This is a genomic window from Microbacterium sp. MM2322, from assembly GCF_964186585.1.
GTDB lineage: Bacteria > Actinomycetota > Actinomycetes > Actinomycetales > Microbacteriaceae > Microbacterium.
Genome location: NZ_OZ075067.1, coordinates 1811879 through 1868094 on the forward strand (window position 1 = coordinate 1811879; position 56216 = coordinate 1868094).

At 69.6% G+C, this 56216-nt stretch carries 56 protein-coding genes and 1 tRNA gene (1 of these 57 cut by a window edge); 24 read left to right on the forward strand and 33 right to left on the reverse strand.

What is annotated here, in order from left to right; genetic code table 11:
* The first annotated feature begins 5 nt into the window (after nt 1-5).
* Together ABQ271_RS08900 and ABQ271_RS08905 are read left to right on the forward strand one after the other, a co-directional pair.
* Nucleotides 6-338: an ATP-dependent DNA ligase gene (locus ABQ271_RS08900; RefSeq protein WP_349308421.1), complete on the forward strand. Its 333-nt coding sequence runs from the start codon at nt 6-8 to the stop codon at nt 336-338.
* A 17-nt stretch (nt 339-355) separates the two neighbouring features.
* The gene (locus ABQ271_RS08905) at nt 356-1288 is read left to right on the forward strand and encodes a helix-turn-helix transcriptional regulator (RefSeq protein ID WP_349308422.1); all 933 of its coding nucleotides are present in this window, start codon (nt 356-358) and stop codon (nt 1286-1288) included.
* A gap of 15 nt (nt 1289-1303) precedes the next feature.
* On the opposite strand, the gene ABQ271_RS08910 is transcribed toward ABQ271_RS08905, so the two are convergent.
* Together ABQ271_RS08910 and ychF are read right to left on the reverse strand one after the other, a co-directional pair.
* A complete protein-coding gene (locus ABQ271_RS08910; protein WP_349308423.1) occupies nt 1304-2077 on the reverse strand; it encodes an alpha/beta fold hydrolase in 774 nt (257 codons plus the stop codon).
* 10 nt (nt 2078-2087) lie between these two features.
* Nucleotides 2088-3161: a redox-regulated ATPase YchF gene (gene ychF / locus ABQ271_RS08915; RefSeq protein WP_349308424.1), complete on the reverse strand. Its 1074-nt coding sequence runs from the start codon at nt 3159-3161 to the stop codon at nt 2088-2090.
* A gap of 109 nt (nt 3162-3270) precedes the next feature.
* Between ychF and ABQ271_RS08920 the strand changes: the two genes are divergently transcribed.
* On the forward strand, nt 3271-3861 hold the full coding sequence (locus ABQ271_RS08920; RefSeq protein WP_349308425.1) for a 3'-5' exonuclease: 591 nt from the start codon (nt 3271-3273) through the stop codon (nt 3859-3861).
* A 59-nt stretch (nt 3862-3920) separates the two neighbouring features.
* The gene (locus ABQ271_RS08925; RefSeq protein WP_349310877.1) at nt 3921-5210 is read left to right on the forward strand and encodes a DNA recombination protein RmuC; all 1290 of its coding nucleotides are present in this window, start codon (nt 3921-3923) and stop codon (nt 5208-5210) included.
* Here ABQ271_RS08925 and ABQ271_RS08930 read toward each other — a convergent pair.
* Nucleotides 5188-5469 (reverse strand): hypothetical protein, encoded by a 282-nt coding sequence (locus tag ABQ271_RS08930; protein WP_349308426.1) that lies wholly within the window; start codon nt 5467-5469, stop codon nt 5188-5190. The two genes, ABQ271_RS08925 and ABQ271_RS08930, sit on opposite strands and share 23 nt — an antisense overlap.
* A 137-nt stretch (nt 5470-5606) precedes the next feature.
* The gene (glpX, locus tag ABQ271_RS08935; protein ID WP_349308427.1) at nt 5607-6596 is read right to left on the reverse strand and encodes a class II fructose-bisphosphatase; all 990 of its coding nucleotides are present in this window, start codon (nt 6594-6596) and stop codon (nt 5607-5609) included.
* 183 nt (nt 6597-6779) lie between these two features.
* On the opposite strand from glpX, the gene fbaA reads away from it, so the two are divergent.
* A complete protein-coding gene (fbaA, locus tag ABQ271_RS08940) occupies nt 6780-7811 on the forward strand; it encodes a class II fructose-bisphosphate aldolase (protein WP_349308428.1) in 1032 nt (343 codons plus the stop codon).
* A gap of 58 nt (nt 7812-7869) precedes the next feature.
* Here fbaA and ABQ271_RS08945 read toward each other — a convergent pair whose 3' ends face one another.
* From ABQ271_RS08945 to ABQ271_RS08955, 3 genes are all read right to left on the reverse strand, one after another.
* A complete protein-coding gene (locus tag ABQ271_RS08945; protein WP_349308429.1) occupies nt 7870-9612 on the reverse strand; it encodes a peptidoglycan DD-metalloendopeptidase family protein in 1743 nt (580 codons plus the stop codon).
* A gap of 108 nt (nt 9613-9720) precedes the next feature.
* Entirely contained in the window at nt 9721-10245 is a 525-nt protein-coding gene (locus ABQ271_RS08950) for a DUF6264 family protein (RefSeq protein WP_349308430.1), read from the reverse strand.
* Nucleotides 10242-11276 (reverse strand): 4-hydroxy-3-methylbut-2-enyl diphosphate reductase, encoded by a 1035-nt coding sequence (locus tag ABQ271_RS08955; protein WP_349310878.1) that lies wholly within the window; start codon nt 11274-11276, stop codon nt 10242-10244. The genes ABQ271_RS08950 and ABQ271_RS08955 overlap by 4 nt, the downstream gene beginning before the upstream one ends.
* A gap of 85 nt (nt 11277-11361) precedes the next feature.
* On the opposite strand from ABQ271_RS08955, the gene xseA reads away from it, so the two are divergent.
* The 7 genes from xseA to ABQ271_RS08990 all read left to right on the forward strand — a co-directional run bounded on the left by xseA (nt 11362) and on the right by ABQ271_RS08990 (nt 17251).
* Entirely contained in the window at nt 11362-12657 is a 1296-nt protein-coding gene (gene xseA, locus ABQ271_RS08960) for an exodeoxyribonuclease VII large subunit (protein WP_349308431.1), read from the forward strand.
* Between the two features lie 10 nt (nt 12658-12667).
* On the forward strand, nt 12668-12889 hold the full coding sequence (locus ABQ271_RS08965; RefSeq protein WP_349308432.1) for an exodeoxyribonuclease VII small subunit: 222 nt from the start codon (nt 12668-12670) through the stop codon (nt 12887-12889).
* Entirely contained in the window at nt 12889-13512 is a 624-nt protein-coding gene (locus tag ABQ271_RS08970) for a DUF4245 family protein (protein WP_349308433.1), read from the forward strand. The genes ABQ271_RS08965 and ABQ271_RS08970 overlap by 1 nt, the downstream gene beginning before the upstream one ends.
* Nucleotides 13509-14147, forward strand: a complete 639-nt coding sequence (locus ABQ271_RS08975) for a carbonic anhydrase (RefSeq protein WP_349308434.1) — start codon at nt 13509-13511, stop codon at nt 14145-14147. The genes ABQ271_RS08970 and ABQ271_RS08975 overlap by 4 nt, the downstream gene beginning before the upstream one ends.
* Nucleotides 14148-14209: 62 nt before the next feature.
* The gene (locus ABQ271_RS08980; protein ID WP_349308435.1) at nt 14210-15607 is read left to right on the forward strand and encodes a class II fumarate hydratase; all 1398 of its coding nucleotides are present in this window, start codon (nt 14210-14212) and stop codon (nt 15605-15607) included.
* Nucleotides 15608-15617: 10 nt separating this feature from the next.
* Nucleotides 15618-16598 carry a HAMP domain-containing sensor histidine kinase gene (locus tag ABQ271_RS08985; protein ID WP_349308436.1) on the forward strand — a complete coding sequence of 327 codons (981 nt, stop codon included), beginning with the start codon at nt 15618-15620 and terminating at the stop codon, nt 16596-16598.
* Nucleotides 16595-17251: a response regulator transcription factor gene (locus tag ABQ271_RS08990; protein ID WP_349308437.1), complete on the forward strand. Its 657-nt coding sequence runs from the start codon at nt 16595-16597 to the stop codon at nt 17249-17251. The genes ABQ271_RS08985 and ABQ271_RS08990 overlap by 4 nt, the downstream gene beginning before the upstream one ends.
* 65 nt (nt 17252-17316) lie before the next feature.
* On the opposite strand, the gene ABQ271_RS08995 is transcribed toward ABQ271_RS08990, so the two are convergent.
* Nucleotides 17317-18672, reverse strand: coding sequence for a PhoH family protein (locus tag ABQ271_RS08995; RefSeq protein ID WP_349308438.1), 1356 nt, complete (start codon nt 18670-18672; stop codon nt 17317-17319).
* 211 nt (nt 18673-18883) lie between these two features.
* On the reverse strand, nt 18884-19669 hold the full coding sequence (locus tag ABQ271_RS09000) for an isoprenyl transferase (protein WP_349308439.1): 786 nt from the start codon (nt 19667-19669) through the stop codon (nt 18884-18886).
* A gap of 119 nt (nt 19670-19788) precedes the next feature.
* Here ABQ271_RS09000 and ABQ271_RS09005 point away from each other — a divergent pair, with 119 nt between their 5' ends.
* Nucleotides 19789-20493, forward strand: a complete 705-nt coding sequence (locus ABQ271_RS09005; protein ID WP_349310879.1) for a hemolysin III family protein — start codon at nt 19789-19791, stop codon at nt 20491-20493.
* Here the strand turns inward: ABQ271_RS09005 and ABQ271_RS09010 are convergent.
* Nucleotides 20465-20746, reverse strand: a complete 282-nt coding sequence (locus tag ABQ271_RS09010) for a hypothetical protein (protein ID WP_349308440.1) — start codon at nt 20744-20746, stop codon at nt 20465-20467. The two genes, ABQ271_RS09005 and ABQ271_RS09010, sit on opposite strands and share 29 nt — an antisense overlap.
* Nucleotides 20747-20806: 60 nt before the next feature.
* Here ABQ271_RS09010 and ABQ271_RS09015 point away from each other — a divergent pair, with 60 nt between their 5' ends.
* On the forward strand, nt 20807-21211 hold the full coding sequence (locus ABQ271_RS09015) for a DUF4307 domain-containing protein (protein WP_349308441.1): 405 nt from the start codon (nt 20807-20809) through the stop codon (nt 21209-21211).
* A 71-nt stretch (nt 21212-21282) separates the two neighbouring features.
* Nucleotides 21283-21762: a transcription elongation factor GreA gene (gene greA, locus ABQ271_RS09020; protein ID WP_349308442.1), complete on the forward strand. Its 480-nt coding sequence runs from the start codon at nt 21283-21285 to the stop codon at nt 21760-21762.
* A gap of 24 nt (nt 21763-21786) precedes the next feature.
* Here the strand turns inward: greA and ilvA are convergent, their stop codons facing one another.
* The 3 genes from ilvA to ABQ271_RS09035 are packed head-to-tail and all read right to left on the reverse strand — an operon-like array spanning nt 21787 to nt 24789.
* Nucleotides 21787-23034 carry a threonine ammonia-lyase gene (gene ilvA / locus ABQ271_RS09025; protein WP_349308443.1) on the reverse strand — a complete coding sequence of 416 codons (1248 nt, stop codon included), beginning with the start codon at nt 23032-23034 and terminating at the stop codon, nt 21787-21789.
* Nucleotides 23031-24215 carry an AI-2E family transporter gene (locus ABQ271_RS09030; RefSeq protein WP_349308444.1) on the reverse strand — a complete coding sequence of 395 codons (1185 nt, stop codon included), beginning with the start codon at nt 24213-24215 and terminating at the stop codon, nt 23031-23033. Before ABQ271_RS09030 ends, ilvA begins: the two co-directional genes overlap by 4 nt.
* A gap of 7 nt (nt 24216-24222) precedes the next feature.
* Entirely contained in the window at nt 24223-24789 is a 567-nt protein-coding gene (locus ABQ271_RS09035) for a LemA family protein (RefSeq protein ID WP_349308445.1), read from the reverse strand.
* Nucleotides 24790-24901: 112 nt separating this feature from the next.
* On the opposite strand from ABQ271_RS09035, the gene ABQ271_RS09040 reads away from it, so the two are divergent.
* Nucleotides 24902-25714, forward strand: coding sequence for a hypothetical protein (locus tag ABQ271_RS09040; RefSeq protein ID WP_349308446.1), 813 nt, complete (start codon nt 24902-24904; stop codon nt 25712-25714).
* 2 nt (nt 25715-25716) lie between these two features.
* On the opposite strand, the gene ABQ271_RS09045 is transcribed toward ABQ271_RS09040, so the two are convergent.
* From ABQ271_RS09045 to ABQ271_RS09085, 9 genes are all read right to left on the reverse strand, one after another.
* A tRNA-Leu gene (locus ABQ271_RS09045) sits at nt 25717-25792 on the reverse strand.
* Between the two features lie 79 nt (nt 25793-25871).
* Entirely contained in the window at nt 25872-27266 is a 1395-nt protein-coding gene (locus ABQ271_RS09050; RefSeq protein ID WP_349310880.1) for an FAD-dependent oxidoreductase, read from the reverse strand.
* A 32-nt stretch (nt 27267-27298) separates the two neighbouring features.
* Entirely contained in the window at nt 27299-28582 is a 1284-nt protein-coding gene (locus ABQ271_RS09055; RefSeq protein WP_349308447.1) for a S8 family serine peptidase, read from the reverse strand.
* Nucleotides 28579-29049, reverse strand: coding sequence for a DUF501 domain-containing protein (locus ABQ271_RS09060; protein WP_349310881.1), 471 nt, complete (start codon nt 29047-29049; stop codon nt 28579-28581). Before ABQ271_RS09060 ends, ABQ271_RS09055 begins: the two co-directional genes overlap by 4 nt.
* 87 nt (nt 29050-29136) lie before the next feature.
* The gene (locus tag ABQ271_RS09065) at nt 29137-29643 is read right to left on the reverse strand and encodes a septum formation initiator family protein (RefSeq protein WP_349308448.1); all 507 of its coding nucleotides are present in this window, start codon (nt 29641-29643) and stop codon (nt 29137-29139) included.
* A 46-nt stretch (nt 29644-29689) separates the two neighbouring features.
* Nucleotides 29690-30970: a phosphopyruvate hydratase gene (eno, locus tag ABQ271_RS09070; RefSeq protein WP_349308449.1), complete on the reverse strand. Its 1281-nt coding sequence runs from the start codon at nt 30968-30970 to the stop codon at nt 29690-29692.
* Nucleotides 30971-31064: 94 nt separating this feature from the next.
* Nucleotides 31065-31745 (reverse strand): O-methyltransferase, encoded by a 681-nt coding sequence (locus tag ABQ271_RS09075; protein WP_349308450.1) that lies wholly within the window; start codon nt 31743-31745, stop codon nt 31065-31067.
* An 8-nt stretch (nt 31746-31753) separates the two neighbouring features.
* Complete coding sequence (locus ABQ271_RS09080; RefSeq protein ID WP_349308451.1) at nt 31754-32761, reverse strand: DUF1648 domain-containing protein; 1008 nt, start codon at nt 32759-32761, stop codon at nt 31754-31756.
* Nucleotides 32751-33107, reverse strand: coding sequence for a GntR family transcriptional regulator (locus tag ABQ271_RS09085; protein WP_349308452.1), 357 nt, complete (start codon nt 33105-33107; stop codon nt 32751-32753). Before ABQ271_RS09085 ends, ABQ271_RS09080 begins: the two co-directional genes overlap by 11 nt.
* Before the next feature lie 62 nt (nt 33108-33169).
* On the opposite strand from ABQ271_RS09085, the gene ABQ271_RS09090 reads away from it, so the two are divergent.
* Nucleotides 33170-34432: an APC family permease gene (locus tag ABQ271_RS09090; protein WP_349308453.1), complete on the forward strand. Its 1263-nt coding sequence runs from the start codon at nt 33170-33172 to the stop codon at nt 34430-34432.
* Here ABQ271_RS09090 and ABQ271_RS09095 read toward each other — a convergent pair.
* From ABQ271_RS09095 to ABQ271_RS09110, 4 genes are all read right to left on the reverse strand, one after another.
* Complete coding sequence (locus tag ABQ271_RS09095) at nt 34368-35216, reverse strand: SGNH/GDSL hydrolase family protein (protein WP_349308454.1); 849 nt, start codon at nt 35214-35216, stop codon at nt 34368-34370. The two genes, ABQ271_RS09090 and ABQ271_RS09095, sit on opposite strands and share 65 nt — an antisense overlap.
* Nucleotides 35217-35277: 61 nt before the next feature.
* Entirely contained in the window at nt 35278-35730 is a 453-nt protein-coding gene (locus tag ABQ271_RS09100; protein WP_349308455.1) for a YdeI/OmpD-associated family protein, read from the reverse strand.
* 31 nt (nt 35731-35761) lie between these two features.
* Complete coding sequence (locus ABQ271_RS09105) at nt 35762-37018, reverse strand: ATP phosphoribosyltransferase regulatory subunit (protein WP_349310882.1); 1257 nt, start codon at nt 37016-37018, stop codon at nt 35762-35764.
* Between the two features lie 57 nt (nt 37019-37075).
* Entirely contained in the window at nt 37076-37726 is a 651-nt protein-coding gene (locus ABQ271_RS09110) for a MazG family protein (RefSeq protein ID WP_349308456.1), read from the reverse strand.
* Between the two features lie 119 nt (nt 37727-37845).
* Between ABQ271_RS09110 and ABQ271_RS09115 the strand changes: the two genes are divergently transcribed.
* Both ABQ271_RS09115 and ABQ271_RS09120 read left to right on the forward strand, forming a co-directional pair.
* A complete protein-coding gene (locus ABQ271_RS09115) occupies nt 37846-39222 on the forward strand; it encodes a basic amino acid/polyamine antiporter (RefSeq protein WP_349310883.1) in 1377 nt (458 codons plus the stop codon).
* A 73-nt stretch (nt 39223-39295) separates the two neighbouring features.
* Entirely contained in the window at nt 39296-41968 is a 2673-nt protein-coding gene (locus ABQ271_RS09120) for a phosphoenolpyruvate carboxylase (RefSeq protein WP_349308457.1), read from the forward strand.
* A gap of 63 nt (nt 41969-42031) precedes the next feature.
* Here the strand turns inward: ABQ271_RS09120 and mfd are convergent, their stop codons facing one another.
* The 3 genes from mfd to ABQ271_RS09135 form a co-directional block, all read right to left on the reverse strand.
* Entirely contained in the window at nt 42032-45625 is a 3594-nt protein-coding gene (mfd, locus tag ABQ271_RS09125; protein WP_349308458.1) for a transcription-repair coupling factor, read from the reverse strand.
* Nucleotides 45626-45678: 53 nt separating this feature from the next.
* Nucleotides 45679-46263 carry an aminoacyl-tRNA hydrolase gene (gene pth, locus ABQ271_RS09130; protein WP_349308459.1) on the reverse strand — a complete coding sequence of 195 codons (585 nt, stop codon included), beginning with the start codon at nt 46261-46263 and terminating at the stop codon, nt 45679-45681.
* A gap of 65 nt (nt 46264-46328) precedes the next feature.
* Nucleotides 46329-46949, reverse strand: coding sequence for a 50S ribosomal protein L25/general stress protein Ctc (locus ABQ271_RS09135; protein ID WP_349308460.1), 621 nt, complete (start codon nt 46947-46949; stop codon nt 46329-46331).
* A gap of 213 nt (nt 46950-47162) precedes the next feature.
* Between ABQ271_RS09135 and ABQ271_RS09140 the strand changes: the two genes are divergently transcribed.
* The 5 genes from ABQ271_RS09140 to ABQ271_RS09160 all read left to right on the forward strand — a co-directional run bounded on the left by ABQ271_RS09140 (nt 47163) and on the right by ABQ271_RS09160 (nt 51770).
* Nucleotides 47163-47321 carry a hypothetical protein gene (locus tag ABQ271_RS09140; protein WP_349308461.1) on the forward strand — a complete coding sequence of 53 codons (159 nt, stop codon included), beginning with the start codon at nt 47163-47165 and terminating at the stop codon, nt 47319-47321.
* 117 nt (nt 47322-47438) lie between these two features.
* Nucleotides 47439-49028, forward strand: coding sequence for an NADP-dependent phosphogluconate dehydrogenase (gene gndA, locus ABQ271_RS09145; RefSeq protein WP_349308462.1), 1590 nt, complete (start codon nt 47439-47441; stop codon nt 49026-49028).
* Between the two features lie 59 nt (nt 49029-49087).
* Entirely contained in the window at nt 49088-49507 is a 420-nt protein-coding gene (locus ABQ271_RS09150; protein WP_349308463.1) for a VanZ family protein, read from the forward strand.
* A gap of 50 nt (nt 49508-49557) precedes the next feature.
* Nucleotides 49558-50283 (forward strand): response regulator transcription factor, encoded by a 726-nt coding sequence (locus ABQ271_RS09155; RefSeq protein WP_349308464.1) that lies wholly within the window; start codon nt 49558-49560, stop codon nt 50281-50283.
* Nucleotides 50280-51770, forward strand: coding sequence for an ATP-binding protein (locus ABQ271_RS09160; protein WP_349308465.1), 1491 nt, complete (start codon nt 50280-50282; stop codon nt 51768-51770). The genes ABQ271_RS09155 and ABQ271_RS09160 overlap by 4 nt, the downstream gene beginning before the upstream one ends.
* 523 nt (nt 51771-52293) lie before the next feature.
* Here the strand turns inward: ABQ271_RS09160 and ABQ271_RS09165 are convergent.
* The 4 genes from ABQ271_RS09165 to ABQ271_RS09180 all read right to left on the reverse strand — a co-directional run.
* Nucleotides 52294-53847, reverse strand: a complete 1554-nt coding sequence (locus ABQ271_RS09165) for an FAD-binding oxidoreductase (protein ID WP_349308466.1) — start codon at nt 53845-53847, stop codon at nt 52294-52296.
* Entirely contained in the window at nt 53844-54710 is an 867-nt protein-coding gene (locus ABQ271_RS09170) for an FAD:protein FMN transferase (RefSeq protein WP_349308467.1), read from the reverse strand. Before ABQ271_RS09170 ends, ABQ271_RS09165 begins: the two co-directional genes overlap by 4 nt.
* Nucleotides 54707-55171 (reverse strand): FMN-binding protein, encoded by a 465-nt coding sequence (locus ABQ271_RS09175; RefSeq protein WP_349308468.1) that lies wholly within the window; start codon nt 55169-55171, stop codon nt 54707-54709. Before ABQ271_RS09175 ends, ABQ271_RS09170 begins: the two co-directional genes overlap by 4 nt.
* A gap of 148 nt (nt 55172-55319) precedes the next feature.
* A protein-coding gene (locus ABQ271_RS09180) for a ribose-phosphate diphosphokinase (protein ID WP_349308469.1) crosses the window boundary here: on the reverse strand, nt 55320-56216 show its 3' portion. Its footprint extends 141 nt past the window's final position; only the last 897 of its 1038 coding nucleotides appear in the window; its start codon lies off the right edge, out of view; its stop codon occupies nt 55320-55322.

Consider the following 56216-nt stretch of genomic DNA (forward strand, 5'->3'; position numbering starts at 1 on the left):
CCCTGGTGGGCAAGTTCATCTACAACGACCGCATCCGAGCGGAATTCGAGGATCGTCTCCTCGCGCATCTCCAACTCGTCATCACGACGAAGCTGCGTCGCGGCGAGGCGTTCACCTTCATGTGGCGGAACGATCAGAGCCTCGGCGACGGTCGCCAGGTGGTCTGGCTCCATCCGGGGGCTGACCTCAACTGGCAGTACTTCGGCAGCCGCCAGCCCTCGCTCAACCCCGCCTGGTTGGATGCGCTCAGTCACGTCGCGAATTCTCCGACAGGCCTCTACGTCGTTCCTGAGCCGCAGGGCGCCACCGCTCGACCGCTCAGCGAAGCCATGGATTGAGTACGTGAAAATGAGCCATGGCCACTGACGACGCCTCCCCCGTGCTCGACACGATGCGGGAGGCGTTCGACGTCGATTCAGCCGGCGAGGTCCTCCGGTACGTCGCGTCGGGCGCGACCATCCGTGAGGCGGATTCCGCCTTCTCGCTGCGCCAGCGGACCCTCGGAGACGAACGGCTGCGGCTCACGCGCCTTCGCACGACGGGCTTCCTCCATGCGCACGTCGATGTCTCGGGATACGTGGCCGTCGGACGCGTGAACAGCGGCGGGGTACGCGCGCGGTGCAACGAGTCCCCCCTCGATGTCAGCGCCCCCTTCCTCCTCACCCCCGGCTCCGCGGAAACGTGGTCGTCGACCGTCGAGGCGGACGCGATCGGCATCGACCTCGCCGCGCTCAGCGCATTCACCGGCCGAGATCTGACCTCCACGGGACGTTTCCCGCACACGGGTGCGCTGTCGCGGGACCTCCTGGACCACTGGGAATCGACGATCGCCCACGTCGGTCGGATCTTCGACGACGATGCGCTCCTGCGCAACGACCTCATCCGGCAGGCGGCCGTCGACGCGGTCTTCGCCGCGACGGTCAGCACCTTCGGCATCGATGCCGAGACGGCCGATTCCGGCGGCGGCTCGGCAGCCGTCGCTCGTGCGACGGACTTCATCGACGACCACCTCGGCGAACCGCTGAGCGTCTCCGACATCGCCGCGGCGGCCCGGCTCAGCGTGCGCGGGCTGCAGAACGCATTCCAGCGGACGCTTGGCGTCACGCCGGCATCGTACGTCCGCACTGCCCGGCTCGCCGCCGTGCACCGCGACCTCCGTTCAGCGGATGCCGACGCGATCACGGTGTCCGAGATCGCCCGCCGCTGGGGCTTCGCCCATCTGCCGAGGTTCGCGCAGCACTACCGGGCGGAGTTCGGCGAACTTCCCCACGAGACCCTCCGGAGCTGACGCCCCGGGAGAAGCTCAATCCCAGCCGAGGTAATCCTCGATCTGGAAAGCGGTCTCGCCCGGGTGCGTCATCGGGAACAGGTGTCCCGCGTCCGGCAGCCGGACGACGCTCGTGCGGTCGGCCGCGGTCGCCTGCAAACCGTCACCGTTGGCGGGCGGCGTGATGGGGTCGTCGGAGCCCTGGATGATCAGGATCGGCAGCGACGTCGCGAGCGTGGCCCACTCGGCGACAGGCGTCGATGCGAGGGCCGCGCTCTGCAGCTCCTCGACGTCGAGGTCACGGGACCGCGCGAAAACGTCCCATGCGAGGGCGACGTCGATACCGGGGCCGACGAGCGCGCGGACGGCGTCGGCGTCCGGCGCGTCCACCGGCGCTGAGAAGGCGATCCGGAGTGCGCGCGCGGCGTCGTCCGAGAGCGGACGGGTGGCCTCCACGCCGAGCAGGAGGACTCCGCTCGCGCGACCCGCGTGGTCGAGGGCGACGGTCCGGGCCACAGCGCCGCCGAAGGCATGCCCGCCGATCCACGCCGAGCCGATCCCGAGGTGGTCGAGCACGTCGATGACGTCCTGCGCCAGGTCGTGCATCGAGGCCGCGGCCCCGCCCGGGCGGCGCGAGCCGATGCGAACGATGCGGAAGCCCTCCTCCTCGAGGATGCTCGCCAGGCCGCCGAGGTAGGCGACGTCGAGGCCCTGAGCGGGGATGAGGACGAGGGCGGGACCCTCTCCCTCATCGATGAACGGGATGGCACGAGCGTCGGCGTCGAACACCTGGCGCTGAATCTGTGTCATGGGAGGCTCCTCAGTTGTTGAAGCGGAACTCGACGACGTCGCCGTCCTGCATGACGTAGTCCTTGCCCTCGAGGCGTGCTTTACCCTTGGCGCGCGCCTCTTGGACGGAGCCCGTCGCGACGAGGTCCTCGAACGAGATGACCTCCGCCTTGATGAAGCCCTTCTCGAAGTCCGTGTGGATGACGCCCGCGGCCTGCGGTGCCTTCCAGCCCTTGCCGATCGTCCAGGCGCGCGCTTCCTTCGGACCCGCGGTCAGATACGTCTGAAGACCCAGGGTGTCGAAGCCGACGCGGGCGAGCTGGTCGAGGCCCGATTCCTCCTGCCCCGTCGAAGCCAGCATCTCCGCAGCATCCTCCGGGTCGAGCTCGGCGAGCTCGGACTCGATCTTCGCGTCGAGGAAGACGGCGTGCGCCGGCGCGACGAGCGCGGCGAGTTCGGCCTTGCGGGCGGCATCCGTCAGAACGGCCTCGTCGACGTTGAAGACGAAGATGAACGGCTTCGCGCTGAGAAGGCCGAGCTCGCGGATGGGAGCGAGGTCGATACCGGATGCCGCGAGAAGCTCGCCGCGTTGGAGCGCCTCCTGGGCGGCCTTGGCGGCCTCGAGGACCGCGGGGTCGAGCTTCTTGCCGCGGACTTCCTTCTCGTACCGGACGATCGCCTTCTCGAGCGTTTCGAGGTCGGCGAGCTGCAGTTCGGCGTTGATCGTCTCCATGTCGTTCTTCGGGTTCACGGCCCCGTCGACGTGGACGACGTCGTCGTCCGCGAAGCCGCGGACGACCTGCGCGATGGCGTCGGCCTCGCGGATGTTGGCGAGGAACTTGTTGCCAAGGCCCTCACCTTCGCTCGCGCCGCGGACGATCCCGGCGATGTCGACGAACGACACGGTCGCGGGGAGGATGCGCTCCGAGGAGAAGATCTCCGCGAGGGTGTCCAGCCGCGGGTCGGGCAGATTCACCACGCCGACGTTCGGCTCGATCGTCGCGAAGGGGTAGTTCGCCGCGAGCACGTCGTTCTTGGTGAGAGCGTTGAAGAGGGTGGACTTGCCGACGTTGGGCAGTCCGACGATTCCGATGGTGAGAGCCACGGGCATCCACTCTACGCGGCGGATGCCTCGGCACTGCGCCCCTGGTCCGTCGGGACGGTGACGGCGCGCCTCCGCGCCCACGGCGCGCTCGGCGGAGAAGGTGGAGGACATGGGCTTGGACTTCACCGCGATCGACTTCGAAACGGCGAACTCCTCAAGCGCGTCAGCATGCTCGGTGGGCCTGGCGAGAGTGAGGGACGGCCGTGTCGTCGCCTCGGAGGGCTGGCTCATCCGGCCGCCCGACGGTCACGACCGCTTCTTCGAGATCAACGTCGGCATCCACGGCATCCGCGCATCCGATGTCGACACTGCTCAGACATGGTCGGAACAGCTCCCCCGCCTGCTCGACTTCGTGGGCGACGACGTCCTCGTCGCCCACAACGCCGGTTTCGACATGCGCGTCCTCCGGAGCGCGTGCGAGGCCACGGGCCACGTCCCACCGCCCGCGCGCTACCTCTGCAGCGTGCACGTCGCCCGGAAGACCTACGACCTCCCCTCCTACCGTCTGCCGTTCGTCGCTGCAGCCGCGGGCCACCTCGACTTCGCGCACCACGACGCGACCGCCGACGCGCTCGCCTGCGCACAGATCGTCATCGACGCGGCCGCCCGCGCTGGCGCCGGCGACCTCATCGAGTTGGCGATGCTGTTGGGTGTCCGCATCCCCCAGATCCCCCAGCCGGTACCCGCCTCCGCCGCCTGACCCCGGCCCGGGCCGCGCGGCGGCGCTCCGATGTCGGGGGCCTCGTGCACGATGAACGCATGGATGCCGCCTTCGTCACCGTGCTCGCCCTGGTCTGCCTCCTCGCGGGTGCTCTCGCCGCCGGAGCGTTCGTCGCCGCGCGCGAAGCGAACCGGCGAGTCGGCCTGCAGGCACGGGCGTCCGCCGCGGAGGCCGCGCGCGACGCTTTGCAGACCCAGCTCGACCAGCAGCGTGCGCTCCATCGCGAGGTGACCAGCCGCGTCCACGCCGAACAGGCCACCCGAGACGAACGGGAACGACGCGAGCAGACCGTGTTGCGGGCGCTCGCGCCGGTCCAGGAGACCCTCGCCGCCATGCAGCAGAAGGTGGATCATCTCGAGCGCGACCGGCAAGAGCAGTTCGGCTCACTCGCCGAGCAGCTCCGCCAGGCTCAGGAGTCCGACGAAGCGCTGCGCGCCACGACCGAATCCCTCGCCGGCGCTCTCCGCTCCAATGGCACCCGCGGCGTCTGGGGCGAGACGCAGCTTCGACGGATCGTCGAGTCGGCCGGTCTCATCCGCTACGTCGATTTCGACACCCAGACCTCCATCTCCTCGGATGCCGGGGGCGGGCGACCCGACTTGATCGTGCGCCTCCCCGGCGAGAAGGCACTGGCTGTCGATGCCAAGGCCCCCTTCGACGCCTATCTCGAGGCAAGCGCCATTCCGGTCACCGCGGTCGGAGAAGAAGGCGCACGGCGCTCTCGCCTGCTGGCGAAGCACGTCGCCGCCGTACGGACCCACATCGACGCGCTGGCGAAGAAGCGCTACTGGGCAGGGATGCCGTCGAGTCCCGAGTTCGTCGTCTGCTTCATCCCCAGCGAGTCGCTTCTCGCGGCCGCCCTGGAAGAGGACCCGTCGCTCCTCGAGTACGCGTTCGGCCGACGCGTCGCGCTCGCCTCACCCGTGAACCTCTGGGCCGTGCTGAAGACGGTGGCTTACACCTGGACGCAGCAGGACGTGTCGACCGAGGCCCGCAGACTGTTCGATCTCGGCAACGAGCTCTACCACCGCCTCGGCTCTCTCGCCGGTCATGCGGATGACCTCCGCCGCGCCATCGAGCGCACGGTCGACAGCTACAACCGATTCGCCGGTTCGCTCGAAACCCGCGTGCTCGTCAGCGCGCGACGCTTCCCCGGCATCGATGACACACAGCTCGACACGCTCACGACGCCCTCGCCGATCGAATCCACCACGCGTCGCCTCACGGCGCCCGAGCTCCTGGACGGCCTGGATCAGACCGCCGATCTCGGGGAGCTGCGAGAGCGACTGTCGGACGAGGAGCGGGTCAGGCGGGGAAGAACGTCATGAGGCCGACGACGCCGAGCGACACGGCGACGAACGCACCGATCAGCCACCATGCGTTGACCTCGTGGCCAGGAGGCATCCGTCGCCGCAGCAGCACGTCGGGCCGGCGCGCCGGGTCGTCGATCACAGGAATCTGAGCCGTGACCGGACGCGGCCCGGTGGTCGTCTGTCCGACGATCGGGATCTGCCCTGTCGGCGTGACGGGCAGATGACCGTTGAGCGAGAGCTGACCCGTGCGCGGGTCGCTGGATGCGGTGGACATCTGAACTCCTGAGGGGCGGTGGCGAGTGCCGGGAATCGCTGACACCACGGCCATTGTGCCAGAGGGGTCGGCTGCGTTCCTGGGTTGACGCTCTCAGCGCGTGTCTCCTCCGTGCACCCGCGCGGCGCGGTGACGCGTCACAGCCACTTCGACGTGAGGTGCTCCGACGAGATCCGACGGAGGGTGCCGGAGGCGCCGCGGAGGACCACGCTCTCGGTGTAGACGAAGTCACCGGCTCGCCGGACGCCGCCGACGAGTTCGCCGTTCGTGACGCCCGTCGCGACGAAGAGCGTGTTGCTCCCGCGCACGAGGTCATCGGCTTCGTAGACGTGGTCGTCGAGCTTCAGCCCCGCATCGATCCCGCGCTGCTTCTCGTCGTCGTCGCGCGCCCAGAGTCGTCCCTGGATGTGTCCGCCGAGCGCTTTGATCGCACACGCGGTGACGATCCCCTCGGGGCTGCCCCCGATACCGACGCACATGTCGGTGCGGGCGTTGTGGCGCGCGGCGTTGATGCCGCCGGCGACGTCACCGTCGCTCATCAGGCGGGTCCCGGCGCCCGCCTCACGGATCTCGTCGATGAGCTTCGCGTGTCGGGGACGGTTGAGCACCGAGACGACCAGTTCATCGACCGGCTTGTCGAGCGCCTTCGCGAGGCGGCGGATGTTCTCCGCGATCGGAAGGCGGATGTCGACGACGCCGACACCCTCAGGCCCCGTGACGATCTTGTCCATGTAGAACACCGTCGAGGCGTCGAGCATCGCGCCGCGGTCGGCGACCGCGATCACCGACAGGGCGTTGTTGCGGCCCTCCGCCGTCAGCGTCGTACCGTCGATCGGGTCGACGGCGATGTCGCACTGCGGGCCGCGCCCCGTGCCGACACGCTCGCCGTTGAACAGCATCGGCGCGTTGTCCTTCTCACCCTCGCCGATGACGATCACCCCGTCGAAGTTGACAGTCGTCAGGAACGCCCGCATCGCGTCGACCGCGGCGCCGTCGGCGAGTTCCTTCTTCCCGCGCCCGATGAAGGGAACGGATCGGATCGCGGCCGCTTCCGTCGCGCGGACGAGCTCGAGCGCGAGGTTTCGGTCGGGATGCAGCGGACTCATGTCGGCAGTCAGGCTCACCATGGGCTCAGCCTAAGACCGCCCACCCCGTGAACACCCCGTTTCCGACGTCGGCGAGGCGAAGGAACGGCGAATCTTTCCGCCCGCGAAGACAGCGCCGCTTCTCGATGCGGCGAACCGCACCGGAGGCGACCGCATCCCTTCGATAGAGTTGCGGGGAATCACCGACTTCTCCGAGGAGCTGACATGCCCGTCGCCACACCCGACCAGTACGCCGACATGCTGGACCGCGCGAAGGCAGGCGGCTTCGCCTACCCCGCGATCAACGTCTCGAGCTCGCAGACCATCAACGCCGTCCTCCAGGGCCTGACCGAGGCCGGCTCCGACGGCATCCTCCAGGTCACCACCGGCGGCGCCGACTACTTCGCCGGACACACCGTCAAGGGACGCGCCACCGGCGCGCTCGCGTTCGCCGCGTACGTCACCGAGGTCGCGAAGAACTACCCGATCACGGTCGCCCTCCACACCGACCACTGCCCCAAGGACGCCCTCCCGGGCTTCGTCCTCCCCCTCATCGAGGCCTCCGAGGCCGAGGTCAAGGCCGGACGCAACCCGATCTTCCAGTCGCACATGTGGGACGGCTCGGCCGTGCCCCTCGACGAGAACATCGAGATCGCCAAGCAGCTGCTCCCCCGCATGAAGAACATCAACTCGATCCTCGAGATCGAGGTCGGCGTGGTGGGCGGCGAAGAGGACGGCGTTCAGCACGAGGGCTCGAACGACGCGCTCTACACCACCGTCGCCGACGTCACGAAGGCCGTCGAAGCCCTCGGTCTCGGCGAGAACGGCCGCTACATCTCGGCGCTGACCTTCGGCAACGTCCACGGCGTGTACAAGCCGGGAGGCGTCAAGCTCCGCCCCGAGCTCCTCGGCGAGATCCAGGAGGGCATCGCCGCGCACTTCGGCACCGGCGCGAAGCCCCTCGACCTCGTCTTCCACGGCGGCAGCGGTTCGTCGGATGAGGAGATCGCGGTCGCTGTCAGCAACGGCGTCGTGAAGATGAACATCGACACGGACACGCAGTACGCCTTCACCCGCTCGGTCGCCGGCTTCATGTTCGCCAACTACGAAGGCGTGCTGAAGCTCGACGGCGAGGTCGGCAACAAGAAGCAGTACGACCCCCGCGCGTGGGGCAAGGTCGCGGAGTCCTCGATGGCCGAGCGCGTCGTCGCGGCCACGCAGCAGCTCGGCTCGGCAGGCAAGTCGCTCGGCGTCTGACCCTGGCGGAAGCGACGAAGCCCCGGTCCCTCGTGGACCGGGGCTTCGTCGTGAGGACTCAGTACGTGGCGGTACCGAGGACGTCCCTCGGGTACAGCGAGTACCTGACGCCGTCGACGGTGAACGCCGTGTGAAGGTGAGGGCCGGTCGAGCAGCCCGTCGAGCCGACGGCTCCGATGCGCTGCCCCGCCGCGACGGTCTGGCCCGTCTTGACCGAGAAGGCGCTCAAGTGGGCGTAGACCTGCTCGAGGCGCGTACCGTCGACGGTCGAGGTGACGACGACCTCTTTCTGCTTCGTCTTGTTCGGCGCCCACGACGGACAGCCCGACCGGATCCACACTTCGCGAACCGAGACCTTGCCTCCGCGCATCGTGTAGACCGGGGTTCCTGTCGGAGCGGAGATGTCGTCGCCGCTGTGACCGGAGTACGTCGTGAACTTCCCCGTGGGCCGAAGTGGGTAGGCCCATCCGAAACGGCCGGGAACGGATGCCGCGGCTGCCGTCGCGTCGGGCTGCGCCGCCATCTGAGCGCTCGTCCAGACGCTGTCGCCGTTGCCGTCGATGAGGCGGAGGACGCCGTCGTTGCCGAGGACGGCGCCGGTCGCCCCGAGTCCTCCGCTTCGCGAGCTCCACATCGCGACGTCGTACTGGTCCAGCAGAAGCAGTTCGCCGTCGGTCGTGAAGGTGAGCCGCCCATCGAGCGCTCCGGTCGTTCTCGCGGTGCGGACGAGCGCGTACCCGCGCGTCAGCGCGACGTTGCCGTCACCCAGGCTGCCGAAGGCATAGCGGCCGTCGGGCGACGTCAGCCGCACCCCGGGCCGGAGTGTCGTGCCCGGTGGCATGAACGTGCCGAGCGACCAGGACACCGCCTTGGCGGCGGAGGTCGCCGTCGCGGAGCGGTAGGCGGGACGGTTGGCGGTCACCGACACGGAGACCGAGCGTCCCGCGACCCACGTCGGGACCTCCCATGTTCTGCCCGTCGCACCCTCGACCGGATTGCCGTCGACCCGCCACTGGACGAGGAGCTCGGCCGGGGCCGGCTGCCACGTACCCGGGTTGACGGTCAGGACCCTGCCCGACGCGGCCGTTCCACTGATCGTCGATTTCGGCGTCGAGGAGAAGGTCGCCACCACGCGGACCGGTGCCGAGGCCCGGGCGGCTGAGGTGTACCCCGCCTTCGTCCCGGTGACACGCACCGAGACGGCGGCTCCCGCATCGGCGCCGACCAGTCGGTACGTGCGCGCCGTCGCGCCGGAGATCGGGATGCCGCTGCGTAACCACTGATAGCCGAGGGCCACGCCCGCAGGGGCCCAGGTACCGGGCGCTGCCGTCAGCGTCGATCCGACCGTTCCCGTGCCGGAGACCGTCACGCCCGACGGCGCACCGAGGACGCGGGCGACGGCGACCCCCGCGCTCGTGCGGACGAGGGGGGCGTAACCCGACTTCGTGACGGTGATGCGGACGGAGACCGTCGCTCCGGCATCCGCAGCCGTCGTCGTGTACTTCGCACCGGTCGCACCGGTGATCGCCGCGCTCCCGCGAAGCCACTGGTAGGCGGTGGCGACGGGGGCGGGACCGAAGCCGACGACCGAGGCTGTGAGCGTGGCACCGACCGACGGGCTGCCGGAGACGCTGACCGTGCCTGCGGTGAGCGGAAGAGAAGCGGACGGCGACGCCGTCCCGGTGGCGGCTGGCCGCGGGGTTTCAGCGGCGACCGCGATGCTCGGCCCGGACAACAGGAGCGCGAACAGCGACACTGCGGCGATGGCGGTGGAGGCGAACCTCCGAGATGTGCCGGTCACGGTTCCCTCTCGAACAGAGCGCGCGAGGGAGAACCCGCAGCAACCGCAAAAGTACCAGGTGAGGAGCCTGTCCTCCAACCTCCCCGCCGCGCTGCGGCGGCCAGCAGATCACGCCCCGAGCGTGAGCCCTCGCACAAGAGCGTCGTCGCCGAACAGCGGCACGACGAGGCAGACACTGACGATGAGGAAGGTGACGATCGCCCCGACGAGGGGGATCCACCAGCTCAGCTTGCCCCGCGCCAGCGACCACCACGCCAAGACCGCGGTGAGAAGCCATCCGACCGCGAACACCGTGGCGCCGATACCGCCCCACAGAGCGCCCTGGGCCGTGTTGGTGAACTCGCCCTCGACGCCGGCGACCGTCATCCATGTCTTCGCGAACTCGCTGAAGTCGACCAATTGCGGAATCGCACTGATGACCGTGACGAGACCGTAGGCGAGGAGCGCCAGCGTGATCACGCGGTCAGCCACGCGAGTCGGCCGTGCAGCGACGGTCGTGGCGGGGGCGGTCGGCGGATGCGGAGGATCAGCGGATGCCGCCGGCTCCGGTTCGGGACTCCGGATCGCCGCCCGCTGCTCCTCGGGCGTCGCGTACTCCCCGTACTGCGGTCGCGGCCGGGGCTCGTCGCTCACGAGCGGTTCCGCCCCCCGAGGGCGCGCTCGTCGCGGCGTCCTTCGAGATCCTGGCGGAGTTCCTTCGGGAGGGAGAACATCAGGTCTTCCTCCGCGGTCTTCACCTCGGCGACGTCGCGGTACCCCGCGCCCGCCAGATCTTCGAGCACCTCGGTTACGAGCACCTCGGGAACCGACGCACCCGACGTGACACCGACCGTTTCGACACCGTCGAGCCACTCCTGCTTGATCTCGTGCGAGTAGTCGACTCGGTAGGCGGCCTTCGCGCCGTACTCGAGGGCGACCTCGACCAGACGCACGCTGTTCGACGAGTTGGCCGACCCGACGACGATCACGAGATCGGCATCCTTCGACACCTTCTTGATCGCCACCTGACGGTTTTGGGTCGCGTAGCAGATGTCATCGGAGGGCGGATCCTGCAAGTTGGGGAACCGCTCGCGAAGCCGGCGAACGGTGTCCATCGTCTCGTCGACCGAGAGCGTCGTCTGCGACAGCCACACGACCTTGTCGGGGTCCTTCACGACGACGGTGTCGGCCTCTTCGGGCGAGTTCACGACGGTGACGTGATCGGGCGCCTCGCCGGCCGTGCCTTCAACTTCTTCGTGGCCGTCGTGCCCGATGAGCAAGATCTCGAAGTCATCCCGAGCGAAGCGGACCGCCTCGCGGTGGACCTTCGTCACCAGAGGACAGGTCGCGTCGATCGCCTGAAGACCGCGGTCGGCAGCGGCGTTGACGACCGCCGGAGAGACGCCGTGGGCGCTGAAGACGACATGCGCGCCCTCGGGCACCTCGTCGACCTCGTCGACAAAGATCGCCCCCATCGACTCGAGCTCGGTCACGACGTGGATGTTGTGGACGATCTGCTTGCGGACGTAGACCGGCGCGCCGTAGCGCTCCAGCGCCTTCTCGACGGCGATGACGGCGCGGTCGACTCCCGCGCAGTAACCGCGGGGAGCGGCGAGGAGGACGCGCTTGGCGCCCTGGACGGGAAGGTCGACGAGCCGCCCGCGGGCACCCGGGATCCGGGGCATCGGCAGCGAAACGGCAGGTGAAGTCACCCCTTGATTGTACGAACCCCCGGCTGGGTGGGGGACGTGTGCACCAAGATGGGTGTCCGTGACGACTTTCCAAACCGAGGCGGGCGCCGTTCCTCCGCCGGATGCCGTGCACCCGCGGGACTCCTCCCCCGACACCCCGACCTCGGTTTCCCGCCTCAACGAGACCATCCGCGACTTCGTCCAGAAGTGGGGAGCCGTGTGGGTCGAGGGCGAGATCACCGCCTGGAACCTGCGCGGCGGTCACGTCTTCGGACGTCTGAAGGATGCCGCCGGTGATGGCATGCTCTCGTTCCGCATGTGGTCCTCGACCCTGCAGCGCACTCCGGGCGACCTCAAGGTCGGCGACCGGGTCGTCGCCTGCGTGAAGGCCGACTACTTCGTCAAGACCGGCGACTTCAGCTTCACCGTCTCGGCGATGCGTCACACCGGCCTCGGCGACCAGCTCGAGCGGCTCGAGCGGCTCCGCGCGACACTTCGCGCGGAGGGCTTGTTCGATCCGGCTCGGAAGAAGGCCCTCCCCTTCCTCCCCCACGTCATCGGCCTCATCACGGGTGAGCGAAGCGACGCGGAGAAGGACGTGCACCGCAATGCCGAGCTGCGCTGGCCGCACGTGCAGTTCCGCACCGTCCACGCCGCCGTTCAGGGCGACCGTTGCGTCCCCGAGACCCTGGCTGCCCTCCGCACCCTCGACGATGACCCTGAGGTCGACGTCATCATCATCGCGCGCGGCGGCGGAGACCCGCAGTCGCTCCTGGGCTTCAGCGACGAGCGGCTCGTCCGTGCGGTGGCCGCGGCATCCACTCCCGTCGTCTCAGCGATCGGTCACGAGAACGACCACCCGCTCCTCGACGAGGTCGCCGATCTCCGTGCGTCGACGCCGACCGACGCCGCCAAGCGAGTCGTGCCGGATGTGTCCGAGCAGCGCGCGCTCGTCCAGCAGCTGCGAAGCCGCGCACGCACTCGCCTCACGCAGCGCGTCGCGCACGACATCGCCGCGCTCGCACAGCTGCGCTCGCGTCCTGTCCTGCGCGACCCCGAATCGATGCTGACCGGCCGCGCGCAGGAAGTCGTCGCGCTGTCCTCGCGAGGTCGCGACGTCATGGCACGGCGGTGGGATGCCGCGGCCCGGTCGACGGCGGAACTCCGGGCATCCCTGCGGGCCCTCTCCCCCGGTGCGACGCTCGACCGGGGCTACGCGATCGCCCATCTTCCCGGCGGCGGGATCATCCGCGACGCGGAGCAGGCACCCACCGGAACGGACGTCGTCGTGACGGTCGGACGCGGCTCGTTCGCGGCACGCTCCGCGGGCGAGATCGCCGAGACCGGCGCGGATGCGGCCGGCTCCGCGATCTAGGATGGGAGGCATGACGAGCGACGCGGGCGATGTGTCGACCCTCACTTTCGAACAGGCCCGAGATGAACTCGTCCAGGTGGTCGCGAAGCTCGAACAGGGCTCGCCGACGCTCGAGGAGTCGCTCAGCCTGTGGACGCGGGGGGAAGCCCTCGCCGCGCGCTGCGAGGAGTGGCTGCTCGGCGCCAAGCGCCGGCTCGACGAAGCACGCCCCGACGGCGGGACCGTCTCCTGATGGCGAAGCCCCGCGTCGTCGCCGAGCTCGGCCGCCCCGAGACGCCGGCGGAGACCGCCGCACGCAAGGCCGCGTCGTCGCAGCGCTACCGGTCGAGCAAGACCTTCCGTAACCTCATCGCGGCCCTCATCGTCTGCCTCGGGATCATGGCCGTCGTGTACCTGGGCGTCCCCCGCGGAACGCCCGCCGACATCCCTGAAGCAGACGTCACCGCCTCTGCGGTCGCGGCCGAGCAGACCGCGGGACACGGCGTCATCGTGCCGACCGTGCCAGACGACTGGCGGGCCAACTCGGCGCTGGTGGAGGGCGGCGAATGGCGCGTTGTCTACGCCCCGCCGCGTGGCTTCGTCGAGGTGACCCAGGCCTTCGACGCTCCCGAGGGATGGGTGTCGCGCGAGCTGGGCGGTTACGCCCCCACCGAGACGACGACGATCGACGGAATCGAGTGGGACGTGTACGACCTCGCGAGCGATGTCCAGAAGATCGACTACGCCCTGGCCACGACGATCGGCTCCGACACCGTCGTCATCGGTCTCGCGGAATCCACCGACCGCGGAGCCGCCACGACCGTCGCCGAGGGACTCGGCGATCAGATCAGAACCCTGCGTGAGGAGGCGCGATGAGCGCGAACCCGACCCCGTCCGACGTCTGGTCCTCGATGCTGGCGGGGAACCGCCGGTTCGTCGCGGGCGAGCCCGAACACCCCCGTCAGGACGCGGAGCGTCGCCATGAGCTGGCGCACGTCCAGCGCCCGACCGCGGCGCTGTTCGGGTGCTCCGACTCCCGACTGGCTGCCGAGATCATCTTCGACGAGGGGCTGGGCGACCTGTTCGTCGTCCGCAACGCCGGACAGGTGATCTCGGACTCCGTGGTCGGAAGCCTCGAGTACGCCGTCGCCGTCTTGGGCGTGCCGCTCATCGTCGTCCTCGGGCACGACGAATGCGGCGCCGTGCGCGCAGCGATCGAGTCGACCGCCCCCGACGCCCCCGCTCTCCCGGCCGGGATCTGGCGTCAGGTCGCGCCGATCGTCCCTGCCGTCCGCCGCGTCCTGCAGGCGTCTCCCGGGACGAGCTCGGCCACCGTGGACGCGGAAGAGGTCGGCCGCGAGCATCTGCGTGACACGGTCGCCGGCATCCTCCACTCCTCCGAGCTCATCAGCGACGCGGTCGCCGACGGCCGACTCGCCGTGGTCGGCGCGAACTACCGTCTCGCCGACGGCACCGCGATTCCGGACGTCGTCGTCGGCGAAGCCGGCTGACCCTTCGCTTTCCCTATCCGCTTTCCTATCCGCAGGCACGTGAAACGAGGACGTGAACGACCATGACTGACGAGACCGATTACCGCATCGAGCACGACACGATGGGCGAGGTACGAGTGCCGAAGGACGCGCTCTACGCCGCTCAGACGCAGCGAGCCGTCGAGAACTTCCCCATCTCGGGGTCTGGTCTCGAATCGACGCAGATCGCCGCGCTGGCACGCATCAAGAAGGCCGCAGCCCTCGCGAACAAGGATCTGGGCACGCTCGACGGTGCGATCGCCGACGCCATCGCGTGGGCGGCCGACGAGGTCGTCACCGGCGCGTACGACGTGCACTTCCCGGTCGACACCTACCAGACCGGTTCGGGAACCTCGTCGAACATGAACATGAACGAGGTCCTCGCGACCCTCGCGACGCAGAAGCTCGGCGCCACGGTCCACCCGAACGACCACGTCAATGCGTCGCAGTCATCGAACGATGTCTTCCCGACCTCCGTGCACATCGCCGTGACGCAGGCCCTCATCGACGACCTGATCCCCGCCCTCGACCACCTCGCGGTCGCGCTCGAGGAGAAGGCGGAGGCGTGGAAGAGCGTCGTCAAGAGCGGGCGCACGCACCTCATGGACGCGACTCCTGTGACGCTCGGTCAGGAGTTCGGCGGGTACGCCCGGCAGATGCGACTCGGCATCGAGCGCGTGCAGTCCGTCCTCCCCCGCGTGGGCGAGGTGCCCCTCGGCGGCACCGCTGTCGGTACCGGCATCAACACGCCCCTCGGATTCCCGCAGAAGGTCATCGAGCTGCTCGCCGCAGAGACCGAGCTGCCGATCACCGAGGCCAAGGACCACTTCGAAGCACAGGCCAACCGCGACGGGCTCGTCGAAGCATCCGGAGCGCTCCGCACCATCGCGGTCTCGCTGACCAAGATCAACAACGACATCCGCTGGATGGGGTCGGGGCCCAACACGGGACTCGGCGAGATCCACATCCCCGACCTGCAGCCCGGCTCATCGATCATGCCGGGCAAGGTCAACCCCGTCGTCCCGGAGGCGACGCTCATGGTCGCGGCCCGCGTCATCGGCAACGATGCGACGGTCGCGTGGGCCGGGGCATCCGGGTCGTTCGAACTCAACGTCGCGATCCCCGTCATGGGTACAGCGCTCCTCGAGTCGATCCGGCTGCTCTCCAACGCGATGCGCGTGCTCGCCGACAAGACCGTGTCGGGCCTCGAGGCGAACGTCGAGCGGGCGGCGGCCTATGCCGGCATGTCGCCGTCGATCGTCACTCCGCTGAACAAGCTCATCGGGTACGAAGCAGCCGCGAAGATCGCGAAGTACTCGGTCGCCAAGGGCATCACGGTTCGCGACGCCGTCATCGAACTCGGGTACGTCGAACGCGGCGAGCTCACCGAGCAGCAGCTCGACGAAAAGCTCGACCTCCTCTCGATGACCCACCCTGGTTGATAATCGGAGCGTGAACAGCGCCGCCGCACCACCGCGACGGGGCACGCCGGGACTCGGGATCCTTCTCGCAGTCGCCTCGGCGGGCCTCGTCGGCGTCGGTGCGGCGGCGTTCGTCGTCGTGCTCCTCACCGCGCCCGAGGCCGCCGGATGGACCGCCGTGGCCTGGGCGGTCGCGGCCGTCCCGGCGCTGGCCGGGATCGGCACGGTCGGCTGGGCGGTCCTGGAGCGACGCAGCCTCGCCACGTTGTCCGCCGGCGAGACGGTCGAGGGTGCGTTCGAGGCGCAGCAGCGCCTGCTCGACGACGTCCGCCACGAACTGAAGACGCCGATCACGATCGTGCGCGGCCACCTCGAGATGATGGATGCCGCCGATTCCGACGACGTCGAGGCGATCCGGACACTCGGCATGGCGGAACTGGACCGGATGACGCGACTCATCGGCGATATCGACGTGCTTGCCGCCGTCGAGGGCGGTCAGCTCTCCACCGGAGAGGTGGACCTCGCCGCTCTCACACTGCGGGTCTCCGAGATGGTCGGCGTCATCGGGGACCATGTGTGGCGCGTCGAACAGTCCGCCGATGCAGTGATCCGCGCCGACGGCGACCGTCTGCTGCAGGCCTGGGTGCAGCTCGCCGACAATGCGGCGAAGTACTCCCCCGCCGGGACCACTATCGAGATCGGCAGCGCGGTCCACGCGGCGGGTGCAGAGCTCTGGGTCCGCGACCACGGCCCCGGCATCCCTCCCGCGGTGCGTCACCGGATCTTCCGCCGCTTCGACCGTGGGGTCGGCAAGCGTCACGTCGGGGGGTCCGGGTTGGGCCTCGCGATCGTCGACGCCATCGCCAAGGCGCACGGCGGGCGATGCGCATTGGCCGACACGCCCGGCGGCGGTGCTACGTTCACCCTGGAGATACCGATCGGCACCCGGGGGGCGTTGCCGTCCCCCATCCGCGCCGGCGACGTGCTGCTGCAGCGAGAGGCCACTGAATGACCCGCATCCTGATCGTCGACGACGAACCGCATATCGTGTCGCTCGTCTCGCGCGCCGTGCATGCGGAGGGGTTCGACGCGGTCGGCGTGGAGGACGGTCCCGAGGCTCTCGAGCTCGCACTCGCCGGCGATATCGACCTCATCGTGCTCGATGTCGGGCTCCCCACGATGGACGGGTTCGACGTCCTCCGAGAGCTCCGCGGGGCCGGTCACACGACACCGGTCATCATGCTGACGGCGCGCAGCGGCACGAGCGACACGATCGAGGGGTTGGATGCCGGGGCCAGCGACTATGTCCCGAAGCCGTTCGCGGTCGCCGAGCTGATGGCGCGCGTGCGTTCGCGGCTGCGCGACAGCGCGGCCCTCGCGCCGACCTCGCTCACCCGCGGCAGCGTGACTCTCGACATCCTGTCGCGCCGCGCCACCGTCGACGGCCGCGAGGTGGAACTCTCGACGCGCGAGTTCGCGCTCGCTGAGCAGTTCCTCCGGAACGCGGGCGAGGTGCTCACCCGCGAGGTGCTCCTGAGCCGCGTCTGGGGTCTGGACTTCGATCCCGGCTCGAACGTCGTCGACGTCTACGTCCGCTACCTCCGCGCCAAGCTCGGCGCCGACCACATCGTGACCGTGCGCGGCGAGGGCTACCGCTGGGAGTGACGCGCTGGAAAGCATGACGCCCCCGGACGCAGGGTCGGGGGCGTCATGCGTGACAGGGCCGGGAGTCAGCTGAGCTCCCCGGCCTCCAGCAGATCGGTGACGAGGGCAGCGATCGCCGAGCGCTCCGACCGCATGAGCGTCACATGGCCGAACAGGTCGTGACCCTTGAGAGTCTCGATGACCGACGCGATGCCGTCGTGACGCCCCACCCGCAGGTTGTCGCGCTGCCCGACGTCATGGGTCAGCACGACGCGGGAGTTCTGGCCGATGCGGCTGAGGACGGTGAGCAGGACGTTCCGTTCCAACGACTGCGCCTCGTCGACGATCACGAACGCGTCGTGCAGCGACCGGCCACGGATGTGGGTGAGCGGCATGACTTCGAGCAATCCCCGCGCGACGACCTCCTCGAGGACGTTGCCCGTCACCACGGATCCGAGCGTGTCGAACACCGCCTGGCCCCAGGGATTCATCTTCTCCTGCTGATCGCCGGGCAGGTAGCCGAGCTCCTGGCCGCCGACGGCGAACAGCGGACGGAAGACGATGATCTTCTTCTGCTGCTGCTGCTCGAGCACCGATTGGAGGCCTGCGCAGAGCGCGAGCGCCGACTTCCCGGTACCGGCCCGTCCACCGAGCGACACGATTCCCACCTCCGGGTCGGAGAGCAGGTCGATGGCGATGCGCTGTTCGGCGGACCGACCGTGCAGGCCGAAGACGTCCCGATCGCCGCGGACAAGCTTGTACGACCCGTCACCGGTGACCCTGCCCAGCGCGGACCCGCGCTCCGAGTGGATGACGAGGCCCGTGTTGACGGGGAGCCCGCGCACGTCCTCGCTCACGCCCACCTCGCTGTCGTAGAGGTCGCTCACCTCGTCGCCCGAGAGGTCGATGGAGGCGATCCCCGTCCACCCCGAGTCGACGGCCTGCTCGGCGAGGTACTCCTCGGCGTGCAGGCCGAGAGAGGCGGCCTTGACGCGCATCGGCAGGTCCTTCGAGACGACCGTGACGGCCTGTCCCTCCTGGCTCAAGTGCATCGCGACCGACAGGATGCGGGTGTCGTTGTCGCCCAGCCGCATCCCGGCGGGCAGAACGGTCGGATCGGTGTTCGTGAGTTCGACGCGGAGCGTGCCGTCCTCACCGACGGGCACCGGGAAGTCGAGTCGACCGTGCTCGACGCGCAGTTCGTCGAGGTGGCGCAGGGCTTGCCGCGCGAAGTAGCCGATCTCGGGGTCGTGTCGCTTGCGCTCCAGCTCGGTGACGACGACGACCGGCAGCACGACGGAGTGCTCAGCGAAGCGGAACAGTGCGCGCGGATCGCTCAGAAGGACGGAGGTGTCCAGCACGTAGGTGCGGAGATCCTGGTCCTCTGCCGCTTCCGCGGACTCGTCCTGGTAACGCTGCTTCTCAGGTGCTCGTGTGGTCACAACCCACTCCCGCCCCGGGTGGGAACCCACCCGGCAGTCACGAGTCGACCTGGGGTCACGAGTCGTGAGAGGCCGACTCGACGGGCGCTTTGCCCGTTGGGATGAACGTAGGCGCCCCCGGCAAAACTCGGGCACCGCGACACGCCGCCGGATGTGACGCGCGCGTGAACTTCCCGTGTCGCTGGGGCCGCGGCATCCGCCTGCGTCGGCGTCAGCTGCCGAAACGCCGGTCGCGGTCGCCGAAGTCGCGGATCGCGCGGAGGAAGTCCACCTCGCGGAGGTCGGGCCCGAGTGCCTCGACGAAGTAGAACTCGCTGTGCGCCGACTGCCACAGCAGGAAGTCGCTGAGGCGCTGCTCTCCGGAGGTACGGATCACGAGGTCGGGGTCGGGCTGCCCGCCCGTGTACAGGTGCTCGCCGATCTGCTCGGGTGTGAGGCTCTCGGCGAGCTCCTCGAGAGAGCCGCCTTTGTCGTCGTGCTTCGCGATGATGCTCCGAACCGCGTCGACGATCTCGCCTCGGCCGCCATATGCGACCGCCAGGTTCACGTGCAGACCGGTGTTCTCCCGCGTCCGCTCCTCCGCCGTCCTGAGCCCGCTCGCCAGGTCGGGGGGCAGGACGTCGGCGCGGCCGACGTGCTTGACCCGCCAACCCGGTTCCTGCGAGAGGGTGTCGGCGAGGTCGGCGATGATCTCGATCAGGTCGGTCAGCTCCTGCGAGTCCCGCTTCACGAGGTTGTCCGTGGACAGGAGGTACAGCGAGACGACCTGGATGCCGAGCTCGTCGCACCAGCGGAGGAACTCGTGCATCTTCGCGGCGCCGGCGCGGTGGCCGTGCGAGACGGTGGTGTAGCCGAGCTGACGTGCCCACCGCCGATTGCCGTCGATCATCATCGCGACGTGGTGCGGGACCGTCCGCGCCTCGATCTCACGCCGCAGGCGAGAGCTGTACAACCGGTACAGCAGACCGCGTCCTTGAGTCGAGGGGGCGCGGGTCACAGGGATACGCTACTCCGGCAGCGCGCGGAGAGTGGGATGGGGCGCGCATTCAGCCCTCGGTATGAGCGCGCGCGTAGGCTCGTGGCGTGACCCGACAGCATCCCGATGACGGAGCCGATATGCCTCAGCTGCCCCTCCTCGAGGCGGCAGCCGTCGACAGCCAGGTCGAGGTCAGACCGACCTGGCGCGGATGGATCCACGCCGGCACGTTCCCCGTCGCCATCGTCGCCGGCATCGCGCTCATCGTGCTCGCCGAGGGCACGCCCGCCAAGTGGGCGGCCGCCGTGTTCATGGTGACGTCGCTCCTGTTGTTCGGGAACTCGGCGGTGTACCACCGCTTCGACTGGGGTCCCCGGACGAAGTCGATCCTGAAGCGCATCGACCACGCCAACATCCTGCTGCTGATCGCCGGTACGTACACGCCGATCGCCACCCTCGCCCTCGCGCCGTCGCAAGGAGCACTGCTTCTCGTCCTGGTCTGGTCGGGCGCGTTCGTCGGCATCCTCTTCCGAGTGTTCTGGATCAACGCGCCGCGCTGGCTGTACGTCGCCCTGTACCTCCTGCTCGGCTGGGCTGCCGTCATGTACCTCGGCGATCTCCTCCGCGCCAGCGTCACGATGATGGTGCTCGTCGTGGTCGGCGGGCTGCTCTACACCGGTGGGGCGATCGTCTACGCGCTGAAGCGTCCCAATCCGTGGCCCGGGCACTTCGGGTTCCACGAGATCTTCCACGTCTGCACGGTCCTGGCGTTCCTCTGCCACTGGACCGCGTGCATGCTGATCTCGGTGTCGCCGCTCAGCCCTTCGCTGGGCCTTCCGGGCTGACGTCGTCGGGTCCGTCGGCGGCGATGTCGTCATCGCGCGCGGCGGCAGCCTCTTCGGCGTCGAGCATCTCGTTCACGTCGGAGCGATACTGCGCCCGGCGGATGCGGCGGAGCATATCGATGGCGAGGAGGACGATCACGATCGCAACGATCGCGATCGCGATGAAGCCGGCGACACCGGGCGTCACCGACTCGGCCGGAGGCCCGGTGGGCGTGGGAGACGGGGTGGCTGCGAGCCATCGCAGATCCGGCATGTGACCTCATTCCTCAGCCAGAGCGAATAGCCTGGGATTCCAGCCTAGAACGGATGCCGCATGACCCTGACCGACGTCGACCGCAAGCTCGCCGAGCGGTACGGGCGCACCCGGTCGGCGAGGTCCCGCCGGTGGTCGTGGGTGATCGTCGGTGTCATCGCTGTCGCGGCGACGGGACTGCTCGGCTGGTCGACCGTCTCCAATGCCATCAACACGGTGGATGCCGACACCACCGGCTTCACCCTCATCGACGAGCACACCGTCGAGGTCCGGATCCAGGTGTCGATCCGCCCCGACACCCGGGTGGCGTGCTCGCTCGAGGCGCAGGACCCGGAGCACGGGATCGTGGGGTTCAAGGTCGTCGAGTTGACGGCATCCGACGACCACACCCGGTCTGTCACGGAACGCATTCCGACGATCGCCGAGGCCACGACGGGTTTTGTCCGCTCCTGCTGGATCCTCTAAGCTGAAGGTTCTCGCGCCCCGGTGACTTGCCGGGGCGTTTGGCTTACCCCTCGACCGCACCAGGAGATCACGTGTCCGATACGTTCCTGACCCAGGAGGCCTACGACCGCCTCGCCGCCGAACTCGAGCACCTCTCGACGACGGGTCGCGAGGAGATCGCGAAGCGCATCGAGTCGGCCCGCGAAGAGGGCGATCTCAAGGAGAACGGCGGCTACCACGCGGCGAAGGACGAGCAGGGCAAGCAGGAAGCCCGCATCAGGACCCTGCAGCAGCTGCTGAAGGACGCCAAGGTGGGCGTCGCCCCCGAGTCGGACGGCACGGTGCTCTCCGGCACCGTCGTCACCGCCGTCGTCGCCGGCGGCGAAGAAGTCTTCCTCCTCGGCAACCGCGAAATCGGCGCCAACAGCGAGCTCGACGTCTACAGCGAGGCATCCCCCCTCGGCGAGGCCATCCTCGGCCTCCGCGAGGGTGCGAAGACGAGCTACACCGCCCCCAACGGGCGCGAGATCGCCGTCGAGATCGTGAAGGTCGAGACCTACACGGGTCAGTGACCCGCGCGCGGGTCTGTCACCGGCTCAGTTGGGGACGACGGTCGGCGCGTATCCGGCGTCCTGCAGGATCGCCAGCACCTGAGCGCGGTGCTCCTCGCCGCGCGTTTCGACGCTGAGCTGCAGGATCACCTCGCTGATCTGCAGGCCCTGGCCGTGCCGGGTGTGCAGGACCTCGATGACGTTCGCACCCACGACCGAGAGCAACTCCGAGACGCGTGCCAGCTGGCCGGGTCGGTCTGGCAGTGGGATCTGCAGGGTCATGTACCGGCCGGATGCCGCGAGCCCGTGCGCGACGACACGCTGCAGCAGCAGCGGGTCGATGTTGCCGCCCGACAGGATCGCCGCCGTCGGACCCGACGCGGAGATCTTCCCGGTGAGGATCGCGGCGACGCCGACAGCACCCGCCGGCTCGACGACCTGCTTGGCGCGTTCGATGAGCACGAGAATGGCGCGCGCGATGTCGTCGTCGCTGACGGTCACCACCTCGTCCACGAGGTCGCGGATGATGTCGAACGGGATCGTCCCGGGCCGCTTGACGGCGATGCCGTCGGCGATCGTGGGTGAGGTGTGCTCCGCGTCGAGGGGACGACCTGCAATGAGCGAACCGGGATAACCGGCCGAGTTCTCGGCTTGCACGCCGATGACGCGAACGGTGCGGCCCTCGGCCGCGGCGCGGGCCTTGACGGCCGCAGCGACACCGGCCGCCAGGCCTCCCCCGCCGATACCGACGACAACCGTCTCGAGTCCCGGGATCTCGTCCATGAGCTCGAGGCCCAGCGTCCCCTGCCCGATGATGATGTCGTGGTTGTCGTACGGCGGGATGAACACGGCACCCGTCCGCTCGGCGAACTCCTGCGCCAGTCGGAGCGGCGTCTCGAAAGTCGCACCCTCGAGGATCACGTCGGCGCCGTAGCCGCGGGTGGCGAGGAGCTTCGGGACCGGCACACCGAGCGGCATGAAGATGGTCGCCGCGATGCCGAGTGTCTGGGCGCCGAGGGCGACTCCCTGCGCGTGGTTGCCCGCCGACGCGGCGACGACGCCGCGGGCACGCTCGTCGGCAGTGAGGCGGGACAGCCGGTAGGTGGCGCCGCGGATCTTGAACGATCCCGTGCGCTGCAGATTCTCGAGTTTCAGGTGCACGGGGGCGCCGAGGACGCCGGAGAGGAAGTCGGAATCCTCCACGGGAGTCCGCGACACCACTCCCGCGAGCTCGATCGCTGCGGCCTCGAAATCCGCCAGGGTCGGGGCGGCGAGCTTCGCCTGTTCGCTCACGCGGTCATCCTCCTGCTTCGTGGCACGGTGCTCCAGATCAGATCGTCGGGCCCGGGATTCACCGGGCGTTCCCACCCTCGGCGGGAGAGATAGAGCCAGACGACGTTGACGAACGCGGCCATCGGCACCGCGAACACGGCTCCGGCGATGCCGGCGATCATGGCGCCGCCCGCGACGGCGAGGACGACAGCGAGCGGGTGGACCTTCACGGCGGCGCCCATGAGCAAGGGCTGCAGGATGTGCCCCTCGATCTGCTGGACGCCGAGAACGATGACGAGCATCCACAGGGCGATCCACGGCCCGTTGTAGACGAGCGCGAGGAAGACGGCGAGAGCCCCCGTGAGGACCGCACCCACGAACGGGATGAACGCGCCCAGGAAGACGAGCACGCCGATGGGCGCCGCGAGAGGGACGCCGAGCAGCGCTGCGCCCACGCCGATCCCGACCGCATCGATCGTGGCGACCAGGAGCTGGGTCCGGGCGTACGTGATGACGGTCCGCCATCCCGCACGCCCGGCACCGTCGACCGCGGCACGCGCGCGCGTCGGGAACAGTCGGACGACCCAGCGCCAGATCCCGCCGCCGTCCGCGAGGACGCAGATCAGGATGAACAGCGTTAGCAGGATGCCGGTGGCCACATGTCCGAGCGTCGACCCGATCGCCATCGCCCCCGACCAGAGGAGCTGCGCCTGCTCCTGGATCAGTCCGAACGCCTGGCGGACGGCGTCGTCGATCTCGCGACCCGTGAGGTGCAGGGGCCCCTGGATGAGGTAGTCGCGGAACTCCCCGATTCCCGCGACCGTCCGGTCGCGGACGGATGCCGCGTCACGGGTGATCTGCCAAATGGCCACCCAGAGGAGGCCGCTGATCACCGCGACCGTCAGCAGCAGCGTGAGGATCAGCGACAACCAGCGAGGCAGCCGCCGCAGCAGCAGGGTGAACACCGGCCACACAAGGGCGGTGATCAGGATCGCCGCCAACAGCGGGATGATGAGCAGCCGCAGTTGGATGACGATCCAGATGATCACCGCGATGGCCGCTGCGAGCACGAGGAAGCGCCAGGCGTAGGCGGTCGCGACCTTCAGTCCGCGAGGAACCGTGCCCGACACGTCGGTCGAGACTGTGCGGGCGCGAAGGGAGTCGAAGAAGCCGTTCCGGGGCTTGTCGTCGGCGGAGCTCACTGGCCCATCAGAACTGGATCCGCGGGGGCTCGGCGATCGCCGCGCCGTCCACGACCTCGAAGAACTCCCGCTCGCCGAAACCGAGACGACGGGCGAAGAGGTTGTTCGGGAACACCTTGATCTTCGTGTTCAGCTCGCGCACGCCGCCGTTGTAGAACCGGCGCGAAGCCTGGATCTTGTCCTCGGTGTCGACGACCGCCTGCTGCAGCTGGAGGAAGTTCTGACTCGCCTGCAGCTGGGGGTAGGCCTCAGCAACGGCGAACAGCGACTTCAGCGCTTGCTGCATATGCCCTTCGGCCACGCCTGCATCGGCGGGGGTGGTCGCGGTGAGCGTCTCGGCCCGGGCGTGCGTGACGTTCTCGAAGACCGCCTTCTCGTGGGCGGCGTATCCCTTGACGGTCTCGATGAGGTTCGGCAGCAGATCGGCACGGCGCTTGAGTTGCACCGTGATGTCGCTCCACGCCTCATCCACCCTCACAGCCAGGGCGACAAGGGAGTTGTAAGTGGCCCAGAGGTAGACGCCGACGATGACGATGAGGGCGACGACCACGAGGACCGGGATGAGGTATTCCATGAGTCTCCGATCGATAGCCTCCTCATCCTAACGACGTGAACGGCGCGCGTGCGGACACTGCGCGCCTGTTCCCAGGCGTTGCACACGGCGACCGGCTTGTAGGGTCGGATCTGTGACGGGTCTGCGCACGCATCGTTCCCTGCGCCTCGCCCTCGTCGCCATCGTGGTGGCCGTGGCGGCATCCGTCCTCATCGAGATGGCAGGCGCCGGCTGGGCGCTCTTGCCGTCCATCAGCGATTACTTCTACTCCCCCGCTCGCGGCGTCTTCGTCGGTGGCCTCACCGCGGCGGCGGTCGCCCTGCTCGCTCTGTCGGGACGCGACGCGGAGTCGATCATGCTCGATGTCGCCGCCGTGTTCGCTCCGCTCATCGCCATCGTCCCGACCGGATTCCGGGGCACACCGGCCGTCCCCACGGACGTCCTCCCCACCGTCCGCAACGGGGTCGGCGTCTACATCGCAATGGTGTTCGCGCTCGTCCTGCTCGGCATCCTCCTTGCGGTCAGGGGCGAGATCGCGTGGAAGCGGGTCATGATCGTCGGGAGTCTGGCGGGCGCTGTTGCGCTCACGCTCGGCTGCCTCGCCTACGCACCCGGCCTGTCCGAGGACTTCCCCTTCGCCGGAGGCGTCAATCTGCACCTTGTGGCGACGGTCTGCTTCTTCGCGATGTTCGCCGCGATACCGCTCGTGACCGTCTTCCGTCGCGCCGAACGCCCGCCCCGGCGCTATCGCGTCATCTATCTCACGGTCGCGATCCTGATCGTGACGGCGCTCACCGTCGCGGTCGTCTCGGCTGTTGCGGATCCCGACACCGTCGGCGTCTTGATCGGCGAGTCGGTCGCTCTGGCGGCGTTCGCCGTGTTCTGGACGACCCAGACGGTGGAGCGGTGGCGCGAGTCCGACCCACCGAGCATCATCGCGGGCTGAGGTGGTGCCCCCACTGGGACTCGAACCCAGACTGAAGCGATTTTAAGTCGCCTGCCTCTGCCATTGGGCTATGGGGGCCCGTGCCAGGGTATCCCGGCAGGAACGCGAAACGACCCCCGGCCGGCTCACGCCGTACGGGGGTCGTTCGACACGACGATCAGCTCGCGGCGACCTTACCGGTCTTCTCCGCGGCGACGGACTTGGGATCGATCGGCGGCGTCTCGGGAGCGGCCGGACGCGGGCGCGCGGCGAACTCCTCGAAGACGCGCCGCGGGTTCTGCAGCGTTTCGGTCGAGACGTTGTCGCGCCCGAGCCAGAAGTTCTGCCACCAGTCGCCCACGACGCGGAACTTGCGCTCGAACGTCGGCATCGCGAGACCGTGGTACCCGCGGTGCGCGATCCACGCGACGAAGCCCTTGGGGGCGATCTTGCCGGACTGGAACACACCGTTGTAGAGACCGAGGCCCGCGACGGCGCCGAGGTTCTTGTGGAAGTACTCCTTGGGCTCCTCACCGCGCAGCACCGCCACGACGTTCTTGGCGAGCAGCTTGCCCTGGCGGACGGCGTGCTGAGCGTTGGGGACGCAGAACCCGCCGACACCGCCACCCGTCAGATCGGGAACAGCGGCGACGTCTCCGGCCGCCCAGGCGCCTTCGACGAACTCTTCAGGAGTTCCCACGCGCAGATCGGCGCGGGTCTGAATGCGCCCGCGCTCCTCGACGGGGAGGTCGCCGCCGCGGACGACGGTCGGGTTCGCCATGACACCCGCGGTCCAGATGATCAGGTCGGTCGGGATGACCACGCCCGTGGAGAGCTCGACGTTGCTGTCGACCGCACCCTTGACCTGGGTGTCGAGGTGCACGTTGGCACCGCGCTTGGCGAGGTCCTTCAGGACCCACTCGCTCGTCTTCAGGGACACCTCGGGCATGATGCGCCCCATCGCCTCGATGAGGTGGAAGTGGGTCTCCTCGAACGAGAGGTTCGGGTAGTTCTTCAGCAGCGCGCTGGCGAAGGCGCGCGTTTCTGCGAACACCTCGATGCCGGCGAATCCGCCACCGACGACCACGACGGTCAGCAGACGCTCGCGCTCGGGTCCGGGCGGCAGACTGGCGGCGCGGTCGAAGTTCGTGAGGATGCGGTCGCGGATGGCGACGGCCTCCTCGATCGTCTTCAGCCCGATCGCGTTCTCGGCGATGCCGGGGATCGGGAACGTGCGCGAGACGGCGCCGGCGGTGACGACGATCTGGTCGTACTGCTCCTGCCAGGGCTCGCCGACCTCGGGCGTCACCGTGGCGGTCTTGGTGGCGTGGTCGATTCCCGTGATCTTCGCGATCACGACGCGGGTGCGCTTCAGGTGACGACGGAGGCCGACCACGACGTGGCGGGCCTCGATCTCGCCGGCCGCGACCTCGGGAAGGAACGGCTGGTACGTCATGTAGGGCAGCGGGTCGACGATCGTGACCTCGGCCTCACCCTTGCGCAGGTGCTTCTCGAGCTTCCACGCGGTGTAGAAACCTGCGTAGCCGCCTCCGACGACGAGGATCTTGGGCACAGTGGTAGTCACAGTCGGAAGAGCTCCTTGATTCAACGGCTCGGCGGTCGCGGGGTGCGCGCCGATCGGATGCGCCGGGCAGCAGCGGTGACCCCGAGCACGACCAGTATAGTCCCCAGGCTGAGGACGACCAGCGGCACCGTGCCGTAGCGCAGCGAGTCGCTGCTCGGCAGCAAGGGCGAGACGGCACCTGTCGGAGGCTCGGCATCGGGAAGCGGCGCCACGGTGAACGGCGTAGGCGTGGGGCTGGGGGCCGGGGAGGACTCGGCGCGACGGTACAGCCGGATCCACTCGCGGAGGTCGTCGGCCGGGTTGCTCGAGACCGGAGGTACTGACGCTGTCACGGCTCGCGCGGCGTTGATGAGGCCGTATCCGTAGAGCGCACTGGGGACGGTCTTCGCGCGGTCCGACGGCGTCGCGGTCTTGACCAGCCGGTTGATCACGTTCCCGGCATCCAATTCGGGATGCGCCGAGCGGACGAGTGCGGCGACGCCCGCCACGATGGGTGCGGCTCCACTGGTGCCGTCCCAGATGACGAGGTCGCCGTTCGCCGACACGCCCAGAAGCTGCTCACTCGGCGCGGAGATGCCGATCGTGATGCCCTGAGTGGAGGCCGTGCTGCTCGCCCGACCTTCCCGGTCGACACCGCCGACGGTGAGGACGCCGGGAATCGTCGCGGGAGCGCCGACTTCCTCGGTGCCGCTCTCGCGGTTGCCCGCGGCGACCACCACGACCACGTCGTGGTCGAAGGCGTAGAGGAAGGCGTCATCCCACGATCGATCCCAGTCGAGGGTGTTGGTCGTGAACGACAGGTTGATGACGTCGGCACCGTGGTCGACGGCCCAGCGGATCGCCTCAGCAACCTGATCGACGAAGGGCACGCTCGCGTTGGAGCCGAAACCGATCGAGAGCGAGAGCAGGTCGGCTTCGGGCGCGACGCCGATCATCCCCTTGTCGGCGGCGGTGCCCCGACCGGCGGCCAGCGAGGCCACCCAGCTGCCGTGGTTCCGGTCGTCGTCACCGACGGGCGTCCGCCCGTCGGCCTTTCCCACACCGGAGAAGTCGGCGCCGCCGACGACGGCCCCGTCGAGCTCCTTCGGACCGCGTCCGACACCGGTGTCGATGACCGCGATGGTCGTGCCCGCACCCTTGGTCGTCTTCCAGGCATCCGCGATGCCGTACTCCTTCAGCCAGTACTCCATGTTCCGCACCGGGTCGACCGGCGGCGGAGACGGGCTCGGCGACGGCGCGGCGGCGGTGAGGACGGCGGTGAGGGCGACGATCGTCGCCGCGAGAGCGACGCGGACAGCCCTCATCCGGTCGTCCTCGGCGTCGCGCACGTGCATCGCTGCGGCGACCAGGATCCGCGCGCAAGGGCGAGGTCACCGATCGGGTTGACCCCCGGACCGGCCGCCAACGAGTGCGCGGCGAGGGCATGGAGGCACTTCACGCGGGTGGGCATGCCACCGGCCGAGACACCCGCGATCTCGGGAACCGATCCGTGCACATCACGGTCGGCGAGGTAGGCCGCGTGAGCCGCCGCGTACGAGCCGGCCAGCTCCTCATCGGCAGCCAGCTCGTCGTTGAGCTCACGCATGACCTGGGTGGCCTCGAGTGCCGACATCGCGGCGGTCGCACCGGGGTGAGTCAGGTAGTAGAACGTCGGGAACGGCGTGCCGTCGGGGAGGCGGGGCTCGGTGGCCACGACCGTCGGGTTGCCGCACACGCAGCGGGCGGCGATGCCGACGACGCCGCGCATGGGACGGCCGAGCTGCTCGCGCATGGTGTCGTGATCTGCGGCTGACGCGGGCGAGAGTGTCGGATGGGGCACCGCTCAAGGGTACCCGGCGGCGGCGACGAGGGCTGGGCGTCAGCCCGGTGCGACGGTCTTGGCGAGACCGGCCTCGGTCACCGAACGGAGGAACTGCGTCATCCAATCGCGCTGCGTCTCCTGGACGCTGCCGCTGACCGGACGCTGCCGCGGCTCGATGGCATCGGCGGGAAGGTCATCGGCGACGAGGTAGACGACCTCGCCCGGTCGCCGGTAGTAGAGCCGCTCACGGGCCTGCGCGACGATGTACGCCTCATCGCGCCAGCGCTCCCGCTCCGTCGTGAGCTCGGTGATCTCGTCCTCGGTCGCCTTCACGTCATGCTTCAACGCGGCGATCTGCTGTCGCTGATCGACGTAGGTGCCGATCGTCGGCACGAGGACCAACGCCGCCAGGATGACGAGTCCCAGCATGATCGCCATGAACCCCGACATCCGGATGCCGCCGACCCAGTCGCGGACGTCGACGCGGCGATCGGGCCGGGAGGCGGGCGCGGTGCGGTCCGACGTCCGGGAGACGCGAGAAGGGGGAGCCGATGGTCTGTCCATGGCTCCCCCTCTCGTTAGATCGCTGTGCTGACGCGTTCTCGCTGTGTCAGGCGCTGAACCGCGGGAAGGCAGCGGCGCCGATGAACTCCGCGGCTTCGCCGAGGTCTTCCTCGATGCGCAGAAGCTGATTGTACTTCGCGACGCGCTCGCTCCGAGCGGGCGCGCCCGACTTGATCTGACCCGAGTTCACCGCGACCGCGAGGTCGGCGATCGTGGTGTCTTCGGTCTCGCCCGAACGGTGCGAGAGCATCGTGGTGTAGCCGGCGCGGTGGGCGACGTCGATCGCGTCGAGCGTCTCGCTGAGCGTGCCGATCTGGTTCACCTTGACGAGGAGCGAGTTGGCCGCGCCCCGCTTGATGCCGTCGGAGAGGCGCTGCGGGTTGGTGACGAACAGGTCGTCGCCGACGAGCTGCACCTTCTTGCCGAGGCGCTCGGTGAGGGCGGTCCAGTTGTCCCAGTCGTCCTCGGCCAGTGCGTCCTCGATCGTGACGATCGGGAACGAGTCGACCAGGTCGGCGTAGTAGTCGATGAGCTGGTCTGCCGACCAGTCCTTGTTCTCGAGGCGGTAGACACCGTCGCTGAAGAACTCGGTGGCGGCCACGTCGAGACCGAGAGCGATCTCGGAACCCGGGGTGAAGCCGGCCTTCTCGATCGCCTTGACCAGGAAGTCGAGGCCCTCGCGGTTGCTGGGGAGGTCGGGGGCGAAGCCGCCCTCATCGCCCAGGCCCGTGGCGTAACCGGCGGCCTGCAGTTCCTTCTTCAGGACCTGGTAGACCTCAGCGCCCCAGCGAAGCGACTCGGAGAACGACTCGGCGCCGATGGGCGCGAGGAAGAACTCCTGCATGTCGATGCCGTTGTCGGCGTGCGAGCCACCGTTGATGACGTTGAACAGCGGCACGGGCAGAACGCGTGCGTTCGGGCCGCCGAGGTAACGGTAGAGCGGCAGGTCCGCGCTGTCAGCGGCGGCCTTCGAAACGGCGAGCGAGACGCCGAGGATGGCGTTCGCGCCGGTGCGCGACTTGTTCTCGGTGCCGTCGGTCGCGATGAGGATCTCGTCGATGACGCGCTGCTCGCTGGCGTCGATGCCCTCGATCGCAGGTCCCAGCTCGTCGATGACGGCGTTGACGGCCTTGAGCACGCCCTTGCCGCCGTAGCGGCTCTTGTCGCCGTCGCGGAGCTCGTACGCCTCGAAGGCGCCGGTGGATGCGCCGGAGGGAACGGCTGCGCGCTGGACGATCCCGTCGTCGAGCAGGACCTCCACCTCGACGGTCGGGTTGCCGCGCGAATCCAGGATCTCGCGTGCGCCTACTGCATCGATCAATGCCACGGGGGTTTCTCCTTGCTTGTGGAGGATGGAACGGGAGCGTCGTCGGTCCGTGGTCGAGTCTAGTGAGGCGAGGGATGCCGCACAGGACCGGCTGTCACACGAGGAGCGCGATCGCGATGCCGTCCCAGCCCTTGCGGTCGAGAGTCTGCAGCGCCGTCGCGTCGAACCGAGGGTCGATCCGGAGCATCTCGAGCCCCGCGCGGACACCGTCGATCTGGGCTCCGGCATCCGTCTCCACGACGTGGCCCGAGCGGACGATGTTGTCGACGACGACGACGGTGCCGGGCCTGCCGAGGCGGGCCGCCCAGTCGAGGTAAAGGGTGTTCGACTCCTTGTCGGCGTCGATGAAGACGAGGTCGAAGGGCTCCGTGCCCGACAGGGTCGGGAGCACGTCCTCACCGCGCCCCTCGCGCACCTCGACCCGATCGGCGACGCCGGCGCGCTCGAGGTTCCGACGCGCGACGGCGGCGTTGCGGGGCTCGGCCTCGATCGTCACGACGCGACCGCCGTCGGGAAGGCCGCGGGCGAGCCAGATGGTCGAGTACGCAGCGAGCGTGCCGATCTCCAGAACACGGTGCGCACCGGCGAGCCGCGCCAGCAGGTGCAGGAGCTTGCCGGTCAGCGGGGACACCTCGATCTCCGGCATCCCCTCCTCCGTGAGCGAGTCGATCGACGCGGTGAGGGCGTCGTCGTGGGTGACGAGGGTGCTCGTCAGGTACGCGTCGACCTCGCCCCACCGGTCGGCGGTCGGGTCGTGCGGAGCAGGGTGAGCCATGCGGCCACTCAATCGCGCTGAGGTCCGGGCGTCAACGCCGCGTAGGCGTTCAGGAGTCCCGCGGCCGTGGCCGCGTCGTCGACCGTCACGGTGAGCGTGCGCCCGTCGCGACGTTGGACGCGCACGCCTTCGCCGGTCCGGAGCACGAGCCCTTTTCCCTGCGAGGACCAGCGGATGCCCCATCCCCCGAACTCCCCCATCGGCGAAACCTCCACGACCTCTGCGGCGGCGACGTCCGCGATGGGGACGTGGATGCGCGGCCACCCCACGGCCGACACGGCGGTCAGCCCGTCGGGGTCGACCCGGATGTGGAAGCGGACAGTCGTCACGAGGATCATCACCAGCAGGACAACGACGCCGAGCGAGACCCACGAGGCTGCCGGGTCGGCGAGGAGGACGACGGGAACGCCGACGGCCACGCCCATCATCAGGGCGATCGACAGGACGACGATGCCGCCGCGAGCGAGGGAGACGCCCTGAAGCCAGACGACGCGCTCCCCCGGTCGCACGGGGACGTCGGCGGAGCTGCTCGACGCGGTGGGCTGCCACGGCACGTGCGGCTGCAGCATCCACCCCACGATGCCGGCGGCGAGCGCGGGGAGGAGCACGCCCGGCAGAAGGAGCGGGGGCAGGGTGGCCGCGGCGTCCGTCCGGCCGAGCTGGATGCCGAGGGTCGCCACGCCGAGCCCGCCGATGAGGACGGCGACCGAGAGTGCGACGGCTCCGAGCGATCGGTACCCCGCACCGTAATCACCGCGGCGGAGGCCGCTGCGGCCCATCGCGAAGATCGCTGCCGGGATGCCGAGGCCGATGAGGAGAGTCGTGAGCAGCATCGTCCACGCGGGGCCGACACCGTCGGGCGTTCCGTTCCACGCCCAGTGGGTCGCGATGGTCTCGGGGAGCTGCGGCAGGAGGATTCCCTGCACGATCAAGGACACGAGCGACACGATCGCCGGGAGCACCAACGCGACGAGGGTGAACCGGCGACGGACGAGGGTGGGGGTGTCAGTGATCACGAGCGGCCTCCTTGACGAGAGCGGACAGGGTGTCGGGCGAGACGCCCAGGGATCGTGCTTTGTCGACGAGGGCCGTGATCTCCGCCTGCAGGCCGGCGAGAGCGGCACCGGTCGGGGTGACGACCGCGCCACGACCGCGACGGAGATCGATCAAGCCCTCATCGCGGAGGTCCTGGTAGGCGTGGAGCACGGTGTGGAGGTTCACCTGGAGCGCGTCGGCGACTTCTCGCGCCGACGGAATCCGCTCGCCGGCCGCAATACGACCGCCGGTGATCTCGGTACGCAGCGCGTCGGCGATCTGCGCGAACAGGGGCACCGTGCTCTGAGGGTCGACGCGGATTAACATGCACTAATTATAGCGCAACTATAACTATCTAGGTGTTTCGACGAGTTGGGTACGATCTCGCCGTGTCCTCCCCCGCCCTCGCCCGCCGACTCGGCCTCGGCGACGCCGTCGTGATCGGTCTCGGCGCGATGATCGGCGCCGGCGCCTTCGCGGCTTTCGCCCCCGCTGCGCAGGCAGCCGGTGCGGGCCTCCTCGTCGGCCTCGCGATCGCCGCCGTCGTGGCATTCGGGAACGCCACCTCGACCGCGCAGCTCGCCGCGGTTCATCCGACATCCGGCGGTGTATACGCCTACGGCCGCGCCGAGCTCGGCCCGTGGTGGGGATTCCTCGCGGGATGGGGCTTCGTGATCGGAAAGACGGCGAGCTGCGCGGCGATGGCTCTCACCTTCGCCGCCTACGTCGCTCCCGCCGGGTGGGAGCGCCCATTCGCCGCCGCGGCAGCCCTCGCCCTCGGCGCCGTCAACCTTTTCGGCATCACCCGCACGGCTCAGCTCGCCCGCGTGCTCATCGCCATCGTCCTCGTGGTGCTCGCCGTCGTCGCGGTCGTGGGATTCGCCGGCCCCCGCGCCGGGACGACGGCGTGGAGCGACGGCGTTCTCGGCGCGGGGCCTGTCGGCATCCTCCAAGCGGCAGGCCTGCTGTTCTTCGCCTTCGCGGGCTATGCCCGCATCGCGACGCTCGGAGAGGAGGTGCGCGACCCCGCGCGCACCATCCCCCGCGCGATCGTCCTCGCCTTCACCGGAGCGCTCATCGTCTACGCCGTCATCGGCGTCGTCGCACTCCGGACCCTCGGTCCCGACGGTCTCGCGTCCTCCCCCGCTCCCCTCGTCGACGTCGTGCTCGCCGCAGGGTGGGATGCCGGCGCCCCGGTCGTCCGGATCGGGGCCGCAGCGGCATCCCTCGGCGCCCTGCTCGCTCTCATCGCCGGAGTCGGTCGTACGACGTTCGCGATGGCTCGGGAGGGCGACCTGCCCGCGTTCCTGGGGTCGGTCGATCCGCGATGGCAGGTGCCGCGGAACGCCGAGATCGCCGTCATCGTGGTGGTCGTCGGGATCGTCGCCCTCGGCGACATCCGAGGTGCGATCGGCTTCTCGTCGTTCGGGGTCCTGCTCTACTACCTCGTGGCGAACATCGCGGCCTTGCGTCAGGGCGGCGGAGCGCGGCGCTATCCGCGCGCCCTGCAGGTCGTGGGCGCAGTGGGATGCGTCGCTCTCGTCGCCACCCTCCCCTGGCCGTCGGTTCCGGTGGGGATCGGGGTGCTCACAGCGGGCTGGGGATATCGGATGCTGCGCCTTCGACGTCAGGGTCGTCGTCGGGCAGTCTGAGCGCGTCCCGCACGACGGGGAGCAGTGCCTCGGCCGTCCGCCGGTACCCGAGGGCGCTGGGATGGAAGCGGTCGAGGCTGAACATGCCGTCGGGGTCGATCCGGAAGAACGGTCCCACCGCCCGACGAAGCGAGACGACCCCCGCTCCCTCGGCACGCGCGCGCTCGGCCTGCGCGTGCGCCAGTTGCTGCGAGGCGCGGGAGCCGATGCTCCGGAGCGGCTGCGGGACCGCCCGCAGCGCTCCGAGGTCAGGGCAGGTGCCGACGACGACCGCGGCGCCCCCGTCACGCAGGCGCCGCACGGCATCGGCGAGGTGACCCGTCGCCACCGGCACCGGCACCCGGTGCGTCACGTCATTGCCGCCCACGACGATCACGGCGACATCGGCCCGGTAGTCCTTCGGGAGGGCGGCGATCTGTCCGGCGAGGTCGGCCGATTCCGCCCCCACGACGGCGGCGGTCCGAAGCCGCACCGGCCGGCCGATCTCGCCGGCGAGTCCTTTCGCGAGGCGCCCACCCAGCGTCTCCTTCCGGTGCTGCGCACCCAGCCCGGCGGCGATGGAGTCTCCGAGCAGCAGCAGGTCGACCGCTTCTCCGCCGAGTCCCGGACGCCACACGCGATCCGCTTCGGGCGGAGCATCGCCGAGCGGCTTGCCGATCCGTCGCCTCGCGAGGGCCGCCTGCCGCGCCAAGCCGATGCGCGCACCGACGACGAGCGCCCCGGTGAATCCTCCGACGGAGGCCAGCAGGGTGAGTCTGGCGGGAACCCTCGTCGCACGTGCCACCGGCCGAGCACATCACCCGTGGGTGAACGACACCCGACGCGCGGGTGACGCGGGGGCGACGTCAGGTGCTCGCCGGAGAGCGGAGTCCGTCCACCGCCGACGCGATCCGCTTCTCCCGTGTCTCCGCCTTCTTCGCGTCGAGGACGGATCGGACGACCTCCTTGCGCCGGGAGGGTGCCAGTGCGTCGAACGCGGCCCGCACCTGAGGCTCGGCGTCGAGGGCGGCCTCGAGGTCCCCGGGCAGCTCGACCGCCCGCTCATCGGCGTCGAGGGCGATCGTCGCGTCGACCTCGTCGCCGATCTCCACCCCGAGCTCCGCCCGCGCGGCCTTCGACATGCCGATGAGGTTGCGGCCGCCCATGACGGCCAGTCGCAGCCGGGCCGTCCGCTCGCCGATCCTCACGACGACAGCCGCGCGCTTGCCGCCGCCGAGCGCCTCGACCTGTTCGTCGGTGAGTTCGATCGCCGTCGCCGGGCCGTTCTTCGGGAGGACCGTTCGCACGTGGAGCGTCATGGGCGCACCGTAGCAGCGTGCGGCCGTCGTGTCAGCCGAGCGGGCGCGGCTCAATCGACGCCGAGTCGGCGCCGGCGGCGACCGTCGCGAACGACGTGTAGCCGTCCGCCGCCGAACGCTCGAGAAGTCCCTTGAGGTTCTTCGTGCGCTGCTCGAGGCGCACGCGCGCGCCCTGCCCCACGAAGAACGCCTTGTGCGCGGCGAGCTCGGCGAGGGGGACGTCGCGGTCGGCGATGAGGACGACGGCGGCGGATGCGGCATCCTCCCCCGCTCCCAGGAGGTCGACGATGCGCTCGAAACCGATCGAGAACCCCACCGCCGGAACGTCCTGCCCGAGGAAGCGCCCGATCATGCCGTCGTAGCGACCGCCCCCACCCAGCGAGTACGAGACCGACGGGTGGGCGAGCTCGTAGATGGTGCCCGTGTAGTACCCCATGCCCCGCACGAGGAAGGGATCGAAGTGCAAAGGCACGTCGACCTCGCCGCGCGCGGCGGCGACCGCCTCGCCGATGCCGACGAGGTGCGCGACGATCTCGTCCGAGACGCCCGCAGGGAGGGCCTTGCGGATCTGCGCTTCGCCGAAGGGAAGGTACTCGCGGGTCTGCGGACGCGTGAGGAAGGTCTCGAAGGCGGCCACCGCGGACTCGTCGGCGCCGCGCTCGCGGAGCTCTGCCACGACCCCGGTGGGGCCGACCTTGTCGAGCTTGTCGATCGTGATGAGGACGCCCGCGCGATCCGCGTCGGCGAAACCGAAGACGGCGAGCATGGCGTCGAGGGCGCGCCGGTCATTGATCCGGATGGTGCCGCCCTCGAGCCCGAGCGCATCGAGCACGTCGAGGCTCGCCGTCAGGAGCTCCACCTCGGCGCGCGCGGTCGCGTCGCCGATGATGTCGATGTCGCACTGGACGAACTGGCGGTAGCGGCCCTTCTGGGGGCGTTCGGCCCGCCAGACCGGTGCGATCTGGATCGCCCGGAACACCGACGGCAGCTGCGCGCGGTTGGTGGCGTAGAAGCGGGCGAGCGGGACGGTGAGGTCGTAGCGGAGGCCCAGGTCGGACAGCGCCGCCGGGTCGTCTGCGGCATCCCGGATCGCGTCGGCGTCGAGGCCACGCCTGAGCACGTTGAACGCGAGCTTCTCGTTGTCGCCGCCGATCCCGGCGTGAAGTCGCTCGTAGTCCTCGACGACCGGCGTTTCGATCTCGTCGAAGCCGTGCGCGCGGTACCGGTCGCGGATGACGGCGAGCACCCGCTCACGGCGGGCCTTGTCAGCGGGGAGGAAGTCGCGCATACCGCGCGGCGGGTTCACGGAGGGCACGGTCCTAGTCTCTCAGACCGCGACGGGCGCTCAGGAGGACTCGGCGGCCCTCACCGCGTCGGCGAGCGCGCGGAGTCGCTGGCGCAGGGCGCGTTCGGCATCCCATCCTTCGGCACGGGCCCGGACGACGAGGGCGAGGAGCGCGTCGCCGAGTTCGGCTTCGCTGGCGGGGTCCGGAGTACTGGGCGAGGTCTCGACCTCCACCTGCGCCGCCTTGCCGAGCATCTTCTGCGCGAGCGCGAGGGAGGGCATGTGCGAGGACACCCCGTCGAGGACGCTCGTCCGCGAGTGCTTCTCGGCGGCCTTCGCCGCGTTCCAGTGCACGAGGACCTCGGCGGGCGTCGTCGCCACGGCGTCGCCGAAGACATGCGGATGCCGCCGGATCATCTTGTCGGCGAGCGCATCCGCCACGTCGTCGATGTCGAAGGGGTCGACGTCATCCCGTGAGGCGATCTCGGCGTGGAACAGCACCTGCCAGAGCAGGTCGCCGAGCTCCTCCTTGAGGTCCGCCCGCGTCCCCGTCTCGACGGCATCGACGAGTTCGGCAGCTTCCTCCTGCAGGTACGGCACGAGGTCGTCGTGATCGATCTGCTGCGTCCACACGCACCGCTCGCGGACGGCGTGCATCGTCTCGGCGGCGCGGCGCAGCGCGTCGCTCGACGCGGGAAGGGGGTGCGACATGTCGGCAACGATACGAGGGATGCCGCGCCCCGGCATCCGTTCGACGACGCCCGTAGGCTGGATCAGTGACCTCCCCCGCCTCGGCACCCGCGTCCACGGTCGGCGGGACCCGCGTCTCGATGTTCACGCTGTCGACGTTCGTCGTCGGATCGATGATCGGCGCCGGTGTCTTCTCTCTGCCCGCCACCTTCGCCGCGTCGACCGGCGTGGCCGGTGCGCTCATCTCGTGGGCGATCGCGGGCAGCGGGATGCTGATGCTCGCCCTGGTGTTCCACCGGCTGGCGATTCGCCGGCCCGACCTCGACGCGGGGATCTTCAGCTACGCGAAGGCCGGTTTCGGGAACTACGTCGGGTTCTTCGCCGCCTTCGGCTACTGGGCGAGCGCCTGCGTGGGAAACGTCTTCTACTGGGTGTTCATCACCTCCACGCTCGGCAGCGTCTTCCCCGAGCTCGGCGAGGGCGACACCGTGCTCGCGGTGGCGGTGTCGTCGGTGGGCATCTGGCTGTTCTTCCTGCTGATCCGTCGCGGTGTGCGCCAGGCCGCCGCCCTCAACCGGATCGTGACCGTCGCGAAGGTCCTCCCGATCGTCGTGTTCGTCGTGCTGTGCCTCACCGTGTTCGACCCGGCCGTCTTCGCCGCGAACTGGGGTGGCGACGACACGACGGGCCTCGGCGAACAGATCCGCGCGACGATGCTCGTCACGGTCTTCGTCTTCATCGGCATCGAAGGGGCGAGCGTCAATTCCCGTCACGCCCGACAGCGCAGCGACGTGGGACGCGCAACCGTCCTCGGCTTTCTCAGCGTCCTCGCCGTCTTCGCCTCGGTCACGATCGTCTCGTACGGCATCCTCCCCCGCGAGGAGCTCGCCACCCTCCGGCAGCCGTCCATGGGCGGCGTGCTCGAGCAGGCGGTCGGTGGCTGGGGTGCCGTGTTCGTCGGGGCCGCCCTCATCATCGCGGTGCTGGGCGCGTATCTCGCCTGGACGCTCATGGCCGCCGAAGTCCTGCTGTCGGCAGCACGGGCCGGCGACCTTCCCGCCTTCCTTCGCCGAACGAACCGGAACGACACCCCCATCGGTGCACTCACACTGTCGTCGGTCCTCGCCCAGGTCATGCTGTTCGTCGTCCTCTTCGCCCAGAACGCGTTCGACGCCGCCCTCGAGCTCACGAGCGCGCTCGCCCTCATCCCGTTCTTCCTGTCCGCCGCGTACGCCGTGAAGCTCGCCCTGCAGGACGGGAATTCCCGTCGCACGCGGGACCTGGTGATCGCAGCGGCGGCCACGCTCTACACGGCCTATCTGCTCTGGGCCGCGGGACTCACCTACCTGCTCCTGTGCCTCGTCATCATCGTGCCGGGCACGATCCTCTTCGCCATCGGGCGGCGGGAGCAGCGCGCACGGGTGTTCACCCCGGCCGAAGCGGTGCTGTTCGCCGTCGCGGCCGCCGGTGCCATCGTCGCGGTGGTCCTGATCGCCGTGGGCGCGATCACGGTCTGACGCCCCGCCGCGAACACGGTCGCACCGCGTCATCGTGTCAGGACGGGCCGTCAACCCCCGCTACCGTGAGACGGTGCACGAACTCACCCACACCGAAGCGATCGACCTCGTCGGACGGTACGAGGCCGAGCAGAAGATCCCCGAACAGATGCGTGCCGACGTGCGCGTCCTCGGCTCCCTCCTGGGGCGCGTCCTCCAGGAGAGCGGTTCCCCCGGACTCTTCGACGACGTCGAGCGGCTCCGGATCGCGACGATCCAGGCCTACACCGACGACACCCCCGAAGCGTTCGCCCGCGCGGCCGCGATCGCGGAGTCGTACTCCCTGGCACGCGCCGAGGAGGTGGCCCGCGCCTTCACCTGTTACTTCCACCTCGTGAACCTCGCCGAGGAGCACCAGCGCGTGCGGATCCTCCGCGAGCGCGGCGGACGCGTCGACGAGAAGAACGCGAGCGACTCGATCACCGCCGCGTACCGCAGCCTCGCCGCCGAGATCGGCGAGGACGCAGCGCGCGAGCGCCTGCAGGGCCTCCGCTTCCACCCGGTGTTCACGGCGCACCCGACCGAAGCGCGACGCCGAGCGGTGTCCTCCAGCATCCGTCGCCTCGCCGAACTGCTCGCCGACCGCGATGCCACCGAGGCCGACAGCGCCGACCGTCGCCGCGCCGAGCGCCGCATGCTCGAAGAAGTCGACACCCTCTGGCGGACCGCACCGCTGCGCTCGGAGAAGCCCTCGCCCACCGACGAGGTCCGCTCCGTCATGGGCGTCTTCGACGAAACCCTCTACACCGCCATCCCGCACGTGTACCGCCGCGTCGACGACGCACTGCAGGGTGAGGATGCCGGGGCCCGCCCGCCCCTCGTCCGCCCGTTCGTGCGCATCGGTTCCTGGGTCGGCGGCGACCGCGACGGCAACCCCTTCGTGACCGCCAAGACGACCCGCAAGGCCGCCGGCATCGCGAGCGAGCACGTGCTGCTCGGGCTCGAGCGGACCGCGAGCCGCGTCGGACGCACTCTGACTCTCGATGCGACCTCGACGCCGCCGACGCCGGCCGCGATCGCGCTCTGGCAGAAGCTGAAGGATGCCGACGAGGACGCCGCCGCCGAGATCGCCAAGCGCTCCCCCAACGAGCCGTACCGCCGCATCCTGCTGCTCCTGGCGCGGAAGATCGCCGCGACCCGGACCCGCAACGCGGATCTCGCGTACAGCGACCCGGAGCACCTTCTCGCCGACCTCCGGACCGTCCAGGACGCGCTCGTGCAGGCCGGCGCGCCGCGCCAGGCGTACGGCCACCTGCAGCAGCTCATCTGGCAAGTCGAGACGTTCGGATTCCACCTCGCCGAGCTCGAGGTCCGACAGCACTCGGCCGTCCACGCGAAGGTCCTCGCCGAACTCGAGTCGGGCGGCAGCGAGCGTTCTGAACTCGCCGACGAGGTGCTCGAGGTGTTCCGCACCATCGCGTTCCTGCAGGAACGGTACGGCCCCCGTGCCGCCGGTCGCTACATCGTGTCGTTCACGCGCTCCGCGGACGATCTTGCGGCCGTTCACACGCTCGCGCGCCACGCCGTCGGCCCCGACGGCACGCCGCCCGTGCTCGACGTCATCCCGCTCTTCGAGACCTTCGCGGACCTGCAGGCGGCGCCGGGCATCCTGGCGGAGATCGTCGAACACCCGCAGTTCGTGTCCCGCCTGGCGGCCACCGACCGGCGACTCGAGGTCATGCTCGGCTACTCCGACTCGTCCAAGGACGTGGGTCCGGTCGCGGCGAACCTCGCCCTCTACGAGGCGCAGGCGGAGATCTCGGCGTGGGCCGTCGCCGAGGGCATCGAGCTGACGCTCTTCCACGGTCGCGGCGGCGCTCTCGGTCGCGGCGGCGGCCCGGCGAACTCCGCGATCCTCGCGCAGCCGCCGCACTCGGTCGACGGGCGGTTCAAGCTCACCGAGCAGGGCGAGGTCATCTTCGCCCGGTACGGCGACCGCTCGATCGCCATGCGCCACATCGACCAGGTCGCCGGGGCCATGCTGATGGCGTCGGCGCCCTCCATCGAGGAGCGCAACCGGTCGGCCGCCGAGCGGTACGCCGACGTCGCGAGCGTGATGGATGCGGCATCCCGAGAGCGGTTCTTCGCCCTCGTGAAGGCGCCGGGCTTCGCGCCGTGGTTCGCGCAGGTCACGCCGATGGAGGAGATCGGGCTGCTCGCTCTCGGTTCCCGACCTGCCCGTCGCGGACTGTCGGTCGAGTCGCTCGAAGACCTCCGCGCGATCCCGTGGGTGTTCGCGTGGACGCAGGCGCGCATCAACCTCGCGGGCTGGTTCGGACTCGGCACGGCGCTCGACGCCGTGGGCGACGAGCCCCGGCTCCGGGAGGCGTACGAGGAGTGGCCGCTGTTCCGGACGCTCATCGACAACGTCGCCATGAGCCTCGCCAAGACGGACGACCGCATCGCCCGTCACTATCTCGAGCTCGGCGACCGCGACGACCTCGCCGCCCTCGTCCGCGAGGAGATGGCGCTCACCCGCGCCTGGGTCGTGAAGCTGACCGGCGGCACGGAACTGCTCGGCAACCGGCCCGTCCTCGGCCGTGCCGTCAAGATGCGCAGCCCCTACGTGGACGCGCTCTCGCTCCTGCAGTTGCGCGCGCTTCGGGGTCTGCGTGACTCGACCGCCGGCGAGGTGGACCCCGAGCTGCAGCGCCTGCTGCTGCTGTCGGTCTCCGGCGTCGCCGCGGGCCTGCAGAACACCGGCTGAGCGCTCGCGGACGCGGCGCGACGCCCCGCCCCGCCGGCATGCCGGGGGCGGGGCGTTTCTGCGTCAGGCGGGAGGCGCGGTCGTCTCGACAGGGAGGGGGAAGATCTGGTCGAGCAGACCCGCCGTCCACGCGATGAGGTCGGCGTCGCTCAGCGCTTCTCCCCCGGCCGTCGGGAGCGGCACGACCATCGCCTCACCGCCCGAGACGACCTTCGACTTCGGGTGCAGCCGCTGCAGGCGCACGCGGATCGAGTCCGGCAGGTGCGCGGGCGCGATCCGGAGGTTCGGACCCATCGCGACGACGTCCGACAGGCCGGACTGGGCGGCCCGCCGACGCAGGCGGGCGATGGCGATGAGGCCGTCGACCTCGGGCGGCGGGGTGCCGTAACGGTCGCGGAGCTCGTCGATGACGAGGTCGATGGCGTCGGGGGCTGCGGTGACGGATGCCGCGGCCGACAGCTTCTGGTAGGCCTCGAGACGCAGCCGCTCGCTGTCGATGAACGACTCCGGGATGCGCGCCTGCACCGGCAGTTCGAGGCGCAACTCCGCCGGGCCCTCGACGTCTTCGCCGCGGAACGTGGCCACCGCCTCGCCGATCATGCGGAGGTACAGGTCGAACCCGACGCCCGCGATGTGGCCGGCTTGCTCGGCGCCGAGGAGGTTGCCCGCGCCGCGGATCTCGAGGTCCTTGAGGGCGACCTGCATGCCGGAGCCGAGGTCGTTGTTGACGGCGATCGTCTCCAGTCGATCGGCGGCGGTCTCGCTGAGCGGCTTGTTCTCGTCGTACAGGAAGTACGCGTAGGCGCGCTCGCGGGCGCGTCCGACGCGACCGCGGAGCTGGTGCAGCTGCGAGAGGCCGTACTTGTCGGCGCGGTCGATGATCATCGTGTTCGCGTTGGCGATGTCGAGTCCGGTCTCGATGATCGTGGTCGACACGAGCACGTCCGCCCGCCGCTCCCAGAAGTCGTCGACGACCTGCTCGAGCTGGTGCTCGCCCATCTGGCCGTGCGCGACGGCGATGCGCGCCTCGGGGACGAGTTCGGCAAGTTGCGCGGCGACCCGCTGGATCGACGACACCCGGTTGTGCACGAAGAAGATCTGCCCCTCGCGGAGCAGTTCGCGCCGGATCGCGGCGGCGATCTGCTTGTCGCTGCGCGGGCCCACGTAGGTGAGGATCGGATGCCGCTCCTCGGGCGGCGTGGCGAGCGTCGACATCTCGCGGATGCCGGTGACCGCCATCTCGAGCGTCCGCGGAATGGGGGTCGCACTCATCGCGAGGATGTCGACGTTCGTCTTGAGCTTCTTCAGCGAGTCCTTGTGCTCGACGCCGAAGCGCTGCTCCTCGTCGATGATCATGAGGCCGAGGTCCTTGAACGCGACCTTCTCGGTGAGGATGCGGTGGGTGCCGATCACCATGTCGACGGTCCCGTCGGCGAGACCGGCGAGCGTGTCCTTCGCCTCCTTCGCGGTCTGGAAGCGCGACAGCGGCCGGACCTTCACGGGGAAGCCCGCGAAGCGCTCCGAGAACGTCTCGAGGTGCTGCTTGGCGAGCAGCGTCGTCGGGACGAGCATCGCGACCTGCTTGCCCTCCTGGATCGCCTTGAACGCCGCCCGGACGGCGACCTCGGTCTTACCGAAACCGACGTCGCCGGAGAGGAGGCGGTCCATCGGGATCGGCTTCTCCATGTCGGCCTTGATCTCGTCGATCGTCTGCAGCTGATCGGGCGTCTCGGCGAACGGGAAGGCCTCTTCGAGTTCGCGCTGCCACGGGGTGTCGGGCCCGAAGGCGTACCCCTTCGACGACATGCGCGCCGAGTAGAGCTTCACGAGCTCGATGGCGATGTCGCGGACGGCCTTGCGCGCCTTGCCCTTGGCCGCGGCCCAGTCCGACCCGCCCATCTTCGAGAGTTGCGGAGCTTCGCCGCCGACGTAGCGCGACAGCAGGTCGAGCTGGTCCGTCGGGACGTAGAGCTTGTCGCCGGGATGGCCCCGCTTGGAGGGCGCGTACTCCAACACGAGGTACTCGCGCTTGCTTTTGACCGCATTGCGGCCGCCTGAGGAGACCTCGCGCTGGACGAGCTCGACGAACTTGCCGATGCCGTGGGTCGAGTGCACGACGTGGTCGCCCGGCGTCAGCTGCAACGGGTCGACGACGTTCCGGCGCCGGGAGGCGAGCTTCTTCACGACGCGGTTGTCGCCGCCGATGGTGCGCCCGTAGAAGTCGCTCTCGGTGAAGACCGCGAGTTTCGCGTCGGCGAAGAGGAATCCCGCCTCGAGCGTCGCGATGGTCGCCACCGCGATCCCCGGCTCGGGCATCTCCGTCACCGCATCGGCCGCGCGGGCAGCGAGGCCGCGCTCCGACAAGACGTCGCGCGAACGATCGACGAGGCCGGCGCCGGACGCCGCCACGAGGACTCGCCAGCCGGCGCCGAGGAGGTTGCCGATGTGCTCGGTGGCGCCCTCGACGTTGCCCTGGAAGGACGGGACGGCGGTCGCCGGGATGCGGACCGCGGCATCCGCTCGTTCGATCAGACCCTCGTCGGCCGCATCCGACTCGCCGGAGTCGAACGTGCTGAGGCTCCACCACACGCCGCCGCGCGCCGCCGCTGCCTCGCGCAGTTCGGGGAGAGTGAGGAAGTCGCCCGCGCCGAGATCGACGGGGCTCTCGGCACCGGCCGTCGCCGCGCTCCACGCAGCTTCGAGGAATTCCCGGTTCGTCTCCGCCAGGGTCATCGCGCGCGTGACGGCGCGCTCGGGGTCGACGACCGCGACCGCAGCCCCCTCGGGCAGGTAGTCGACGAGCGGCAGGACCGCATCGGCCACGGCGGGGAGCAGGGACTCCATTCCCTCGACGGGGATGCCCTGGCTCATCTTCTCGAGCATCGTGCCGAGCCCCGGCATCCGGTCGCGGAGTCCTGCCGCGCGCTCGCGAACGGCATCGGTGAGGAGCAGTTCGCGGCTCGGGAGGAGTGTGACGCTGCGCACCTCGCCCGGAAGCGAGCGCTGGTCGGCGACCGAGAAGGCGCGGATCTGGTCGATCTCGTCGCCGAAGAAGTCGACGCGATAGGGGTGGTCGGCGACGGGAGGGAACACGTCCAGGATGCCGCCGCGCACCGCGAACTCGCCGCGACGCGAGACCATGTCCACCCGGTGGTAGGCGAGATCCACCAGGCGGTGGACGACCTCGTCGAGCTCCTGCCCGCGCGAACCGAGCTCGAGCCGGACGACACCGGCATCCGTCAGTCCCGCCGCGATCGGCTGCAGGGCGCCGCGAACGGATGCCGTCACGACGAGCGGCGTGCGGCCGTCCCAATCCGCCGCCTCGCGGAGCACGCTGAGGCGGCGCCCCACGGTCTCGGCGCTCGGGCTCAGACGCTCGTGCGGAAGCGTCTCCCACGCCGGGAGGTGCCGCACGGCGGCGTCGGGAAGCAGGCACTGCAACGCCGCTCCGATGCTCTCGGCACGGCGTCCGGTGGGCGCGACGAGGAGCAGCACGGGAGGCCGCCCCGACGCGGCACGCCGTTCGAGGAGAGCGGCGAGCAGAGGAGCGTCGAGGCCCGTCACCGCCGAGAAGTCGGTATCCGAGGCGGCGGCGTCGAGGGCCTCCCGGAAGCTGTCAGCCTGTTCGAGGGCGCGCACGATCCCGGGAATTGTCACCGGGGAAGTCTACGCGGCGCATCGGACACCGGATCCGCCACGAGTCGTCTGGATCAGGCGCGCGGCGCGTGATGGCGCTGCTGCGCCGCGAGGAGGCCCTCCTCGACGAGCTGCTCCACGGCATCCGCTGCGTCGCCGATCGCGATCGGGAGCACCTTCCGCTCCGCCGCCCCGAACGGATCGAGCACCCAGTCCGCGGGATCCTGACGTCCCGGCGGACGGCCGATGCCGACACGGACGCGCGGGAAGTCCGGTGTCCCCAGCGCCTTGGCGACGTCGCGGACGCCGTTGTGACCGCCGTGTCCCCCGCCGATCTTGAGCTTCAGGGAGTCGAACGGGATGTCGAGTTCGTCGTGCACGACGACGACGCGCGCCGCCGGCACACCGTAGAACGACGCCAGCCCCGAGACCGGTCCCCCCGAGACGTTCATGAACGAGTTCGGCTTCGCGAGCACGAGCTTGGCCGTGCCGGGGCGCAGCCACGTCTCGGCGACGCGCGCGCCGGCCTTGTGCGAGCGCAACGACTCAGACCTCCGCTGCACGAGCTCGTCGATCACCATCTGCCCGACGTTGTGTCGAGTCGCCTCGTAGCGGGGGCCGGGATTGCCGAGCCCCACGATCAGCCAGGTGTCGGCCATGAACGTCCCTTCGACGACGAAGCCCGTCGCAGCGAGAGCGGCGACGGGCTTCGAGCGGGTGAGTCTTACTCGGCGGATTCCTCGGTGGACGACTCGGACTCGGCGCCCTCCTCGGACCCCTCCGCCTCGTCCTCGACGGGAGCCGGCGGCAGCGCGACACCGACGATGAGCGTCTCGGGGTCGGTCACCAGCACCGCACCGCGGGGCAGCGTCAGGTCCGCCGCCGTGATGTGCGCGCCGTCCTCGAGGCCCTCGACGGAGACCTCGACGTTCTGGGGGATGTGGGTCGCCTCGACCTCGAGGGTCACCGTGGTGTTCTCGAGGTTGGCGATCGTGCCGGGGAACGGCTCGCCGACGACGGAGACGGGGATGTCGACCTGGATCTTCTCGCCCTTCTTCACGACGAGGAGGTCGATGTGCTCGATGACCTGGTGCACGGGGTCCTTCTGGACGTCCTTGACCAGCGTGAGCTGATGCGTGCCGGCGATCTCGAGCTCGAGCAGCACGTTGGCGCGGCGGATGAGCAGCGCGACCTGGTGCCCGGGCAGCGCGACGTGCACGGGGTCCGTGCCGTGGCCGTAGATGACGGCGGGGATCTTGCCGGCCGCGCGCAGACGGCGGGCGAAGCCCTTGCCGAACTGCTCGCGCAGCTCGGCGACGACCTTGGTGTCGGTCTCGGTGACCATGAGTGTTCTCCTTGCGGGCCTTCGCGGCCCAATCAATCGGGGCCGATACGGCCTCGTCTGTCGTCGGGGCCGGTGCGGCCCAGACATGGTCTGTGGTTCGACTCGAACGCATGCGCGTGAGGAAAGCCGCGAAGCCTGCTTCACCGCGTCGATCACGGATGCGGTGCATCCCTCGCCGAAGTTCGGAGCGAGTCTACCAGCGCGATGGATACGATGGAACGTCAGTCCCGCCACGCCCGATCGACGGAGGAACCCATGGACTACGGATGGATGTCGCACGCACTGCTCTGGTTCGTCGGAGCTCTGAGCACCGCAACCGCCGTCTGCGTGGTCGGTGCGTTCTTCTCCCTCGGTCGCTCGTACAAGAACTGACCGCGTCACACGAAATCTCCCCTGTCGGCCCAGCCGATACAGTGACCGACGGGGACACTGCCGGTTTCGGCATCCACCCCTCTCCCGCTCACACCTCACGCAGACCTGGAGCTACGCATGTCGTCGTCCCCCTCTTCCACCGGACACTCCAACGACCGGGACCAGGCTCCGCACGAAGCCACCCAGCAGCACGAGGGCGCTCCCCAGCCCGAAGAGGTCGACCGCCCGACGCACCCGGAGGCCGCAGCGACCGGCAGCGATGCGGGTCCCGCCAACATCGGCGTCGTGGGCCTCGCGGTCATGGGATCGAACCTGGCCCGCAACCTCGCGTCGCGCGAGGGCAACACCGTCGCCGTCTTCAACCGGTCGCGGTCCAAGACCGACGAGCTCGTCGAGGCCCACCCCGAGGCCGAGTTCGTCCCCGCCTTCACCTACGAGGAGTTCGCGGCCTCGCTGCAGACGCCGCGCACCGCCATCATCATGGTCAAGGCCGGCAAGGCGACGGATGCCGTCATCGACGAACTCATGCGCGTCTTCGAGCCCGGCGACATCATCATCGACGGCGGCAACAGCCTGTTCACCGACACGATCCGTCGCGAGAAGGCGGTCTCCGAGGCCGGTTACAACTTCGTCGGCATGGGTGTGTCGGGCGGCGAGGAGGGCGCCCTCAACGGCCCGTCCCTCATGCCCGGCGGCCCCGACGAGGCGTGGGTCACGCTCGGCCCCATCCTGAAGTCGATCGCTGCGGTCGCCGAGGGCGAGCCGTGCGTCACGCACATCGGACACGACGGCGCCGGACACTTCGTCAAGATGGTCCACAACGGCATCGAGTACGCCGACATGCAGCTCATCGCCGAGGCCTACGACCTCATCCGTCGCGGCACCGGCAAGACCCCCGCGGAGATCGCGGACGTCTTCGCCGAGTGGAACACCGGCGAACTCGAGTCCTACCTGATCGAGATCACCGCCGAGGTGCTGCGACAGACGGATGCCGCCACCGGCAAGCCTCTCGTGGACGTCATCGTCGACCAGGCCGGCGCCAAGGGAACCGGTGCGTGGACGGTGCAGACCGCCCTCGACCTGGGCGTCCCGGTCTCCGGCATCGCCGAAGCGACGTTCGCCCGGTCGCTGTCGAGCCACCGCGAACAGCGCGACGTGTCCGGCTCGCTCCCCGGCCCCTCGTCGGAGGACTTCACGGTCCCCGACGCCGATGCGTTCATCGAGCAGGTGCGCCTCGCGCTGTACGCCTCGAAGATCGTCGCGTACAGCCAGGGCTTCGACGAGATCCGCGCCGGCGCCGCCCAGTACGGCTGGAACATCGACCTCGGCGCGGTCAGCAAGATCTGGCGCGGGGGCTGCATCATCCGCGCGCAGTTCCTCAATCGCATCGCCGACGCGTACGACGCCGAAGCGGATCTTCCGGTGCTCCTGACGGCGCCGTACTTCGTCGAGGCACTCGGCCGCACGCAGGATGCCTGGCGTGAGATCGTCCGCATCTCGGCGGCCGCCGGCATCCCCGCCCCCGCGTTCAGCTCCTCGCTCGCGTACTACGACGGCCTTCGCGCCGACCGCCTGCCGGCTGCCCTCATCCAGGGGCAGCGCGACTTCTTCGGCGCGCACACCTACAAGCGCATCGACAAGGACGGCACGTTCCACACGCTGTGGTCCGGTGACCGTACCGAGGTCGAGGCGGAGGACACGCACTGAGCCGCTCGGGCACGGCGCTGCGAGTCCATCGCGTCGCCGCGCGCATCGTCCTCGCCATCTTGACCGCGCTCTACGCGTGGCTGGTCGCGTGGATGACGTTGCGCGCGGCGCCGTACGGCTCTGACATCGCCTCAGGGCTGAACCGGCTGCTCGCCTGGTTCGCCGAGCGCCCGTCGACCGCGTGGATCACGTTCGAACGGGTGGAATTCGGCGCGAACGTGGCGATGTTCGTCCCGCTCGGCGTGATCGCGGTGCTCTGGTTCGGCGTCCGCGGATGGTGGGCGGCGCCGATACTCGGTGCACTCGCGAGCGCGGGGATCGAGACGCTGCAAGCGCTGCTGATCGACACACGCGTGGCGGATCTGCGAGACATCATCGCGAACACGCTGGGGTCGGTCATCGGCATGTGCCTCATGCTCCTGCTCGCCTTCCTCCTGTCGCCGCCGAACCCCCGCCGGTACGACGAATCCCGAGCATGACCGAAGCGCAGGCATAGGCGACTCATAGATATGTCATGAGAATGGTGAACATGACGATGCCTGCCCCCCTCCTCCAGCGCCCCGACGGCTCCCCCCTGCGCGTTCTCGTCGTCGACGACGAGCAGATGCTGACCGACCTGCTCTCGATGGCTCTGCGAATGGAGGGATGGGAGGTCCGCACCGCCGGGTCCGGCTTCGATGCGCTCACTGTCGCACGCGAATTCGCGCCCGACGCCATGGTTCTCGACATCATGATGCCGGACCTCGACGGAATGGCTGTGCTGCAGCGCCTCCGGCAAGCAGGCGACGACGTGCCCGTCCTGTTCCTCACCGCGAAGGACTCCGTCAGCGACCGCGTGGCGGGACTGACCGCCGGCGGTGACGACTACGTGACGAAGCCCTTCAGCCTTGAAGAAGTCGTCGCTCGACTTCGTGGACTGATGCGCCGAGCCGGGGCATCCACCGACACTGCAGACCCGATCCTCCGTGTCGGCGACCTGACCCTGAACGAAGACTCGCACGAGGTCTTCCGCGGTGATGACGAGATCGAGCTGACGGCGACGGAGTTCGAGCTCCTCCGCTACCTCATGCGCAACCAGCGGCGCGTGCTGTCGAAGGCGCAGATCCTCGACCGGGTCTGGAACTACGACTTCGGCGGCCGGTCGAGCGTCGTCGAGCTCTACATCTCCTACCTCCGCAAGAAGATCGACGCGGGCAAGGAACCCCTCATCCACACCGTTCGAGGTGTCGGCTACATGATCAAAGCGAGCCAGTGATCGCGGGCTCCCGGTGGCGGCGGCACCGCTGGAGCCTGCAGGCACGGCTGATCACGGCCGTCGTCTCGTTCGTGTCGGTGATCCTCATCACGGTCGGCCTCGGCACCGGAACCGTTCTCGAATCGGTCCTCCGCGAGAACCTCGATGCGAAGGTCACCCGGGCGCAGGATTCCATCGTCCTCGACCTCAACAGCCGTGCGGAGGACATCCTCAGCCGAAGCCGCCAGGAGCGGGGAACGCTCCTCGTCGTCAACAACATCGCCGGCTGGACAGCGGCATACGTCGACGATGACAACAATGTCCGGACGCTGGATGTCAGCCGCATCGAGGCGGGCCCCCTGGATGAGGCCAACTGGGCCTACGCGACCGTCGACCGGCTCGGTGACTACCGGCTCCACGCCCAGTCGGCCGCCTACTCGACGGCGCCCTATTCGACCATCACGGGCCTTCCCACGTCCGAGGTCACGAGCGTGAGTGCGCGGATCGTGACGACCGTGGCCCTCCTGACCACCGGCGGGCTGCTCGTCCTCGCAGCGATCATCGCGTTCCTCATCCGACGGGCGCTCGCCCCACTCCGGTCGGTGGCGGCAACCGCCTCCCGGGTGGCCGCGATGCCTCTCGCCGAAGCCGTCACCATCACCGAGCGGGTACCGGACGACGACACCGACACGCACACCGAGGTCGGCCAGGTCGGCCACGCCCTCAACACTCTGCTCGACCACGTCGAGAACTCGCTCGCTGCGCGCCAGCGCAACGAAGACCGCATGCGGGCCTTCGTCGCCGATGCGAGCCATGAGCTGAGGACTCCGCTCGCCTCGATCCGCGGGTATTCCGAGCTGTCGCTGCGCGGCATCCGTCAGGCGGAAGCCGCAGGCACGAACCCGCCGGGCGTCGTCGCGGACACGACTCGAGAATCTCTCGAGCGGATCCAGGCGCAGTCGCTGCGGATGACCGCCCTCGTGGAGGATCTGCTCCTGCTCGCTCGCCTCGATGAGGGCACCGAGCTCGTCTACAGCGCCGTCGACCTGACCCGCCTCGCCGTCGAGGCGGTGTCCGACGCGCGCGTCGCCGGAACGGACCACGAGTGGGTGCTGGATGTCTCGGACGACCCGGTGATCGTCGCGGGCGACACCGGCCGGATCCACCAGGTGGCCGCGAACCTGCTCGCCAACGCACGCGTGCACACACCTCCCGGAACCCGCGTGACGACGACCGTGGAGACGCACGACGGCGAAGCGGTGCTCCGCATCCACGACAACGGGCCCGGGATCGACCCCGCGATCGCCGGCGACCTGTTCGAGCGCTTCAGCCGGGCTGACTCGTCCCGCGCTCGCCAGACCGGCGGGACGGGGCTCGGGCTGTCGATCGCGAAGGCGATCGTCACCGGGCACGGCGGCCGGATCGTCGTGGCGTCCGAGCCGGGATCCACCACCTTCGAGGTGCGGCTCCCTGCCCGCCCCGACTCCCCCGCCGACGCCGCGCGCTAGCCGCGGTCGCGCGGCCGAGGTCGCGCGGCCGAGGGGCTGAAGTCGGCGTGGGGCTCCGGCCGCGCGCGTGGTGAGCGCAGGTGAGGTCCCACTCGGGCCGGGATACGCGGGCACATACCCGGCCCGAGTGGGACTTCGGGTCAATGCCGGGTCGAGGCGGCGTTATCGCCATGCGCGTGGCGCCAGGGTGACACGGGCGAGGTCCCATTCGGGCCGGGAAACGCGGGCACATACCCGGCCCGAGTGGGACGTCGAGGTTGGCGCGGCGTTCTGGCCGCGCGGCACGCGGGCGAGGTCCCATTCGGGCCGGGAACGCGGGCACATACCCGGCCCGAGTGGGACCTCGGGTCAGCGCCTGGCCTGAGCGGAGTTGTCGCCGTGCGAGTGGCGCCCGGGTGACGCGGGCGAGGTCCCGATCGGGCCGGGAAACGCGGGGGCTTACCCGGCCCGAGTGGGACTTCGGGGCCGCGGGGACGGATGCCGCCCGCCCCGGCACGGTGGTCGGGGCGGACGGCGCTGACGTTCAGTAGCCGCTGAAGGCGTCGGTCGTGATCGACTTGGCCCGATCGAGCGCCGGGGTGAGCGTCGCGATCAACGCGGGCGGACCCGAGACGAACGCGTGGCGCTTCGCGATGTCGGGGACGTGGCGGAGGAGGCCCTCGGCGTCAAGGCGTGCGCCGCCGTTCCACGTCCAGCCGGCGGGCAGGTCGGCAGGTTCATCCTTCGTGACGACGATGACCGGGATGCCGGCAGCCTCCAGGTCGTCGCGGAAGGCGAGCTCGTCGCTCGCGGAGGCGACGTAGACGAACACGACGTCGCGACGCTCCTGCGTCAGGCGGATGTGGCGGAGGTGCGAGACGAACGGCGTCACGCCGATCCCCGCGGCGACCATGAGGACCGGGACGTCCGTGTTGCGCGGCAGTACGAAGTCGCCCCAGATGCCGGTGATCGCGAGCTCGTCTCCGGGTTCCACGGTCGCGATCGCCTTCTTGAAGCTCGACTGCGATCCTTCGCGCATCGCGATCTTGACGAGCGGCAACTCGGCCGGCGACGACAGGATGCTGAACTCGCGCCGCGTTCCGCGGGAGTCGGGCCGGGCGTGCGGGACCTCGATCTCGAGGTACTGCCCGGGTGTGAACTTCACCGGCCGTTCGGTACGGAAGCTGTACTCGCGGACGCTCGGGGTCACCGCGCTCCGCTCGACGATCGTGAGCCGCACCGCGGTGCGCATCGCGAACACGAAGGCGACGAGGTTGCCGATGAGCAGCGCACGCTCCTGACCGAGCGTGATCACCTCGAACGAGATCGGCCAGCCCACGAGCACGCCCACCACACCCGCGACGACGAACTGCTGCCAGCGACGGGGCGGGAGGGTAAGGGGCTCCGAGAGCATGAAGGCGCCGAGGAACAGGAACGGCGACGACAGAACGAGGCTCGAGAAGGTCATCGCGGGATCGAGCGTGAAGCCCGCCGCCTGCGCCTGCACGACGTTGCGGACGAGTCCGACCGCGATCGCGACGATGAGGAAGAGACCCACCACGCGCACCTTCTCGGTGCGGATGAGCACGGCGAGCCCGAGGAGGACGACCGGGATCGCCAGCGCGGGCGAACCGACCCACCAGGCCGAGGAGCCGAGGTCGGGCGCCCAGATGCTGATGATCGTCAGCGCGGTCGCCCCGACGGCCGCCGGGTTGAAGATGTGCCGACCCTGCCATGCGAGGACGTACTTCGACAGGGAGGCGATCGCACCGGCGACGACGAGACCGAGCAACGGCAACGGCTCCAGGCTCGGCCGCAGCACGAAGAGCAGGATCAGCGCCGTGATGACGGCCGACTCGATGCGCCACGGACGACGGACGATTCGCTGGACGACGGCATCCACCGCGGTGATCGACACCGCGAGGACGGCGAACGAGACGACGAGTTCGAGGGGAGCGATCGACACCGCGCCGGTGAACGAGAACACCAGGGCGATGACAGCGAGAGCGGATAGCGCCAGGAGGACGAGGCGATACATGGACAGGCGCCCGAGAACGCCGAGGAGGCGGTTCCAGGTGGCGCTGAGGGACGAGATCACGAGAACAACTCCGCTTCGCTGTGGGGGGACCATTCGACGGAGCCGTCGGTGCGCATGCGCACCCATTCGACTCCCCAGTCGGCGGCCAGCTGGGGGCCGCCATCGAAGAACAGCGCGGTGGCGACGGCATCCGCCGTCATGGCATCGCGCGCGACGGCCCAGGTGGCCGCATATCGGCGCACCGGCTCACCGGTGCGGGCGTCGAGGACGTGGTGGAGGCCATCGCCCCACGCGCGGCGGTTGACAGCGGAGGCGCAGAGGGCGGCATCCGTCACCGACCACACCCCGATCGCGAGCGAGGCGTCGTAAGGATGCTCCAGCGCGATGCGCTGCGTCACGCCGCGGACGGCGATGTCGCCGCCGGCGTCGACGACGGCGGGCCCCGCGGGGACGAGCGCGAGGACGAGATCCGCGAGACGGCCCTTGCCGAGCGCTCCGACATCGAGCACGGCGGGGTGGGCGAGGCTCAGAGTGTCGGTCGACCACGTCACGACGCGGCGCCAGTCCACGGGCGCAGCCACGGCCCCGCTGTCGACGAAGGAATAGTCGGCGTCGTACCCCCGGCGGGCGAGACTCTCCCCCACAAGGGGGTTCACGGCACCGGCAGTGGCGGTGTCGAGGGCCTCGTAGGCATCGAGCATGGCGACGGCGTCGGCAGGGGCTGGCGCCTCACCGCCTTCCTCCCCCAATCGACTCACGAGCGAGTCCGCGCGGAAGCGCGACCACGCGAGGTCGAACGCGCCGATGGCGTCCGTGATCACATCACGGACGCCATCGTCGAGGGGGGAGGCGGCATCGATCCGCCAGACAGTTCCGATCGCCTCGAACGCCCAGGAATGGACGAGGGGGGCGACCTGGATCATGATGCCGCTTCGGTCCGGATCTCCTTGACCGCGGCGTTGAATCCGCCGCTGGTGAGGGAGGAGCCGCCGACCTTGTCGACGGAGAGGTCGGCCAGCTTCTTGCCCACCGCCGCATCCTTGATCCCGCCGATGAACTCGCCCTGGTACTGGGTGGTCTCGCGGGCCTGCGGGTCGCCGGTCACCTCGACGTCGGTGACGACGTCGGAGGCGATCGTCAGGGTGACCTTGATCTTCTCGACGGTCTCGGGGGTCTGGTAGGTCCCCTCAGCCGTGTAGGTGCCGTCCTTGAACGGTCCGGAGCCCGATGAGGCGCCGCTGCCGGCGTCTGCGGACGCCGGCGGGTTCTGGGCCGAGCCGGCGGTGGTCTGGCCGGCACACCCGGCCAGAAGAGCGAGTCCGGCGACGGATGCAGCAGCTGCGCCGACGCGGATGGGCCGGGGTACGGCGGTAGTTCGGATCATGTGAGGTCCTCCTTGTGTCGTGCCCGCCCGGTGGGGAGCGCGGGGCGATGCTCTCAAGAGAACCCAGTCCTCACATGCCGATGCTTGCAGAACCCTATGTATCAGCTGGGGGCGAGCCGATCCCCTGGACGTATGTCCGGGAGATCGGTCAGGCGGCGCCGTCGAACATGCTCGTGACGGAGCCGTCTTCGAAGACCTCGCGGATCGCGCGGGCGAGAAGCGGTGCGATCGGGAGGATCGTGAGAGCCGGGAAACGCTTCTCGTCCGGAATCGGCACCGTATCGGTGACGACGACCTCGTCGATCGACGGGTCCTGCAGGCGTTCGACAGCGGGATCGCTGAAGATCGCGTGCGTGGCGGCGACGATGACGCGCTCGGCGCCGCTGGCCTTGAGCGCCTGCGCGGCCTTCACGATGGTGCCGCCGGTGTCGATCATGTCGTCGACCAGCAGGCAGACACGCCCCTCGACCTGACCGACGATCTCGTTGACCGTGACCTGGTTCGCGACATTGGGATCACGGCGCTTGTGGATGATCGCGAGGGGAGCGCCCAGACTGTCGGACCAGGTGTCGGCGACACGCACGCGGCCCGTGTCGGGAGAGACGACCGTGAGCTTCGCGCGGTCTTCGGGCGACAGCGTCCTCTCGAAGTGCTCGAGGAGGACCGGCTTGGCGAAGAGGTGGTCGACGGGCCCGTCGAAGAAGCCCTGGATCTGCGCGGCGTGCAGATCAACGCTCATGACCCGGTCGGCCCCCGCCGTCTTGAACAGGTCCGCGACGAGGCGAGCACTGATCGGCTCGCGACCGCGGCCCTTCTTGTCCTGCCGCGAGTACGGGAAGTACGGGGCGACGACGGTGATCCGCTTCGCGGACGCGCGCTTCGCGGCATCCAGCATGATCAGCGTCTCCATCAACCACTCGTTGACGGGCGGCCCGAAACTCTGGATGAGGAAGAAGTCGCATCCGCGGATGGACACCTCGAAACGAGTGAGGATCTCCCCCGAGGCGAACGTGCGGTGCTCGGTGGGCACCAGCTGCGTCCCGAG

Bases quoted from the DNA above. Each gene is read 5' to 3' on its own strand.
- ABQ271_RS08905 (WP_349308422.1), top strand. From the start codon at position 356: ATGGCCACTGACGACGCCTCCCCCGTGCTCGACACGATGCGGGAGGCG.
- ABQ271_RS08910 (WP_349308423.1), bottom strand. From the start codon at position 2,077: ATGACACAGATTCAGCGCCAGGTGTTCGACGCCGACGCTCGTGCCATC.
- ABQ271_RS08920 (WP_349308425.1), top strand. From the start codon at position 3,271: ATGGGCTTGGACTTCACCGCGATCGACTTCGAAACGGCGAACTCCTCA.
- ABQ271_RS08925 (WP_349310877.1), top strand. From the start codon at position 3,921: ATGGATGCCGCCTTCGTCACCGTGCTCGCCCTGGTCTGCCTCCTCGCG.
- ABQ271_RS08930 (WP_349308426.1), bottom strand. From the start codon at position 5,469: ATGTCCACCGCATCCAGCGACCCGCGCACGGGTCAGCTCTCGCTCAAC.
- glpX (WP_349308427.1), bottom strand. From the start codon at position 6,596: ATGGTGAGCCTGACTGCCGACATGAGTCCGCTGCATCCCGACCGAAAC.
- fbaA (WP_349308428.1), top strand. From the start codon at position 6,780: ATGCCCGTCGCCACACCCGACCAGTACGCCGACATGCTGGACCGCGCG.
- ABQ271_RS08955 (WP_349310878.1), bottom strand. From the start codon at position 11,276: ATGCCCCGGATCCCGGGTGCCCGCGGGCGGCTCGTCGACCTTCCCGTC.
- ABQ271_RS08965 (WP_349308432.1), top strand. From the start codon at position 12,668: ATGACGAGCGACGCGGGCGATGTGTCGACCCTCACTTTCGAACAGGCC.
- ABQ271_RS08970 (WP_349308433.1), top strand. From the start codon at position 12,889: ATGGCGAAGCCCCGCGTCGTCGCCGAGCTCGGCCGCCCCGAGACGCCG.
- ABQ271_RS08975 (WP_349308434.1), top strand. From the start codon at position 13,509: ATGAGCGCGAACCCGACCCCGTCCGACGTCTGGTCCTCGATGCTGGCG.
- ABQ271_RS08980 (WP_349308435.1), top strand. From the start codon at position 14,210: ATGACTGACGAGACCGATTACCGCATCGAGCACGACACGATGGGCGAG.
- ABQ271_RS08990 (WP_349308437.1), top strand. From the start codon at position 16,595: ATGACCCGCATCCTGATCGTCGACGACGAACCGCATATCGTGTCGCTC.
- ABQ271_RS09005 (WP_349310879.1), top strand. From the start codon at position 19,789: ATGCCTCAGCTGCCCCTCCTCGAGGCGGCAGCCGTCGACAGCCAGGTC.
- ABQ271_RS09010 (WP_349308440.1), bottom strand. From the start codon at position 20,746: ATGCCGGATCTGCGATGGCTCGCAGCCACCCCGTCTCCCACGCCCACC.
- ABQ271_RS09015 (WP_349308441.1), top strand. From the start codon at position 20,807: ATGACCCTGACCGACGTCGACCGCAAGCTCGCCGAGCGGTACGGGCGC.
- ABQ271_RS09035 (WP_349308445.1), bottom strand. From the start codon at position 24,789: ATGGAATACCTCATCCCGGTCCTCGTGGTCGTCGCCCTCATCGTCATC.
- ABQ271_RS09055 (WP_349308447.1), bottom strand. From the start codon at position 28,582: ATGAGGGCTGTCCGCGTCGCTCTCGCGGCGACGATCGTCGCCCTCACC.
- ABQ271_RS09060 (WP_349310881.1), bottom strand. From the start codon at position 29,049: ATGCGCGAGCAGCTCGGCCGTCCCATGCGCGGCGTCGTCGGCATCGCC.
- ABQ271_RS09065 (WP_349308448.1), bottom strand. From the start codon at position 29,643: ATGGACAGACCATCGGCTCCCCCTTCTCGCGTCTCCCGGACGTCGGAC.
- ABQ271_RS09075 (WP_349308450.1), bottom strand. From the start codon at position 31,745: ATGGCTCACCCTGCTCCGCACGACCCGACCGCCGACCGGTGGGGCGAG.
- ABQ271_RS09085 (WP_349308452.1), bottom strand. From the start codon at position 33,107: ATGTTAATCCGCGTCGACCCTCAGAGCACGGTGCCCCTGTTCGCGCAG.
- ABQ271_RS09100 (WP_349308455.1), bottom strand. From the start codon at position 35,730: ATGACGCTCCACGTGCGAACGGTCCTCCCGAAGAACGGCCCGGCGACG.
- ABQ271_RS09105 (WP_349310882.1), bottom strand. From the start codon at position 37,018: ATGCGCGACTTCCTCCCCGCTGACAAGGCCCGCCGTGAGCGGGTGCTC.
- ABQ271_RS09110 (WP_349308456.1), bottom strand. From the start codon at position 37,726: ATGTCGCACCCCCTTCCCGCGTCGAGCGACGCGCTGCGCCGCGCCGCC.
- ABQ271_RS09115 (WP_349310883.1), top strand. From the start codon at position 37,846: ATGTTCACGCTGTCGACGTTCGTCGTCGGATCGATGATCGGCGCCGGT.
- pth (WP_349308459.1), bottom strand. From the start codon at position 46,263: ATGGCCGACACCTGGCTGATCGTGGGGCTCGGCAATCCCGGCCCCCGC.
- ABQ271_RS09135 (WP_349308460.1), bottom strand. From the start codon at position 46,949: ATGGTCACCGAGACCGACACCAAGGTCGTCGCCGAGCTGCGCGAGCAG.
- ABQ271_RS09140 (WP_349308461.1), top strand. From the start codon at position 47,163: ATGGAACGTCAGTCCCGCCACGCCCGATCGACGGAGGAACCCATGGAC.
- gndA (WP_349308462.1), top strand. From the start codon at position 47,439: ATGTCGTCGTCCCCCTCTTCCACCGGACACTCCAACGACCGGGACCAG.
- ABQ271_RS09155 (WP_349308464.1), top strand. From the start codon at position 49,558: ATGACGATGCCTGCCCCCCTCCTCCAGCGCCCCGACGGCTCCCCCCTG.
- ABQ271_RS09170 (WP_349308467.1), bottom strand. From the start codon at position 54,710: ATGATCCAGGTCGCCCCCCTCGTCCATTCCTGGGCGTTCGAGGCGATC.
- ABQ271_RS09175 (WP_349308468.1), bottom strand. From the start codon at position 55,171: ATGATCCGAACTACCGCCGTACCCCGGCCCATCCGCGTCGGCGCAGCT.